General features: G+C 67.4%; 65 protein-coding genes and 1 tRNA gene (1 of these 66 only partly in view). 54 read left to right on the top strand and 12 right to left on the bottom strand.

The window, feature by feature from the left end; all coding sequences use genetic code 11:
* Positions 1–29: 29 nt before the first annotated feature.
* From fusA to OMP39_RS13350, 40 genes are all read left to right on the top strand, one after another.
* Complete coding sequence (fusA, locus tag OMP39_RS13545) at positions 30–2,132, top strand: elongation factor G (protein WP_264892271.1); 2,103 nt, start codon at positions 30–32, stop codon at positions 2,130–2,132.
* Between the two features lie 145 nt (positions 2,133–2,277).
* Positions 2,278–3,468: an elongation factor Tu gene (tuf, locus tag OMP39_RS13540; protein WP_264892270.1), complete on the top strand. Its 1,191-nt coding sequence runs from the start codon at positions 2,278–2,280 to the stop codon at positions 3,466–3,468.
* 162 nt (positions 3,469–3,630) lie between these two features.
* Complete coding sequence (rpsJ, locus tag OMP39_RS13535; RefSeq protein WP_264892269.1) at positions 3,631–3,942, top strand: 30S ribosomal protein S10; 312 nt, start codon at positions 3,631–3,633, stop codon at positions 3,940–3,942.
* 208 nt (positions 3,943–4,150) lie between these two features.
* On the top strand, positions 4,151–4,822 hold the full coding sequence (rplC, locus tag OMP39_RS13530; RefSeq protein WP_264892267.1) for a 50S ribosomal protein L3: 672 nt from the start codon (positions 4,151–4,153) through the stop codon (positions 4,820–4,822).
* Positions 4,822–5,442, top strand: a complete 621-nt coding sequence (gene rplD, locus OMP39_RS13525; RefSeq protein ID WP_264892266.1) for a 50S ribosomal protein L4 — start codon at positions 4,822–4,824, stop codon at positions 5,440–5,442. Before rplC ends, rplD begins: the two co-directional genes overlap by 1 nt.
* Positions 5,439–5,753 (top strand): 50S ribosomal protein L23, encoded by a 315-nt coding sequence (gene rplW / locus OMP39_RS13520; protein ID WP_264892265.1) that lies wholly within the window; start codon positions 5,439–5,441, stop codon positions 5,751–5,753. The genes rplD and rplW overlap by 4 nt, the downstream gene beginning before the upstream one ends.
* Complete coding sequence (gene rplB / locus OMP39_RS13515; protein WP_264892264.1) at positions 5,754–6,578, top strand: 50S ribosomal protein L2; 825 nt, start codon at positions 5,754–5,756, stop codon at positions 6,576–6,578.
* 10 nt (positions 6,579–6,588) lie between these two features.
* On the top strand, positions 6,589–6,864 hold the full coding sequence (gene rpsS / locus OMP39_RS13510) for a 30S ribosomal protein S19 (RefSeq protein ID WP_264892263.1): 276 nt from the start codon (positions 6,589–6,591) through the stop codon (positions 6,862–6,864).
* Between the two features lie 9 nt (positions 6,865–6,873).
* A complete protein-coding gene (rplV, locus tag OMP39_RS13505; RefSeq protein ID WP_264892262.1) occupies positions 6,874–7,203 on the top strand; it encodes a 50S ribosomal protein L22 in 330 nt (109 codons plus the stop codon).
* An 18-nt stretch (positions 7,204–7,221) separates the two neighbouring features.
* Positions 7,222–8,091 (top strand): 30S ribosomal protein S3, encoded by an 870-nt coding sequence (gene rpsC, locus OMP39_RS13500; protein WP_264892260.1) that lies wholly within the window; start codon positions 7,222–7,224, stop codon positions 8,089–8,091.
* A gap of 2 nt (positions 8,092–8,093) precedes the next feature.
* Positions 8,094–8,510, top strand: a complete 417-nt coding sequence (rplP, locus tag OMP39_RS13495; RefSeq protein ID WP_264892259.1) for a 50S ribosomal protein L16 — start codon at positions 8,094–8,096, stop codon at positions 8,508–8,510.
* A gap of 23 nt (positions 8,511–8,533) precedes the next feature.
* Positions 8,534–8,737: a 50S ribosomal protein L29 gene (gene rpmC / locus OMP39_RS13490; protein ID WP_264892258.1), complete on the top strand. Its 204-nt coding sequence runs from the start codon at positions 8,534–8,536 to the stop codon at positions 8,735–8,737.
* Positions 8,734–9,009 (top strand): 30S ribosomal protein S17, encoded by a 276-nt coding sequence (rpsQ, locus tag OMP39_RS13485; protein WP_264892257.1) that lies wholly within the window; start codon positions 8,734–8,736, stop codon positions 9,007–9,009. The genes rpmC and rpsQ overlap by 4 nt, the downstream gene beginning before the upstream one ends.
* A 112-nt stretch (positions 9,010–9,121) precedes the next feature.
* Positions 9,122–9,640, top strand: a complete 519-nt coding sequence (locus OMP39_RS13480) for a peroxiredoxin (protein ID WP_264892255.1) — start codon at positions 9,122–9,124, stop codon at positions 9,638–9,640.
* A 267-nt stretch (positions 9,641–9,907) separates the two neighbouring features.
* The gene (gene rplN, locus OMP39_RS13475; RefSeq protein ID WP_264892254.1) at positions 9,908–10,276 is read left to right on the top strand and encodes a 50S ribosomal protein L14; all 369 of its coding nucleotides are present in this window, start codon (positions 9,908–9,910) and stop codon (positions 10,274–10,276) included.
* A 20-nt stretch (positions 10,277–10,296) separates the two neighbouring features.
* Positions 10,297–10,614, top strand: a complete 318-nt coding sequence (gene rplX / locus OMP39_RS13470) for a 50S ribosomal protein L24 (RefSeq protein WP_264892253.1) — start codon at positions 10,297–10,299, stop codon at positions 10,612–10,614.
* 11 nt (positions 10,615–10,625) lie between these two features.
* Positions 10,626–11,165, top strand: a complete 540-nt coding sequence (gene rplE, locus OMP39_RS13465) for a 50S ribosomal protein L5 (RefSeq protein WP_264892252.1) — start codon at positions 10,626–10,628, stop codon at positions 11,163–11,165.
* Positions 11,166–11,173: 8 nt separating this feature from the next.
* Complete coding sequence (gene rpsN / locus OMP39_RS13460; protein WP_264892251.1) at positions 11,174–11,479, top strand: 30S ribosomal protein S14; 306 nt, start codon at positions 11,174–11,176, stop codon at positions 11,477–11,479.
* Between the two features lie 23 nt (positions 11,480–11,502).
* Positions 11,503–11,898, top strand: coding sequence for a 30S ribosomal protein S8 (gene rpsH, locus OMP39_RS13455; RefSeq protein ID WP_264892250.1), 396 nt, complete (start codon positions 11,503–11,505; stop codon positions 11,896–11,898).
* A gap of 16 nt (positions 11,899–11,914) precedes the next feature.
* Positions 11,915–12,448: a 50S ribosomal protein L6 gene (gene rplF, locus OMP39_RS13450; protein WP_264892249.1), complete on the top strand. Its 534-nt coding sequence runs from the start codon at positions 11,915–11,917 to the stop codon at positions 12,446–12,448.
* An 11-nt stretch (positions 12,449–12,459) separates the two neighbouring features.
* Positions 12,460–12,828 carry a 50S ribosomal protein L18 gene (gene rplR / locus OMP39_RS13445; RefSeq protein ID WP_264892248.1) on the top strand — a complete coding sequence of 123 codons (369 nt, stop codon included), beginning with the start codon at positions 12,460–12,462 and terminating at the stop codon, positions 12,826–12,828.
* Between the two features lie 24 nt (positions 12,829–12,852).
* Entirely contained in the window at positions 12,853–13,371 is a 519-nt protein-coding gene (rpsE, locus tag OMP39_RS13440) for a 30S ribosomal protein S5 (RefSeq protein ID WP_264892247.1), read from the top strand.
* Positions 13,372–13,387: 16 nt separating this feature from the next.
* Positions 13,388–13,573 carry a 50S ribosomal protein L30 gene (rpmD, locus tag OMP39_RS13435; RefSeq protein ID WP_206165476.1) on the top strand — a complete coding sequence of 62 codons (186 nt, stop codon included), beginning with the start codon at positions 13,388–13,390 and terminating at the stop codon, positions 13,571–13,573.
* 17 nt (positions 13,574–13,590) lie between these two features.
* Entirely contained in the window at positions 13,591–14,025 is a 435-nt protein-coding gene (rplO, locus tag OMP39_RS13430) for a 50S ribosomal protein L15 (protein ID WP_264892246.1), read from the top strand.
* 37 nt (positions 14,026–14,062) lie between these two features.
* Positions 14,063–15,373 carry a preprotein translocase subunit SecY gene (gene secY / locus OMP39_RS13425; RefSeq protein ID WP_264892245.1) on the top strand — a complete coding sequence of 437 codons (1,311 nt, stop codon included), beginning with the start codon at positions 14,063–14,065 and terminating at the stop codon, positions 15,371–15,373.
* 32 nt (positions 15,374–15,405) lie between these two features.
* Positions 15,406–15,624, top strand: a complete 219-nt coding sequence (gene infA, locus OMP39_RS13420) for a translation initiation factor IF-1 (RefSeq protein ID WP_004521905.1) — start codon at positions 15,406–15,408, stop codon at positions 15,622–15,624.
* 77 nt (positions 15,625–15,701) lie between these two features.
* A complete protein-coding gene (gene rpmJ, locus OMP39_RS13415) occupies positions 15,702–15,815 on the top strand; it encodes a 50S ribosomal protein L36 (RefSeq protein ID WP_012348927.1) in 114 nt (37 codons plus the stop codon).
* Positions 15,816–15,856: 41 nt separating this feature from the next.
* Positions 15,857–16,222 (top strand): 30S ribosomal protein S13, encoded by a 366-nt coding sequence (gene rpsM / locus OMP39_RS13410; protein WP_264892241.1) that lies wholly within the window; start codon positions 15,857–15,859, stop codon positions 16,220–16,222.
* Positions 16,223–16,257: 35 nt separating this feature from the next.
* Positions 16,258–16,662, top strand: a complete 405-nt coding sequence (gene rpsK, locus OMP39_RS13405) for a 30S ribosomal protein S11 (RefSeq protein WP_264892240.1) — start codon at positions 16,258–16,260, stop codon at positions 16,660–16,662.
* Positions 16,663–16,828: 166 nt separating this feature from the next.
* Complete coding sequence (gene rpsD / locus OMP39_RS13400) at positions 16,829–17,452, top strand: 30S ribosomal protein S4 (protein WP_264892239.1); 624 nt, start codon at positions 16,829–16,831, stop codon at positions 17,450–17,452.
* A 140-nt stretch (positions 17,453–17,592) separates the two neighbouring features.
* The gene (locus OMP39_RS13395; protein ID WP_264892238.1) at positions 17,593–18,579 is read left to right on the top strand and encodes a DNA-directed RNA polymerase subunit alpha; all 987 of its coding nucleotides are present in this window, start codon (positions 17,593–17,595) and stop codon (positions 18,577–18,579) included.
* 267 nt (positions 18,580–18,846) lie between these two features.
* Positions 18,847–19,245, top strand: a complete 399-nt coding sequence (gene rplQ, locus OMP39_RS13390) for a 50S ribosomal protein L17 (protein WP_264892236.1) — start codon at positions 18,847–18,849, stop codon at positions 19,243–19,245.
* 135 nt (positions 19,246–19,380) lie between these two features.
* A complete protein-coding gene (locus OMP39_RS13385) occupies positions 19,381–20,307 on the top strand; it encodes an ATP-binding cassette domain-containing protein (protein ID WP_264892235.1) in 927 nt (308 codons plus the stop codon).
* 25 nt (positions 20,308–20,332) lie between these two features.
* The gene (locus tag OMP39_RS13380; protein ID WP_264892234.1) at positions 20,333–21,118 is read left to right on the top strand and encodes an ABC transporter permease; all 786 of its coding nucleotides are present in this window, start codon (positions 20,333–20,335) and stop codon (positions 21,116–21,118) included.
* A 14-nt stretch (positions 21,119–21,132) separates the two neighbouring features.
* Positions 21,133–21,465 (top strand): divalent-cation tolerance protein CutA, encoded by a 333-nt coding sequence (cutA, locus tag OMP39_RS13375; RefSeq protein WP_264892233.1) that lies wholly within the window; start codon positions 21,133–21,135, stop codon positions 21,463–21,465.
* On the top strand, positions 21,462–23,372 hold the full coding sequence (gene dsbD / locus OMP39_RS13370; RefSeq protein WP_264892231.1) for a protein-disulfide reductase DsbD: 1,911 nt from the start codon (positions 21,462–21,464) through the stop codon (positions 23,370–23,372). The genes cutA and dsbD overlap by 4 nt, the downstream gene beginning before the upstream one ends.
* 89 nt (positions 23,373–23,461) lie before the next feature.
* A tRNA-Met gene (locus OMP39_RS13365) sits at positions 23,462–23,538 on the top strand.
* Between the two features lie 76 nt (positions 23,539–23,614).
* Positions 23,615–24,424, top strand: a complete 810-nt coding sequence (locus OMP39_RS13360) for a TlpA family protein disulfide reductase (protein WP_264892230.1) — start codon at positions 23,615–23,617, stop codon at positions 24,422–24,424.
* A 51-nt stretch (positions 24,425–24,475) separates the two neighbouring features.
* On the top strand, positions 24,476–24,970 hold the full coding sequence (locus OMP39_RS13355) for an energy transducer TonB (protein ID WP_264892229.1): 495 nt from the start codon (positions 24,476–24,478) through the stop codon (positions 24,968–24,970).
* A 12-nt stretch (positions 24,971–24,982) separates the two neighbouring features.
* The gene (locus tag OMP39_RS13350) at positions 24,983–25,498 is read left to right on the top strand and encodes a DUF421 domain-containing protein (RefSeq protein ID WP_264892228.1); all 516 of its coding nucleotides are present in this window, start codon (positions 24,983–24,985) and stop codon (positions 25,496–25,498) included.
* Between the two features lie 23 nt (positions 25,499–25,521).
* On the opposite strand, the gene OMP39_RS13345 is transcribed toward OMP39_RS13350, so the two are convergent.
* From OMP39_RS13345 to OMP39_RS13335, 3 genes are read right to left on the bottom strand one after another with little or no spacing between them, the layout of a single operon-like run.
* Entirely contained in the window at positions 25,522–26,823 is a 1,302-nt protein-coding gene (locus tag OMP39_RS13345; protein ID WP_264892227.1) for a TRAP transporter large permease, read from the bottom strand.
* 10 nt (positions 26,824–26,833) lie between these two features.
* Positions 26,834–27,343, bottom strand: coding sequence for a TRAP transporter small permease (locus OMP39_RS13340; protein ID WP_264892226.1), 510 nt, complete (start codon positions 27,341–27,343; stop codon positions 26,834–26,836).
* A 1-nt stretch (position 27,344) separates the two neighbouring features.
* A complete protein-coding gene (locus OMP39_RS13335; RefSeq protein ID WP_264892224.1) occupies positions 27,345–28,316 on the bottom strand; it encodes a TRAP transporter substrate-binding protein in 972 nt (323 codons plus the stop codon).
* Positions 28,317–28,509: 193 nt separating this feature from the next.
* On the opposite strand from OMP39_RS13335, the gene OMP39_RS13330 reads away from it, so the two are divergent.
* The 3 genes from OMP39_RS13330 to OMP39_RS13320 all read left to right on the top strand — a co-directional run bounded on the left by OMP39_RS13330 (position 28,510) and on the right by OMP39_RS13320 (position 33,612).
* On the top strand, positions 28,510–29,064 hold the full coding sequence (locus tag OMP39_RS13330) for a winged helix DNA-binding protein (protein ID WP_264892223.1): 555 nt from the start codon (positions 28,510–28,512) through the stop codon (positions 29,062–29,064).
* Positions 29,065–29,128: 64 nt separating this feature from the next.
* Positions 29,129–32,782, top strand: a complete 3,654-nt coding sequence (locus OMP39_RS13325; RefSeq protein WP_264892222.1) for a hydantoinase B/oxoprolinase family protein — start codon at positions 29,129–29,131, stop codon at positions 32,780–32,782.
* On the top strand, positions 32,782–33,612 hold the full coding sequence (locus OMP39_RS13320; protein WP_264892221.1) for a hypothetical protein: 831 nt from the start codon (positions 32,782–32,784) through the stop codon (positions 33,610–33,612). Before OMP39_RS13325 ends, OMP39_RS13320 begins: the two co-directional genes overlap by 1 nt.
* Before the next feature lie 96 nt (positions 33,613–33,708).
* Here the strand turns inward: OMP39_RS13320 and minE are convergent, their stop codons facing one another.
* The 4 genes from minE to OMP39_RS13300 form a co-directional block, all read right to left on the bottom strand.
* Positions 33,709–33,969: a cell division topological specificity factor MinE gene (minE, locus tag OMP39_RS13315; RefSeq protein WP_264892220.1), complete on the bottom strand. Its 261-nt coding sequence runs from the start codon at positions 33,967–33,969 to the stop codon at positions 33,709–33,711.
* Between the two features lie 2 nt (positions 33,970–33,971).
* The gene (minD, locus tag OMP39_RS13310; protein WP_264892219.1) at positions 33,972–34,787 is read right to left on the bottom strand and encodes a septum site-determining protein MinD; all 816 of its coding nucleotides are present in this window, start codon (positions 34,785–34,787) and stop codon (positions 33,972–33,974) included.
* 53 nt (positions 34,788–34,840) lie between these two features.
* Positions 34,841–35,575, bottom strand: a complete 735-nt coding sequence (gene minC, locus OMP39_RS13305) for a septum site-determining protein MinC (RefSeq protein WP_264892218.1) — start codon at positions 35,573–35,575, stop codon at positions 34,841–34,843.
* A 181-nt stretch (positions 35,576–35,756) separates the two neighbouring features.
* Positions 35,757–35,954 carry a hypothetical protein gene (locus OMP39_RS13300; protein WP_264892216.1) on the bottom strand — a complete coding sequence of 66 codons (198 nt, stop codon included), beginning with the start codon at positions 35,952–35,954 and terminating at the stop codon, positions 35,757–35,759.
* Positions 35,955–36,164: 210 nt separating this feature from the next.
* Here OMP39_RS13300 and OMP39_RS13295 point away from each other — a divergent pair, with 210 nt between their 5' ends.
* From OMP39_RS13295 to htpG, 5 genes are all read left to right on the top strand, one after another.
* Positions 36,165–37,397, top strand: coding sequence for a cation:proton antiporter (locus tag OMP39_RS13295; protein ID WP_264892215.1), 1,233 nt, complete (start codon positions 36,165–36,167; stop codon positions 37,395–37,397).
* A 26-nt stretch (positions 37,398–37,423) separates the two neighbouring features.
* Entirely contained in the window at positions 37,424–38,551 is a 1,128-nt protein-coding gene (locus OMP39_RS13290; protein WP_264892214.1) for a YbdK family carboxylate-amine ligase, read from the top strand.
* 160 nt (positions 38,552–38,711) lie between these two features.
* Positions 38,712–39,590, top strand: a complete 879-nt coding sequence (locus tag OMP39_RS13285; RefSeq protein WP_264892212.1) for a basic amino acid ABC transporter substrate-binding protein — start codon at positions 38,712–38,714, stop codon at positions 39,588–39,590.
* A 29-nt stretch (positions 39,591–39,619) separates the two neighbouring features.
* On the top strand, positions 39,620–40,372 hold the full coding sequence (locus OMP39_RS13280; protein WP_264892211.1) for an amino acid ABC transporter permease: 753 nt from the start codon (positions 39,620–39,622) through the stop codon (positions 40,370–40,372).
* A gap of 217 nt (positions 40,373–40,589) precedes the next feature.
* Positions 40,590–42,458, top strand: a complete 1,869-nt coding sequence (gene htpG / locus OMP39_RS13275) for a molecular chaperone HtpG (RefSeq protein WP_264892210.1) — start codon at positions 40,590–40,592, stop codon at positions 42,456–42,458.
* 68 nt (positions 42,459–42,526) lie between these two features.
* Here the strand turns inward: htpG and OMP39_RS13270 are convergent, their stop codons facing one another.
* The 3 genes from OMP39_RS13270 to OMP39_RS13260 form a co-directional block, all read right to left on the bottom strand.
* Positions 42,527–43,138 carry a PEP-CTERM sorting domain-containing protein gene (locus OMP39_RS13270; RefSeq protein WP_264892209.1) on the bottom strand — a complete coding sequence of 204 codons (612 nt, stop codon included), beginning with the start codon at positions 43,136–43,138 and terminating at the stop codon, positions 42,527–42,529.
* Between the two features lie 143 nt (positions 43,139–43,281).
* Positions 43,282–44,268, bottom strand: coding sequence for a serine/threonine protein kinase (locus OMP39_RS13265; protein ID WP_264892208.1), 987 nt, complete (start codon positions 44,266–44,268; stop codon positions 43,282–43,284).
* A gap of 48 nt (positions 44,269–44,316) precedes the next feature.
* Positions 44,317–45,042, bottom strand: a complete 726-nt coding sequence (locus OMP39_RS13260; RefSeq protein ID WP_264892207.1) for a GNAT family N-acetyltransferase — start codon at positions 45,040–45,042, stop codon at positions 44,317–44,319.
* A gap of 373 nt (positions 45,043–45,415) precedes the next feature.
* On the opposite strand from OMP39_RS13260, the gene rplM reads away from it, so the two are divergent.
* The 4 genes from rplM to erpA all read left to right on the top strand — a co-directional run bounded on the left by rplM (position 45,416) and on the right by erpA (position 48,074).
* Positions 45,416–45,844, top strand: coding sequence for a 50S ribosomal protein L13 (gene rplM / locus OMP39_RS13255; protein WP_264892205.1), 429 nt, complete (start codon positions 45,416–45,418; stop codon positions 45,842–45,844).
* Between the two features lie 9 nt (positions 45,845–45,853).
* Positions 45,854–46,246, top strand: coding sequence for a 30S ribosomal protein S9 (gene rpsI, locus OMP39_RS13250; protein WP_264892203.1), 393 nt, complete (start codon positions 45,854–45,856; stop codon positions 46,244–46,246).
* Positions 46,247–46,424: 178 nt separating this feature from the next.
* Positions 46,425–47,477 carry an N-acetyl-gamma-glutamyl-phosphate reductase gene (argC, locus tag OMP39_RS13245; protein WP_264892202.1) on the top strand — a complete coding sequence of 351 codons (1,053 nt, stop codon included), beginning with the start codon at positions 46,425–46,427 and terminating at the stop codon, positions 47,475–47,477.
* Positions 47,478–47,696: 219 nt separating this feature from the next.
* Positions 47,697–48,074 (top strand): iron-sulfur cluster insertion protein ErpA, encoded by a 378-nt coding sequence (gene erpA / locus OMP39_RS13240; protein ID WP_264892200.1) that lies wholly within the window; start codon positions 47,697–47,699, stop codon positions 48,072–48,074.
* 71 nt (positions 48,075–48,145) lie between these two features.
* Here the strand turns inward: erpA and OMP39_RS13235 are convergent, their stop codons facing one another.
* On the bottom strand, positions 48,146–49,267 hold the full coding sequence (locus tag OMP39_RS13235) for an anhydro-N-acetylmuramic acid kinase (RefSeq protein WP_425340638.1): 1,122 nt from the start codon (positions 49,265–49,267) through the stop codon (positions 48,146–48,148).
* Complete coding sequence (locus OMP39_RS13230; protein WP_425340679.1) at positions 49,264–50,595, bottom strand: M23 family metallopeptidase; 1,332 nt, start codon at positions 50,593–50,595, stop codon at positions 49,264–49,266. The genes OMP39_RS13235 and OMP39_RS13230 overlap by 4 nt, the downstream gene beginning before the upstream one ends.
* Before the next feature lie 436 nt (positions 50,596–51,031).
* Between OMP39_RS13230 and tyrS the strand changes: the two genes are divergently transcribed.
* Both tyrS and OMP39_RS13220 read left to right on the top strand, forming a co-directional pair.
* A complete protein-coding gene (tyrS, locus tag OMP39_RS13225) occupies positions 51,032–52,210 on the top strand; it encodes a tyrosine--tRNA ligase (RefSeq protein ID WP_425340637.1) in 1,179 nt (392 codons plus the stop codon).
* A 10-nt stretch (positions 52,211–52,220) separates the two neighbouring features.
* Positions 52,221–52,955: the 5' portion of a cation diffusion facilitator family transporter gene (locus OMP39_RS13220; RefSeq protein WP_264892196.1), read on the top strand. It continues 186 nt past the right edge of the window; 735 of the gene's 921 nt are visible here — the first part of the coding sequence; its start codon is at positions 52,221–52,223; its stop codon lies beyond the right edge, outside the window.

The raw sequence follows: 52,955 nt of genomic DNA, 5'->3' as shown, positions 1-52,955 counted from the left end.
GGGGCGGCCTTTGTATTTGGAGTGACATCATGTCCCGCAAGACCCCGATTGAGCGCTACCGCAACATTGGTATCTCCGCTCACATCGACGCCGGCAAGACGACGACCACCGAGCGCATCCTGTACTACACCGGCGTGAACCACAAGCTCGGCGAGGTGCACGACGGCGCCGCGACGATGGACTGGATGGAGCAGGAGCAGGAGCGGGGCATCACCATCACCTCCGCCGCCACGACCTGCTTCTGGCGCGGCATGGACATGTCGTTCCCCGAGCACCGCATCAACATCATCGACACCCCGGGCCACGTGGACTTCACCATCGAGGTGGAGCGCTCCATGCGCGTGCTCGACGGCGCCTGCATGGTGTACTGCGCCGTGGGCGGCGTGCAGCCGCAGTCCGAGACGGTGTGGCGCCAGGCGAACAAGTACAACGTGCCCCGCTTGGCCTTCGTGAACAAGATGGACCGCACCGGCGCGAACTTCTTCAAGGTCTACGACCAGATGAAGACGCGCCTGAAGGCCAACCCCGTGCCCATCGTCGTGCCCATCGGCGCCGAGGAGAACTTCAAGGGCGTGGTGGACCTGTTCAAGATGAAGGCCATCATCTGGGACGAAGCCTCCCAGGGCATGAAGTTCACCTACGAAGACATCCCGGCCGACCTGGTGGAGACCTGCCAGAAGTGGCGCGAGAACATGATCGAGGCGGCCGCCGAGTCCAGCGAAGAGCTGATGAACAAGTACCTCGAGACGGGTGAGCTGTCGGAAGAGGAGATCAAGCGCGGCCTGCGTCAGCGCACGATCGCCGGCGAAATCCAGCCGATGCTGTGCGGCACCGCCTTCAAGAACAAGGGCGTGCAGCGCATGCTCGACGCCGTCATCGAGTTCCTGCCCTCGCCGGTGGACATCCCCCCGGTCAAGGGTACCGACGAGAACGGCAACGAGACCAGCCGCCGCGCCGACGACGGCGAGAAGTTCTCGGCGCTCGCGTTCAAACTGATGACCGACCCGTACGTCGGCCAGCTCACCTTCGTGCGCGTGTACTCGGGCGTGCTCAAGTCGGGCGACACCGTCTACAACCCGATCAAGGGCAAGAAGGAGCGCATCGGCCGGATCCTGCAGATGCACGCCAACCAGCGTGACGAGATCAAGGAGATCCTGGCTGGCGACATCGCCGCTTGCGTGGGCCTGAAGGACGTGACCACCGGTGAGACCCTGTGCGACCCGGAAGCCGTCATCACGCTCGAGAAGATGGAGTTCCCCGAGCCCGTGATCCGTCAGGCCGTCGAGCCCAAGACCAAGAGCGACCAGGAGAAGATGGGCGTGGCGCTGCAGCGCCTGGCCTCGGAGGATCCGTCGTTCCGCGTCTCGACCGACGAAGAATCGGGCCAGACCATCATCGCCGGCATGGGTGAGCTGCACCTGGAGATCATCGTCGACCGCATGAAGCGCGAGTTCGGCGTGGAGGCCAACGTCGGCAAGCCCCAGGTGGCCTACCGCGAAACGATCCGCAAGACCGCCACCGACGTCGAAGGCAAGTTCGTGCGCCAGTCGGGCGGCAAGGGCCAGTACGGTCACGTCGTCTTCACGGTCGAGCCGAACGAGCCGGGCAAAGGTTTCGAGTTCGTCGACGCCATCAAGGGCGGTGTCGTGCCGCGCGAATACATCCCGGCAGTCCAGAAGGGTGTCGAGGAAGCCCTCAACGCGGGCGTGCTCGCGGGCTACCCCGTGGTCGACGTCAAGGTCACGCTGACCTTCGGTTCGTACCACGAAGTGGACTCGTCCGAACAGGCCTTCAAGATGGCCGCGTCGATCGGCTTCAAGGAGGCATGCCGGCGCGCCAACCCCGTGCTGCTCGAGCCGATGATGGCCGTCGAAGTCGAGACGCCGGAAGAGTACGCCGGTAACGTGATGGGCGACCTGTCGTCGCGTCGCGGCATGGTGCAGGGCATGGACGACCTGCCCGGCGGTGGCAAGGTCATCAAGGCCGAGGTCCCGCTGTCCGAGATGTTCGGCTACTCGACGACGCTGCGCTCGATGTCGCAGGGCCGCGCGACCTACACGATGGAGTTCAAGCACTACGCCGAGGCTCCGAAGAACGTCGCCGACGCGATCATCACCGCGCGGTCGAAGTGATCCCCGCCCGGCCTGCCGCTGGGCAGGCCGGGGTGATGCCGGTCTTCATCCGTAGGCCTGTCGCTGCCAGTGGCGACAGAACCCGCCGACGGGTGGAGACCTTAAACCGGACACTGGCTTTGCTCTTTGTGCAGGAGAACTTGAAATGGCGAAGGAAAAGTTTGAGCGGACCAAGCCGCACGTGAACGTGGGCACGATTGGTCACGTGGACCACGGCAAGACGACGCTGACGGCGGCGATCACGACGGTGCTGTCGCAGAAGTTCGGCGGTGAAGCCAAGGCGTACGACCAGATCGACGCGGCGCCCGAAGAAAAGGCGCGCGGCATCACGATCAACACCGCGCACGTCGAGTACGAGACGGCCAACCGTCACTACGCGCACGTCGACTGCCCGGGCCACGCCGACTACGTCAAGAACATGATCACCGGTGCGGCGCAGATGGACGGCGCGATCCTGGTGGTGTCGGCCGCCGACGGCCCGATGCCGCAGACGCGCGAGCACATCCTGCTGGCGCGCCAGGTCGGTGTGCCCTACATCATCGTGTTCCTGAACAAGTGCGACATGGTCGACGACGCCGAGCTGCTCGAGCTCGTCGAGATGGAAGTGCGCGAGCTGCTGTCCAAGTACGAGTTCCCCGGCGACGACATTCCGATCGTCAAGGGCTCGGCCAAGCTGGCGCTCGAAGGCGACAAGGGCGAGCTGGGCGAGCAGGCCATCATGAAGCTGGCCGAGGCGCTGGACACCTACATCCCCACGCCCGAGCGCGCGGTGGACCAGCCGTTCCTGATGCCCATCGAAGACGTGTTCTCGATCTCTGGGCGCGGCACCGTGGTGACCGGGCGTGTCGAGCGCGGCATCATCAAAGTCGGTGACGAAATCGAGATCGTGGGCCTGCGCCCGACGACCAAGACCACCTGCACCGGCGTGGAGATGTTCCGCAAGCTGCTCGACCAGGGCCAGGCGGGCGACAACGTCGGTATCCTGCTGCGCGGCACCAAGCGCGAGGAAGTCGAGCGCGGCCAGGTGCTGGCCAAGCCCGGCACGATCACGCCGCACACGCACTTCACCGCCGAGGTGTACGTGCTCTCCAAGGAAGAGGGCGGCCGCCACACGCCGTTCTTCAACAACTACCGTCCGCAGTTCTACTTCCGCACCACCGACGTCACCGGCGCCATCGAGCTGCCCAAGGACAAGGAGATGGTGATGCCCGGCGACAACGTGACGATCACCGTCAAGCTGATCGCCCCGATCGCCATGGAAGAGGGTCTGCGCTTTGCGATCCGCGAAGGCGGCCGTACCGTCGGCGCCGGCGTGGTGGCCAAGATCATCGAATAACGCATGGTGCCCCCGGTTGCCGCACGCTGAACGCGCGCACGGCAACCACCCCCCGAGGGGGTACGCCTTCGCCTTGGGGCGGCCCGGCGGCGAAGGCGCCCTTCGAACACCAGCCTCTTCGTCGTGGCCCCAGTGGCCACGACCTTGCTCTTTGGAGTGACCATGCAAAAGCAAAAGATCCGGATCCGCCTCAAGGCGTTCGACTACAAACTGATCGACCAGTCGGCGCTCGAGATCGTGGACACCGCCAAGCGCACCGGCGCGATCGTCAAGGGCCCCGTGCCCCTGCCGACCCGCATCCAGCGCTTCGACATCCTGCGTTCGCCGCACGTCAACAAGACCAGCCGCGACCAGTTCGAGATCCGCACCCACCAGCGCCTGATGGACATCGTCGACCCGACCGACAAGACCGTCGACGCGCTGATGAAGCTGGATCTCCCCGCTGGCGTGGACGTCGAGATCAAGCTGCAGTAGAGGGCGATCGCCCAGCAGTCAAGCGGCGCGAAGGGTTGTTGCATTGCCGGCGTTCCGCCGGCGTTGCTATAATCCCCTGCTTTTCTGCAAAGAGCCCACCTTGGTGGGCCTTTGTGGTTTCTATGGCGGCCCGCGCTCGGGGTGACCCGGCGGGGGGTTCGCATGACAGGTCAGCCCGGCCAATCGCTGTCGGGCATTGGAGAAAACAATGAGTCTTAGCAATCGTCTCGGATTGCTGGGCCGCAAGGTGGGCATGATGCGCATCTTCACGGACGACGGCGACGCCGTGCCCGTGACGGTGCTCGATGTGTCCAACAACCGCGTGACCCAGGTCAAGACCGTCGAGACCGACGGCTACTGCGCCCTGCAGGTGGCGTTCGGCGTGCGCAAGGCAAGCCGCGTCACCAAGCCGGAAGCCGGCCACTTCGCCAAGGCGGGGGTGGAGGCGGGCGAGGTCCTCAAGGAATTCCGTGTGCCGGCCGAGGTGGCTGCCGAGTACAAGCCCGGCGCCCAGCTGCCGGTCACGCTGTTCTCGGTGGGCCAGAAGGTCGACGTGCAAGGCACCTCGATCGGTAAGGGCTTCGCCGGCACCATCAAGCGTCACAACTTCGGTTCGCAGCGCGCCTCCCACGGTAACAGCCGCTCGCACAACGTGCCCGGCTCGATCTCGATGGCGCAGGACCCGGGCCGTGTCTTCCCGGGCAAGCGCATGTCCGGTCACCTGGGTGACGAAACCGTGAGCGTTCAGAATCTCGACATCGTCCGCGTCGACGAGGCCCGCCAGCTGCTGCTGGTCAAGGGCGCCGTGCCGGGCGCCAAGGGCGGCCACGTCGTGGTGCGTCCTGCCGTCAAGGTCAAGGTCAAGAAAGGAGCCCAGTGATGCAACTCGAGCTCCTGAATGAGCAGGGCCAGGCCGCCTCGAAGGTCGATGCGCCCGACACCGTGTTCGGCCGCGACTACAACGAAGCGCTCGTCCACCAGGTCGTCGTCGCCTACCAGGCCAACGCGCGCCAGGGCACCCGCGCCCAGAAGGACCGCGCGACCGTCAAGCACTCCACGAAGAAGCCGTGGCGTCAGAAGGGCACGGGCCGTGCGCGTGCCGGTATGACGTCCTCGCCGCTGTGGCGTGGGGGCGGTCGCATCTTCCCGAACAGCCCCGACGAGAACTTCAGCCAGAAGGTCAACAAGAAGATGTACCGCGCCGGCATGGCCGCCATCTTCTCGCAGCTGGCGCGTGAAGGCCGTCTGGCGGTGGTCGAGTCGCTCAAAGTCGACGCGCCCAAGACGAAGCTGCTGGCGCAGAAGTTCAAGGCCATGGGTCTGGACTCGGTCATGGTGATCGCCGACGAGGTCGACGAGAACCTGTACCTGGCCTCCCGCAACCTGGCCAACGTGCTCGTCGTCGAGCCCCGCTATGCCGATCCGCTGTCGCTGGTCTTCTACAAGAAGGTCCTGGTGACCAAGGGTGCGATCGAGCAGCTCAAGGAGATGTTCGCATGAGCGCTCAGAAATTCGATGAAGGCCGCCTGGCCCAAGTGCTGGTCGCCCCGATCGTGTCCGAGAAGGCCACCAACGTCGGCGAGAAGCACAACCAGGTGCTGTTCAAAGTCCTGCGCGACGCCACCAAGCCGGAGATCAAGGCTGCCGTCGAACTGATGTTCAAGGTCCAGGTGGAGTCGGTGCAGACCGTGAATCAGAAGGGCAAGGCCAAGCGCTTTGGTCGCACCATCGGCCGACGTGACCACGTCAAGAAGGCCTATGTGTCGCTAAAGGAAGGCCAGGAGCTCAACTTCTCCGGGGAGGCTGCGTAAATGGCCGTCGTCAAACTCAAGCCCACCTCGCCCGGCCGCCGCGCCGTGGTGAAAGTGGTGCACAAGCACCTGCACAAGGGCGAGCCCGAGAAGTCGCTGCTGGAGCCGCAAAAGCAAAAGGCCGGCCGCAACAACAACGGGCACATCACCACCCGTCACAAGGGCGGTGGTCACAAGCATCACTACCGTGTGATCGACTTCCGTCGCAACAAGGACGGCATCCCCGCCAAGGTCGAGCGCATCGAGTACGACCCCAACCGTACGGCCCACATCGCGCTGGTGTGCTACGCCGACGGCGAGCGTCGCTACATCATCGCGCCGCGCGGTCTGGAAGTGGGTGCGACCGTGCTGTCCGGTTCCGAGGCGCCGATCAAGGCGGGCAACACGCTGCCGATCCGCAACATCCCGGTCGGCTCGACCATCCACTGCATCGAGATGATGCCGGGCAAGGGCGCGCAGATCGCCCGCGCGGCCGGCTCCTCCGCGGTGCTGATGGCCCGCGAGGGCGCCTATGCCCAGATCCGTCTGCGTTCGGGTGAGGTCCGCAAGATCCACATCGACTGCCGTGCGACGATCGGCGAGGTCAGTAACGAGGAGCACAGCCTGCGCCAGTACGGCAAGGCCGGCGCGATGCGTTGGCGCGGCATCCGCCCGACCGTGCGTGGCGTGGCGATGAACCCGATCGACCACCCGCACGGTGGTGGCGAAGGCCGCACCGGCGAGGCGCAGGCTCCGGTGTCGCCGTGGAACACGCTGACCAAGGGCTACCGCACTCGCAGCAACAAGCGCACGCAGAACATGATCGTGTCGCGTCGCAAGAAGTAAGGGGTAGGTCATGGCTCGTTCACTGAAAAAAGGTCCGTTCGTTGACCACCACCTGATGGCCAAGGTCGAGGCGGCCGCCGCCACCAAGGACAAGAAGCCGATCAAGACCTGGTCGCGGCGCTCGACGATCCTGCCCGAGTTCATCGGTCTGACGATCGCGGTGCACAACGGCAAGCAGCATGTGCCTGTCTACGTGACCGACCAGATGGTCGGCCACAAGCTCGGCGAGTTCGCGCTGACCCGCACCTTCAAGGGTCACCCCGCCGACAAGAAGGCGAAGAAGTAAGGAGTGGCGATGGAAACCCGTGCAGTCGTTCGCGGCGTGCGTCTGTCGGCCCAGAAGGGCCGGCTGGTCGCCGATCTGATCCGCGGCAAGAAGGTGGACCAGGCGCTCAACATCCTGACGTTCACGCCCAAGAAGGCGGCCGTGATCATCAAGAAGGCGCTCGAGTCCGCGATCGCCAATGCCGAGCACAACGACGGTGCCGACATTGACGAACTGAAGGTCAAGACGATCTACGTGGAGCAAGGCCCCACGCTGAAGCGCTTCACGGCCCGTGCGAAGGGCCGCGGCAACCGCATCAGCAAGCCGACCTGCCACATCTTCGTGACCGTGGGCAACTGACAGGCAGACAGGAAGACTATGGGACAGAAGATTCATCCGACCGGTTTCCGGCTGCCCGTCACCCGTGCCTGGGCGTCGCGCTGGTACGCGTCCAACCGCAACTTCGGCCAGATGCTGGCCGAGGACCTGCAGGTGCGCGAGTACCTGAGGTCGCGGCTCAAGAACGCGGCGGTCTCTCGCATCCTGATCGAGCGTCCGGCCAAGAACGCCCGCATCACCATCTTCTCGGCGCGTCCGGGGGTGGTGATCGGCAAGAAGGGCGAGGACATCGAGAACCTGAAGGCCGAACTCGCCAAGCGTCTGGGCGTGCCGGTCGCGGTCAACATCGAAGAGGTGCGCAAGCCCGAGATCGATGCGCAACTGATCGCCGACTCGATCACCCAGCAGCTCGAGAAGCGCATCATGTTCCGCCGCGCGATGAAGCGTGCGATGCAAAACGCGATGCGCCTGGGTGCCCAGGGTATCAAGATCATGTCGTCCGGCCGTCTGAACGGCATCGAGATCGCCCGTACCGAGTGGTATCGCGAAGGCCGTGTGCCGCTGCACACCCTGCGTGCCGACATCGACTACGGCTTCTCGGAGGCCAAGACGACCTACGGCGTCATCGGTGTCAAGGTGTGGGTCTACAAGGGCGACACGCTCGGCCGTGGCGAAGCGCCGGCGGCCAAGACCGACGAGCGTCCCGAGGAGGACCGCCGCGGCCGTCGCGGACCGCGTGGCGATCGTCCGGCCGGTGAGCGCCGCGGTCCCCGGGGCGGCGCCGCTGCCCGTGGCGGTCGCACCGAGGCCCCGGCCGACGGCAGCGACAAGCCTGCCGAGGCGACCGACGCCAAGACGCCTGCCGTCAAGCGGGTCCGCAAGACCGCTGGCGAGGGCAAAGGAGAATAATCATGTTGCAACCCGCTCGTCGAAAGTTTCGTAAAGAGCACAAGGGCCGCAACACCGGCATCGCCACGCGCGGCACGACCGTCGCATTCGGCGACTTCGGTCTGAAGGCCACCGAGCGCGGCCGCATCACGGCCCGCCAGATCGAGGCGGCCCGTCGCGCGATCTCCCGCCACGTCAAGCGTGGCGGGCGGATCTGGATCCGCATCTTCCCGGACAAGCCGATTTCCCAGAAGCCGGCCGAGGTCCGCATGGGTAACGGCAAGGGCAACCCCGAGTACTACGTCGCCGAGATCCAGCCGGGCAAGGTCCTGTACGAGATCAACGGCGTGCCCGAGCAGCTGGCCCGCGAGGCGTTCCAGCTCGCGTCGGCCAAGCTGCCGGTGCGCACGATTTTCGTGTCGCGCCAGGTCGGCGCCTGATCGACGCACTTCGGAGAATCGACATGAAAGCATCTGAACTGCGTCAGAAGGACGTCGCCGGTCTCGAGAAGGAGATCAGCGAGCTGTTGAAGGCCCATTTCGGTCTGCGCATGCAGAAGGCCACCCAGCAGCTGGGCAACACCTCGGCCCTGGGCAAGACGCGCCGCGACATCGCCCGCGCCAAGACCATCCTGGCCGAGAAGAAGAAAGAAGGAGCTGCCAAGTGACGGACGCTCAAGCCCCGCAGAAGAACACCCGTACCCTGATCGGCCGCGTGGTGAGCGACAAGCGCACCAAGACCGTGACGGTGCTGGTGGAGCGACGCGTCAAGCACGAGCTGTATGGCAAGATCGTGGCCCGTTCCCGCAAGTACCACGCCCATGACGAAAGTGGCGAGTACAAGGTGGGCGACCTGGTCGAGATCGCCGAAGGCCGGCCCGTGTCCAAGACCAAGTCCTGGTACGTGACTCGTCTGATCGAGAAGGCCCGCGCGGTCTGATCGGTCCCTGATCCGCGGCGCCGCCCCCGGTGGCGCACCTCGATGGCCGGCCGCCCCTTGGCGCCCGGCCATTTGTCATTCGGTGCCTGACACTCACCTCGAGGAGACAGCCATGCTGAAAGTTGGAGACCGCCTGCCGGCCGCAACCGTCTACGAATACGTCGAAGTCGAGGGCAACGGCTGCTCGATCGGCCCGAACCCCGTCGACGTGTCCCAGGCGGTGGCGGGCAAGACGATCGCGATCTTCGGCCTGCCCGGCGCGTTCACGCCCACGTGCTCGGCGCAGCACCTGCCGGGTTACGTTCAACTGGCCGAACAATTCCGCGAAGCTGGGGTGGACGAGATCTGGTGCGTCTCGGTGAACGACGCCTTCGTGATGCGCGCCTGGGGCCGCGATCAAGGGGTCGCGGGCAAGGTGCGCATGATGGCAGACGGGAGCGCCGAGTTCTCGCGCGCCACGGGGCTGACCCTGGATCTGACCGCCCGCGGGATGGGCGTGCGCAGTGCGCGCTACTCCATGCTCGTGCAAGACGGGGTGGTCCAGGCGCTGAACGTCGAGGCGCCCGGGAAGTTCGAGGTGAGCGGCGCGCAGGCCTTGCTCCAGCAGGCGCAGGCGCTGCGCCGCAGGTGAGGGCGGGCCGCCTGGTCCCCGGGCACGCCCCCGCGATCGGCAGGGGCTCCGGGCGGTGCCAGGGCGCAGTCCCTTGCTTGACAAGGGGATGAGGCTCAGCCCATAATTCGCAGCTTCGCCGGAAGTGGCTTGGTGCGCTCCACGCGTATCAGGTGCTTTCGGATCTGCCCAAACCGGCCGGGCAAGCCTGGCCAGACGGGCCCAAGACTGACCGCGCCGCCCCTGTGATGGGCACAGGGGGTACAGCGGGAGAAGTTGGGGACACACATGATCCAAATGCAATCGCGACTGGACGTCGCCGACAACACGGGCGCGAAGTCCGTCATGTGCATCAAGGTGCTCGGCGGTTCCAAGCGTCGTTACGCTGGCATCGGCGACATCATCAAGGTCAGCATCAAGGAAGCCGCGCCCCGCGGTCGCGTGAAGAAGGGCGAGGTCTACAACGCCGTGGTGGTCCGCACCGCCAAGGGTGTGCGTCGCCAGGACGGCTCGCTGATCAAGTTCGACGGCAACGCCGCGGTGCTGCTGAACAACAAGCTGGAGCCGATCGGCACCCGCATCTTCGGCCCGGTCACGCGCGAGTTGCGCACCGAGCGCTTCATGAAGATCGTGTCGCTGGCTCCGGAAGTGCTCTGAGCTGCGAGCGAGGACAGGCCATGAACAAGATTCGTAAGGGCGACGAGGTCATCGTGTTGACCGGTCGCGACAAGGGCAAGCGCGGCAAGGTTGCCGCTCGCATCGATGCCGACCACATCCTGGTCGAGGGCGTGAACGTCGTGAAGAAGCACGTGCGTCCGAACCCCCTGAAGGGCACGACCGGCGGCATCGTCGAGAAGAGCATGCCGATCCACCAGTCGAACGTGGCGATCTTCAACCCCGCCACCGGCAAGGCCGACCGCGTGGGGATCAAGCTGCTGGCTGACGGCAAGAAGGTGCGTGTCTTCAAGTCCAACGGCGAAGAGATCAAGGCGTAAAGAGGTTCGAGATGGCTCGTTTGCAAGAGTTCTACCGCGACAAGGTGGTCCCGAACCTCGTCAAGAAGTTCGGCTACAAGTCGGTGATGGAGGTGCCCCGCATCACCAAGATCACGCTCAACATGGGCGTGAGCGAGGCGGTGGCCGACAAGAAGGTCATGGAAAACGCCGTGGGCGACCTGACCAAGATCGCCGGCCAGAAGCCGGTCGTCACCAAGGCGCGCAAGGCCATCGCGGGCTTCAAGATCCGCGAGGGCGTGCCCATCGGGTGCATGGTCACCCTGCGCGGCGCCCGTATGTACGAATTCCTCGACCGCTTCATCACGATTGCGCTGCCCCGTGTGCGTGACTTTCGCGGTGTGTCCGGTCGTTCGTTCGATGGTCGCGGCAACTACAACATCGGGGTCAAAGAGCAGATCATCTTCCCCGAGATCGAGTACGACAAGGTCGACGCGCTTCGCGGCCTGAACATCAGCATCACCACGACGGCCAAGACCGACGAGGAGTGCAAGGCGCTGCTCGCGGAATTCCGTTTCCCCTTCAAGAACTGAGGTGGCTCGTGGCTAAACTTTCTCTCAAGCAGCGCGAGATCAAGCGCGCCAAACTGGTCGCCAAGTACGCGAAGAAGTACGCCGAACTGAAGGCGATCGCCGACGATGCCAAGAAGTCGGACGAGGAGCGTTACCTCGCCCGCCTCGAGCTGCAGAAGCTGCCTCGCAACGCCAACCCGACGCGCCAGCGCAACCGCTGCGGCCTGACCGGTCGTCCGCGCGGCACGTTCCGCAAGTTCGGCCTGGCCCGTAACAAGATTCGTGAACTGGCTTTCCGCGGCGACATTCCGGGCGTCGTCAAGGCCAGCTGGTAATCGGCACGAGTAGGAGAAATCCGATGAGCATGAGTGATCCTATCGCCGATATGCTGACCCGCATCCGCAACGCGCAAATGGTCGAGAAGGCCAGCGTGACGATGCCGTCGTCCAAGCTGAAGGTCGCGATCGCCCAGGTCCTGAAGGACGAGGGTTACATCGAGGGCTTCCAAGTGCGCGGCGATGCTGCCAAGCCGGAGCTCGAGATCGCGTTGAAGTACTACGCCGGTCGCCCCGTCATCGAGCGTCTGGAGCGCGTGAGCCGCCCGGGCCTGCGCATCTACAAGGGCCGTGACGCCATTCCTCAGGTCATGAACGGTCTGGGCGTGGCCATCGTCACCACCCCGAAGGGCGTGATGACCGACCGCAAGGCACGCCAGGCCGGTGTCGGCGGCGAAGTCCTGTGCTACGTGGCCTGATGGAGGGAGACGAGTAATGTCCCGCGTTGGAAAAATGCCGGTCGCCGTCCCCCAGGGTGTGGAGATCGCGATCACCGCTGAGCAGATCAGCGTCAAAGGCGCGCTCGGCGCGCTGTCCCGTCCCACGCACAAGCTGGTGACGGTCAAGAACGAAGGCGGCAAGCTGACCTTCGTGCCCGTGAACGACACGGCCGAGGCCGATGCCATGTCCGGCACGATGCGCGCACTGGTCGCCAACATGGTCAACGGCGTGAGCAAGGGCTTCGAGAAGAAGCTGACGCTGGTGGGCGTGGGTTATCGCGCTCAAGCCCAGGGCCAGAAGCTGAACCTGCAGATCGGTTTCTCGCATCCGGTGGTCAAGGAAATGCCTGCCGGGATCAAGGTCGAGACGCCGTCGCAGACCGAGATCCTGATCAAGGGCGCGGACCGCCAGGCGGTCGGCCAGGTCGCCGCCGAGGTGCGCGCGATCCGTCCGCCGGAGCCGTACAAGGGCAAAGGCATCCGTTACGCCGACGAAAAGGTCTCTCTGAAAGAGACCAAGAAGAAGTAAGGAGCCGCGACATGTTGAACAAGAAGGATCAGCGCCTGCGTCGCGCCCGCCAGACCCGCGTCCGCATCGCCAAGCAGCGTGCGGTGCGCCTGACGGTGTTCCGCTCCAACCAGCACATCTACGCCAGCGTCATCTCCGAGGATGGCTCGCGCGTGCTGGCCACCGCTTCGACGGCCGAGAAGGAAGTGCGCGAGCAGCTTGGTGCTGCGGCGGGCAAGGGCGGCAACGTCGCTGCGGCCGTGATCGTCGGCAAGCGCATCGCCGAGCGCGCCAAGGCGGCTGGCATCGAGAAGGTGGCGTTCGACCGCGCCGGCTACGCCTACCATGGCCGCGTGAAGGCCCTGGCCGAGGCGGCCCGCGAGGGTGGCCTGCAGTTCTAAGCGCACGACCACAAGGAAACATCAATGGCTAAGTTTCAACCGAAAGTGGCGGACGAAGGTCGCGACGACGGTCTGCGCGAGAAGATGATCGCGGTCAACCGCGTGACCAAGGTCGTCAAGGGTGGCCGCATCCTCGGCTTTGCCGCCCTGACCGTGGTCGGCGACGGTGACGGCCGCATCGGCATGGGCAAGGGCAAGGCGCGCGAAGTGCCGGTGGCCGTGCAGAAGGCGATGGAGCAGGCCCGCCGCAACATGTTCAAGGTGAGCCTGAAGAACGGCACGCTGCATCACAACGTGACCGGCGAGCACGGCGCTGCCAAGGTGCTGATGGCCCCGGCCCCGGCCGGTACCGGCATCATCGCGGGCGGCCCGATGCGCGCGGTGTTCGAGGTCATGGGCGTGACAGACATCGTGGCCAAGAGCCACGGCTCGACCAACCCGTACAACATGGTGCGTGCCACGCTGGACGCGCTGAAGAAGTCGACCACCGCGGCCGAGATCGCCGCCAAGCGCGGCAAGACGGTTGAAGAGCTCTTCAACTGAGGCCGGGAGAAGCGTCATGGCTGAAGAAAAGAAGACCGTGAAGGTGAAGCTGGTTCGCAGCCCGATCGGGACGCGCGAATCGCACCGTGCCACCATCCGTGGCTTGGGGCTGCGCAAGCTCAACAGCGAGGCCGTGCTCGAAGACACGCCGGCCGTGCGCGGCATGATCAACAAGGTGAGCTACCTGGTGAAGGTGCTCTGAAGCGGGCTGAGGACAAGATGCAACTCAACACCATCAAGCCGGCCGAAGGCTCCAAGCACGCCAAGCGTCGCGTGGGCCGTGGCATCGGCTCCGGCCTCGGCAAGACCGCGGGCCGCGGCCACAAGGGCCAGAAGTCCCGCGCGGGTGGTTACCACAAGGTGGGCTTCGAAGGCGGTCAGATGCCGCTGCAACGCCGCCTGCCCAAGCGTGGCTTCAAGTCGCCGACCGTCAAGTTCAACGCCGAGATCCGTCTGTCGGACCTCGAGCGGCTGGACCTGCCGGAAGTCGACCTGTTGGCCCTCAAGCAGGCCGGACTCGTGCCGGAGCTGGCGAAGAACGTCAAGGTCATCGCGGCGGGCCAGCTGACCAAGAAGGTCGTGCTCAAGGGCGTGGCTGCGACGAAGGGCGCCAAGGCGGCCATCGAGGCGGCCGGCGGCTCGCTGGCCGAGTAAGCACCCACCGTACGACGGGCTGTAGGACATCCAAGCAGTGGCAACCAGCGCAACACAGTTGGCCAAGACCGGGAAGTTCGGCGACCTGCGTCGCCGGCTCGTCTTCCTGGTGCTGGCGCTCGTGGTCTATCGCATCGGTGCGCACATCCCGGTGCCCGGGATCGACCCGGCTCAGCTGCAGCAGCTCTTCCAAGGGCAGCAAGGCGGCATCCTGAGCCTGTTCAACATGTTCTCGGGCGGCGCGCTGTCGCGCTTCACGGTGTTCGCGCTGGGGATCATGCCGTACATCTCGGCATCGATCATCATGCAGCTGATGACCTACGTGATCCCGAGCCTCGAGGCCCTGAAGAAGGAAGGCGAGGCCGGTCGTCGCAAGATCACGCAGTACACCCGCTACGGCACGCTCGGTTTGGCGCTGTTCCAGTCGCTGTCCATCGCCATCGCGCTGGAGAGCTCGCCGGGGCTGGTGCTCAACCCCGGTTTCGGGTTCCGCATCACCGCGATGGTGAGCCTCACGGCCGGCACGATGTTCCTGATGTGGCTGGGTGAGCAGATCACGGAACGTGGCCTGGGCAACGGGATTTCGATCCTGATCTTCGCTGGCATCGCCGCGGGGCTGCCGAGCGCCATCGGCGGGCTGTTCGAGCTGGTGCGCACGGGTGCGATGAGCATCCTGGTCGCCTTGTTCATCATCGTGCTGGTGGCGCTGGTCACCTACCTGGTCGTGTTCGTGGAGCGGGGTCAGCGCAAGATCTTGGTCAACTACGCCAAGCGCCAGGTGGGCAACCGCGTGTACGGTGGGCAGTCGTCGCACCTGCCGCTCAAGCTGAACATGGCCGGGGTGATTCCGCCGATCTTCGCGTCGTCGATCATCCTGTTGCCGGCCACGGTGGTGAGCTGGTTCAGCAGCGGCGACAGCCTGCGCTGGCTGAAGAACATCGCCGACGCGCTGCACCCGGGCCAGCCGGTGTACGTGATGCTGTATGCCGCCGCGATCGTGTTCTTCTGCTTCTTCTACACGGCGCTCGTGTTCAACAGCCGCGAGACGGCCGACAACCTGAAGAAGAGCGGTGCCTTCATTCCGGGCATCCGTCCGGGTGAACAGACGGCGCGTTACATCGACAAGATCCTGTCGCGTCTGACGCTGGCGGGTGCGGTGTACATCACCGCGGTGTGTCTGCTGCCGGAGTTCTTGATCCTGAAGTACAACGTGCCGTTCTACTTCGGCGGGACCTCCCTGCTGATCATCGTGGTGGTGACGATGGATTTCTGGGCTCAGGTGCAGTCGTACGTCATGTCGCAGCAGTATGAGTCCCTGTTGAAGAAGGCGAACTTCAAGGCGGGTTGAACCGCACGCGGCAGACGAAGCGAGAATCGGCGATGGCGAAAGACGACGTCATTCAGATGCAGGGCGAGGTGATCGAGAACCTCCCCAACGCGACGTTCCGCGTGAAGCTGGAGAACGGGCACGTGGTGCTCGGCCACATCTCGGGCAAGATGCGTATGCACTACATCCGCATCCTCCCGGGCGACAAGGTGACGGTCGAGCTCACCCCGTACGATTTGAGTCGTGCTCGCATCGTGTTCCGAGCGAAGTGAGCGTTGGTTTTCGGTTACTCGGAACATCGGTCGGTCAGTAGCGCCGCAGCGAGCAACAAGAGGTCAAGGAGAAGACCATGAAAGTTTCGGCATCCGTCAAGAAGATCTGCCGCAATTGCAAGATCATCCGTCGCAAGGGCGTGGTTCGTGTGATCTGCACCGATCCCCGTCACAAGCAGCGCCAGGGCTGAGCCGAGCGCTCACCCGGATGAATGCGAACTAGAGGACGCACATGGCACGTATTGCTGGTATCAACATTCCGCCCCACAAGCACACCGAGATCGGCTTGACGGCGATCTACGGCATCGGTCGTCCGACCGCCCAGAAGATCTGCGACGCTTGCGGCATTCCCTACTCGAAGAAGGTCAAGGACCTGACGGACGCCGATCTGGAGAAGATCCGCGAGGAAGTCGGTAGGCTGACGATCGAGGGCGACCTGCGCCGCGAGGTGTCCATCAACATCAAGCGTCTGATGGACCTCGGCTGCTATCGCGGATTCCGCCATCGCCGCGGCCTGCCGGTGCGTGGCCAGCGTACGCGCACCAACGCCCGCACCCGCAAGGGCCCGCGCAAGGCCGGCGTCGCGCTGAAGAAGTAAGCCCGTCGCTCCACGCTGATTGAAAGAAGGTCAACATGGCTAAAGCACCTGCCAACAACGCCGCCCGGCGCGTGAGCAAGAAGGTCCGCAAGAACGTCGCGGACGGCATCGCGCACGTGCACGCGTCGTTCAACAACACCATCATCACGATCACCGACCGCCAGGGCAACGCGCTGTCCTGGGCGTCCAGTGGTGGACAAGGCTTCAAGGGTTCGCGCAAGTCCACCCCGTTCGCGGCCCAGGTCGCGGCCGAGGTGGCTGGTCGTGCCGCCCAGGAGCAGGGCATCAAGAACCTGGATGTCCAGATCAAGGGCCCGGGCCCCGGCCGCGAGTCGTCGGTGCGTGCGCTGGCAGCGCTGGGGATCCGTATCACGTCGATCTCCGACGTGACGCCGATCCCGCACAACGGCTGCCGTCCGCAGAAGCGCCGTCGCATCTAATACAATAGAGAGCTTTTTGGTTCGCCGGCGGGGCGCGTGAGCGTCCGGCCGGCGGTTTCGTTGAAGCCCACCGTCTGCGCGACTCCCGGACCTCGACGTCCCCGGCGCCAGACTCGCGCATGTGCCGCGTTGCGGGCGTGCGTCAGATCGAAGAGGATAAACTCAAGTGGCACGCTACCTCGGCCCCAAGGCCAAACTCTCCCGCCGTGAAGGCACCGACCTCTACCTGAAGAGCGCCCGCCGCCCGATCGGCGACAAGGCGAAGTTCGAATCCAAGCCTGGCCAGCACGGCCGCACTTCCGGCTCCCGCACCTCCGACTTCGGTCAGCAGCTGCGCGAAAAGCAGAAGGTCAAGCGCATGTACGGCGTGCTCGAGCGCCAGTTCCGCCGCTACTTCGCGGAAGCCGAGCGCCGCAAGGGCAACACCGGCTCGAACCTGCTGGCCATCCTCGAGTCGCGCCTGGACAACGTCGTCTATCGCATGGGCTTCGCCTCGACCCGCGCCGAGGCCCGCCAGCTGGTGTCGCACAAGGCCATCACGGTCAACGGCGAGGTGGTGAACATCCCGTCGTACCTGGTCAAGGCCGGTGACGTGATCGCGGTGCGCGAGAAGGCGAAGAAGCAGCTGCGCATCCAGGACGCGTTCAAGCTGGCCGAACAGGTGGGCCTGCCGGCCTGGGTGCAGGTCGACGGCACGAAGCTCGAGGGCGTGTTCAAGAAGGTCCCGGACCGCGACGAGTTCGGCGCCGAGATCAACGAATCGCTGATCGTCGAGTTGTACTCCCGCTGATCCTGAGGGCTGGCCCACGCCCCGCGGATGGCGCGGGGCGTGGGCGTCTGCCTTTCCCGGTCCTGGCGCGGGAAGATTTCGCCGGGTGGTCCATCAGCCTTATCGGTGTAACGAGCCGAGGGTATTGACAGGAAGACCTCATGCAAACGAATTTGCTCAAACCCAAAGCCATCAACGTGGAGCCGCTGGGCGGCCACCGCGCGAAGGTGACGCTGGAGCCCTTCGAGCGGGGCTACGGCCACACGCTGGGCAATGCCCTGCGCCGCGTGCTGCTGTCGTCGATGGTGGGTTACGCGCCGACCGAGGTGACGATCGCCGGCGTGCTGCACGAGTACTCCATGATCGATGGCGTGCAGGAAGACGTCGTCCACATCATGCTCAACCTGAAGGGCGTGGTGTTCCGCCTGCACAACCGGGAAGAGGTCACCCTGGTGCTGCGCAAGGAAGGCGAGGGCCCGGTGACGGCGGGTGACATCCAGACGCCGCACGACGTCGAGATCATCAACCCCGAGCATGTGATCGCCCACCTGTCGCAGGGCGGCAAGCTCGACATGCAGATCAAGGTCGAGAAGGGCCGCGGATACGTTCCGGGCAACATGCGCCGCTTTGGCGATGAGCCGACCAAGGCGATCGGCCGCATCGTGCTGGATGCGTCGTTCTCGCCCGTCAAACGCGTGAGCTACACCGTCGAGAGCGCTCGCGTGGAGCAGCGCACCGACCTGGACAAGCTGGTGATGGAGATCGAGACCAACGGCGCCATCTCGCCCGAGGAAGCGATCCGGGCGTCGGCCAAGATCCTGGTGGAGCAACTGGCCGTGTTCGCCCAGCTGGAAGGCAGCGAGATCGCCGCGTTCGAGCAGCCGGCCCAGCGCGCGCAGCAATTCGACCCGATCCTGCTGCGCCCGGTGGACGAGCTCGAGCTGACCGTGCGCTCGGCCAACTGCCTGAAGGCCGAGAACATCTACTACATCGGCGACCTGATCCAGCGCACCGAGACCGAGCTGCTCAAGACCCCGAACCTGGGTCGCAAGTCTCTCAACGAGATCAAGGAAGTGCTGGCTTCGCGCGGCCTGACGCTCGGCGTGCGGCTCGAGAACTGGCCGCCGTCCGGCCTGGACAAGCGCTGAGGCGCGGCCCCGGCCGCCTTGGAGCCGGCGTCAGCCCCGCGCGTCGGGAGATTGGCTTCGCGGGGCCGGGCAGGATCCAAGAGCCAGGATGTAGAGAAACGGGCGCTCCCTGACGGGGCGCCGAGGGGCCGCAGAGGGGCGTCAGAACGCTCGGGCGGCCCCGATCGTGGGATTGTTGGAATGGGCGTGCGCCGCATGGCGCTTCGCCCGGTGCACCCGGCGGTACCTTGAACCGGCCGCCGGTTTTGATAAGGAAAGGAAAGCACCATGCGTCACCGTCAAGGTCTTCGCAAACTCAACCGCACCTCGTCGCACCGTCTGGCGATGCTGCGCAACATGGCCAACTCGCTGATCGAGCACGAGGCGATCAAGACCACCGTGCCCAAGGCGAAGGAACTGCGCCGCGTCGTGGAGCCGCTGATCACGCTGGGCAAGAACCCGACGGTGGCCAACAAGCGCCTGGCGTTCGCCCGCCTGCGCAATCGCGAGAACGTGGTCAAGCTGTTCGAAGTGCTGGGGCCCCGTTACGCCAGCCGTCCGGGCGGCTACACGCGCATCCTGAAGATGGGCTTCCGCGTCGGCGACAACGCGCCTTTGGCGTTCGTCGAGCTGGTGGACCGGCCCGAGCCGACGGAAGCGGCCCAGGCGCCCGAAGCGGCGGAGTAAGCGCTGCGACCCTGCCGCCGCTTTCCCGGTGGCAGTCGTCAGATCTCGAGGGCCAGCCTGCGCTGGCCCTTTGTCTTGGTGCTGCGCATCCTTGCGCGGTGCTCGTTGCGGCCGGCTTTGGCACACTGCGAGACCATGCCTGCAGGAGATGTACTTTTCACGGTCGAGGGCCTGAGCAAGCAGTTCGGGGCGCAGCGCGTGGTCGACGACTTGTCGTTCGAGATCCGCCGTGGGGAGTGCCTCGGCGTGATCGGCCCCAACGGGGCGGGCAAGACGACCACGATCCGCATGTGCCTGGGGCTCGTCGCCCCGGATGCAGGCCGTATCACGGCTTTCGGCATGCCGATCCCCGAGCGCGTGCGCGAGGCCAAGAGCCGAATCGGCGTCGTGTCTCAGTTCGACAGCCTGGACCCGGACTTCACTTGCGCGGAGAACCTGGTCGTCTACGGCCGCTACTTCGGCCTGCCGGCGCGCACCATCGCCGCCCGCGTGCCGGGCCTGTTGGACTTCGCGGCCCTGCAATCGAAGGCGAATTCCAAGCCCGGCGAGCTTTCCGGGGGCATGCGGCGGCGGCTGAGCCTGGCGCGCGCGCTGATCAACGACCCCGACCTGCTGCTGCTCGACGAGCCGACGACCGGGCTGGACCCGCAGGCGCGCCACCTGATGTGGGAGCGGCTCAAACTGCTCCTGCAGCAAGGCAAGTCGATCCTGCTGACCACGCACTTCATGGACGAAGCCGAGCGGCTGTGCGACCGCCTGCTGGTGCTGGACCACGGACGCAAGATCGCCGAGGGCCGGCCGCGGGACCTGATCGCCGAGCACCTGGAGGGCGACGTGATCGAGGTCTATGGCGACGGCGCTCGCGAACTGGGCGGGCGCTACGGTGACCTGGCCGAGCGGGTGGAGTCGAGCGGGGAGACCGTCTTCTTCTACCTGCGCGACCCGCAGCCCCTGCTGCAGCGCCTGGCCGGCGAGCACGGGGTGCGCTACCTGCACCGTCCGGCCAACCTGGAAGATCTGTTCCTGAAGCTCACCGGTCGCCAGATCCGCGACGACGCCTGAGCATGACGAGCCCTGGGGAGCCGACATGAGCACCGCCTGGTACGCCCTTCCTCGCATCTCGGCACGCGCGTGGCCGGTGGTGCAGCGCAACCTGCTGGTGTGGCGCAAGCTCGCGGTGCCCAGCCTGGTGGGCAACATCGCCGAGCCGTTGATCATCCTCGTGGCCTTCGGCTACGGGCTCGGGGCGCTCGTCGGCCGGGTCGATGGCCTGCCCTACGTGCTCTTCCTCGCCTCGGGCAGCATCTGCATGAGCAGCATGTATGCCGCGTCCTTCGAGGCCTTGTACTCGGCGTTCTCGCGCATGCACGTCCAGAAGACGTGGGACGGGATCATGAACGCGCCGGTGTCGCTCGACGACATCGTGTTCGCGGAGATGCTCTGGGCGGCCACCAAGGCGATGTTCTCGGCCACCGCGATCGCGCTCGTGCTCTTTGCCCTGGACATCAGCCGGCAGCCCACGTTGATCGTCGCGCTGCCGGTGCTTTTCGTGGTGGGCATCACCTTTTCGTCGGTGGCTCTGGTCTTCAATGCGCTGGCCAAGGGCTACGATTTCTTCACCTATTACTTCACGCTGGTGTTGACGCCGATGACGTTCCTGTCGGGGGTGTACTTTCCCCTTGGGCAGTTGCCGGGCTGGTTGCAGGCCCTGGCGCACGTGCTGCCGTTGACCGCCGCGGTGGAGCTGGTGCGCCCGCTGGTCATCGGCGAGTGGCCCCAGGACTGGGCAGGTCCCCTGGGGGTGCTCCTGGCCTACGCGGTGGGCGGATACTACCTGGCGCTGGTGCTGACGCGCCGGCGCTTCTTTCGATGAAGGAGCGGGACGGCATGGAAACCGGAGTGTGCCTGGTGCTTTGCACGGCGCCGGACGAGGCGAGCGCCGAGCGCGTCGTGCGGCCACTGCTCGAGGAGCGGCTGATCGCCTGCGCCAACCTGTTGCCTCGGGCCCGCTCGCTGTACTGGTGGCAAGGGCAGGTCGAGGAGGCCAGCGAGGTGGTGCTCCTGATGAAGACGGCGGCCGACCGCGTCGAGGCGCTGCGCCAGCGGCTTGCGCAGCTGCATCCCTACGACGTGCCCGAGCTGCTGGTGGTGCCGGTGGAGGGGGGCCTGGAACCCTACCTCGCTTGGGTGGTCTCAGAAACGAGGAATCGATCGGCATGAGACGGATCTTGCGGGTGCTGCTATGGACATGGGCCGTGCTGGCGGCAGGCTGGGCCGCGCCCGCGGCGGCACAGGACTTCCTCGACCCGGAAGACGCGTTCCGTCTTTCGGCGGCGGTCGTGGCGCCGCGCGAGGTGGAGTTGCGGTTCCAGGTCGCGAAGGGCTACTACCTCTACGACGAGCAGTTCGGGTTTGCCGCAGAGGGAGCCCGCCTGGGGCCGGTGCAACTCCCCGAGGGCAAGGTCAAGTACGACGAGACATTCAAAAAGGACGTCGAGGTCCACCGCGGTCTGGTGCGCATCCGCGTGCCGGTAGAGCAGGCGCCGCCGGACTTCGAGCTGCTGGTGAAGAGCCAGGGCTGCGCCGACCTCGGCCTGTGCTACCCGCCGGCGGAGCACCGCGTGCGCGTGCAGCTGGCGGCCTTCGGGGCCGCGGCGGATGCGGTGTCGGTGCGCTCGGCGGAGGAGTCCGCGGCGGGGCCGGCCGCGGCCCCGGGCGGATGGCTGCGCGATCTCTGGAAGGGAGATGAGACGAAGGGGGCGGCTGAAGGGGCGGCCCCGGGGGGTGCGAACCCCACGATCCCCGGGGCGGCGGCCGTGGAGCCCGGGCGCATCGAGGCGACCTTGCAGTCGGGCCGCTGGGGCCCGACGGTCGTGGTGTTCTTCGTGGCGGGCTTGCTGCTCTCCCTGACCCCGTGCGTGCTGCCGATGATTCCGATCCTGTCGTCGATCATCGTGGGCGAGGCGGGCGAGGGCGGCGAGCGCCCGGAGCGACGGCGCGCGCTGCCGCTGGCGGTGAGCTACTCGTTCGGCATGGCGCTCGTCTACACGCTGTTCGGTGTGGCCGCGGGGCTCGCGGGCGAGGGGCTGGCCGCGGCGCTGCAGACGCCCCTGGTGCTGGGGGTGTTCGCCGCGCTGCTGGTGCTCCTGGCGCTGTCGATGTTCGGCTTTTATGACTTGCAGCTGCCGACGCGCTGGCGCCACGGGCTGTCGCACGCGTCGTCGCGGTTGCCGGGCGGCAAGCTGGCCGGCGTCTTCGTCATGGGGGGCGTGTCGGCGCTCATCGTGAGCCCGTGCGTGGCCGCGCCTTTGGCGGGGGCGCTGGTCTACATCAGCCAGACGCGCGACGTGTGGCTGGGCGGGACCGCTCTGTTCGCGCTGGCCTGCGGCATGAGCGTGCCCCTGCTGCTCGTGGGGGCGTCCGCCGGGCACTGGCTGCCCAAGAGCGGCGCGTGGATGGAGCACGTGAAGCACTTCTTCGGCGCGGTGCTCATCGCGGTGGCCATCTACCTCCTGCAGCCGGTGCTGCCCGGTTGGGCGTCCATGGTGCTCTGGGGAGCCTGGCTGCTGATCGGCGCCGTGTACCTGCGCGTCTTCGAGTCGCTGCATCCCGGGGCGCGGGGCTGGCACCGATTCTTCAAGGGTGTGGGCGTGGTGCTCGCGGTGCTGGGCGTGGTGCAACTGGTGGGGGCCGCCTCGGGCGGGCGCGATCCGTGGCAGCCGCTCGCCCATCTGGCCCGCGCCCAGGCGGCGGGGGTGGGCCCGGTCGCCGGTCTGCAGTTCCAGAAGGTGCGCACGACGGAAGAGCTCGACCGCCTGCTCGCCACCGCCCAGCGTCCCGTGATGCTGGACTTCTATGCCGACTGGTGCGTGTCGTGCAAGGAGATGGAGGCGTTCACGTTCAGCGACCCGCGCGTGCAGGCCCGGCTCGCGCCGGTGCTGCTGCTCAAGGCAGACGTGACCGCGAACAACGCCGACGACCGGGCGCTGCTCAAGCGCTTCGGCCTGTTCGGCCCACCGGGCACCTTGTTCTTCGACGCGCAGGGGCGCGAGGTGCCGGCGGCACGGGTGATCGGCTACCAGTCGGCCGACCGCTTCTTGCGCACGTTGGAGGTGGCCGGGTTGTGAAGGCTGCAACGCCGGGGCGCCTCCGAGCGGAGAAACGGCAGGCGATTGGACAAGGCGTCGAAAGCTATGCTATAGTTTCACTTCTCTGACGCGGGGTGGAGCAGTCTGGTAGCTCGTTGGGCTCATAACCCAAAGGTCGTTGGTTCAAATCCAGCCCCCGCAACCAAATTCCGACAGGCCCTCCGTGCGAGGGCCTGTTTGCTTTGGAGCGGCGTGCATGGCCGGGCGAGGAGTGTGACGACATGAGCGGTGCGCTGCAACTCGGTCCTCTGTTGCTGCCTTTCCCGCTCCTGCTGGTCGTGGCGTCCGCCCTCATCGCGCTGGCGCTGGGGCGGTGGCTCGGCCGCGAGGCGGCGGCGGACGCCGAGCGCGCGGTGTGGCGGGCCCTCATGGTGGGCTTGGTGCTGTCCCGCCTGGGGTTCGTGTACGAGTACCGCTCGCTCTACCTCGGTGCGCCGCTGTCCATCATCGACATCCGCGATGGCGGGTGGAACCTGCCCGTGGGCCTGGCGGGCGCGTGGCTGTATGCGCTGCACGCCGCGCGGCGCTCGCCATCGCTGCGCAGGCCCCTGTATGGGGCGCTTGCCGCCGGCACGGCGCTGCTCGTGGGCGGGACGTCGCTGCTGGCGCTGCGCGGTCCTCAGGGGCCGGCGTTGCCCGACCTGACGTTTGCCTCGCTGGAGGGCGAGAGGGTGCGGCTGCGCGACTTCGAGGGCCGTCCCACCGTCGTCAATCTCTGGGCGACGTGGTGTCCCCCCTGCCGCCGCGAGATGCCGGTGCTGCAGCAGGCGCAGGCCGAGCGCCCGGAGGTGAACTTCGTGTTCCTGAACCAGGGCGAGGCTGCGGCGCACGTGCGCGGCTGGCTGCAGTCCGAGGGGCTGACGCTGAAGAACGTGCTGCTCGACCCGCCGCGCCAGGCCAGCGCCTACTTCCGTCAGCAGGGTTACCCGACGACGCTGTTCTTCGACCGTCAGGGCCGGCTCGTGGCGGTCCGTGTGGGCGAGCTGTCGGCTGCCACGCTGGCGCAGCGGCTCGGTCGGTTGTCGCCTTGAGGGCGGCGGGCACACGCCTTGCTCGCTGCGGCGTGTCCCTCTTGGGCCGCCATGGAACGCATTCACACCCCCGGTTTCGACTCCGGCGAGGACGCCCGGCAGCAGCGTCTGGAGTGGTCTGTGCAACGGATCGTGTGGCCGGTGCTGGTGGCCCTGTGGCTCGCCATCGGGCTCGGGCTGCTGGGGCAGGGGCCGCTGGCGCGCTCGCGCGTGGCGGCCGGCGACGAGATCTCGCTGGAGTTTCAGCGCTTCGCGCGCCGGCTCTCGCCGGCGGCGCTCGAAATCCGCGCGGTGCCGCGCACCGACCGGCTGCGCCTGCAACTGGCCCGCAGCTACACCGAGGCGGTGGATGTCCAGCAGGTGTATCCGCAGCCGGCCCGAATGATGGGCGTCGAGGGTGCCACCCAGCTGGAGTTCGATGTGACGCCCGGCCGGCCCTTCGACGTGCGGTTGCAGACGCGCCCGCGATCGATGGGTCGTGTGCACGGGTGGGTGGCGGTGGAGGGCGGGGCGCGCCTGTCGTTCTCGCAGTTCGTGTACCCCTGAAGGAGCCTGGCGGTGGACACGATCCTGCGCACGCTTGCGATCTACCTCTTCCTGCTGGTGCTGTTCCGGCTGAGCGGCAAGCGCACGCTGAGTGAGCTGTCTACGTTCGACTTCATCTTGCTGCTGATCATCAGCGAGGCGACGCAGAACGCGCTGCTGGGCGAGGACTACTCGCTCGTCACCGGGCTGACGGTGATCCTCACCCTCGTGATGCTGGACCTCGGACTGTCGGTGTTGAAGAAGAGATCGCGTGTGGTGGAGAAAGTCACCGAAGGCACTCCGCTGGTGATCGTGGAGCACGGGCGGCTGCTCAAGGAGCGGCTGTCAAAGACCCAGGTGACCGAAGACGACATCATGCAGACCGCGCGCCAGACCCAGGGGCTGGAGCGCCTGGACCAGATCAAGTACGCGGTGCTCGAAACGAGCGGCGGCATCTCCATCATCCCGCGCGAGCTGCCGCCGCTGGAGGGGCTGGAGGACCGCATCGAGGACGCGGTCGCAAGGGCGCTGGCCAGACGGCAGGGCTGAGCCGGTCCGCCGGCAGCGGGGTCTCAGCCCATGACCTTGCCCGGCAACCACGTCACGAGGCCGGGGAAGGCGTACAAGAGGCCCAGCGCCGCGACGAGCAGCAGGAACATCGGCATGGCGGCGCGGGCCACATAGGGCAACTGGTGCCCGGTCATGCCCTGCAACACGAAGAGGTTGAAGCCGACGGGGGGCGTGATCTGCGCCATCTCGACCACCAGCACCAGGAAGATGCCGAACCACACCGGGTCGATGCCGGCGGCATGGACGATGGGCATCACGACTCCCATGGTCAGCACGATGATCGAGATGCCGTCCAGGAAGCAGCCGAGGACGATGTAGAAGACGGCCAGAGCCAGCAGCAGCATGAAGGGGGTGAGCCCCAGCGAGCCGATCCATTGCGCCAGGTGCCGGGGCAGCCCGATGTAGCCCATGGACAGCGTCAGGAACGCCGCGCCAGCGAGGATCAGCGCGATCATGCAGTACAGCCGCGTCGCGCCCATCAGCGACTCGCGGAAGGTGCGCCAGTTGAGCGAGCCTTGCGCGGCCGACAGCACGAGCGCGCCGAGCACGCCGACGCCGGCGGCCTCGGTCGCGGTGGCCCAGCCGAGGTAGATCGACCCGAGCACGGCCACGATGAGCGCCATCACTGGAATGAGGTGGCGCGAGGCGGTGAGCTTCTCGCGCAGCGTGGTGCGCCTCTCGGGTGCGGGGACCTGGTCGGGGTGCAGCAGGGCCCACACCATCAGGTAGCCCATCATCAGGCCGGCCACCAGCAGGCCGGGCAGGACGCCAGCAGCGAACAGCCGGGCGATCGAGACGTCGGCGGTCACGCCGTAGACGATCATGATGAGCGAAGGCGGGATCAGCAGCCCCAGCGTGCCGGCGCCGGCCAGCGAGCCGATCACCACCCGCTCGGGGTAGCCGCGGGCGAGCAGTTCCGGCAGCGACATCTTGCCCACCGTCGCGCAGGTGGCGGCACTCGAGCCCGAGACGGCCGCGAAGAGCGTGCAACCGAGCACGTTGGTGTGCAGCAGGCGACCGGGCAGGCGGTTCATCCAGGGCGCCAGGCCCTTGAACATGTCTTCCGACAGCTTGGTGCGAAAGAGGATCTCGCCCATCCAGATGAACAGGGGCAGCGCGGTCAGCGTCCACGACGAGGCCGAACCCCAGATGGTGACGGCCATCGCGTCGCCCGCGGGGCGGGCGCTGAACAGCTGCATCCCGATCCACGCGACGCCGGTGAGCGTGAGGCCGATCCACACCCCGCTGCCCAGGAGCAGGAACAGACTCACCACGAGCAAGGTGGTGACGAGCAGGTCGTTCATCGGGCGGGCCTCATTCGTGGAGCTTCAGCTCGCCCGACTCGCGGGCCCCGCGTCGGCCGCCCAGCTCCAGCCACCATTCGTCGAGAAAGGCGATGAAAAAGAGCACCGTGCCCACCGCCATGGACAGCTGTGGAATCCACAGGGGCGTCGCGTCGTTGCCGGTGGAGATGTCGTGGAACTCCCAGGACTGCCATGCCAGTCGCACGCTGTAGTAGGCGAAGGCGCCGGCGAGCACGAGGGCGGCCGTCAGGCACCACATCTCCAGGCCCCGCCGCGCCCGTGCACCGAGCGCGTTGAGCAGCAGCGTGACCCGGATGTGCTCGCCGCGCTTGAGCGTGTGGGCCAGCGCGAGGAACCCGGAAGCGGCCATGAAGTAGCCGGCATAGGCGTCCATGCCGCGCAGCGGCAGGCTGACGAAACGGTCCACGATGCTGCCGAGGACCATCGCCAGCGTGCCGATCATGCCGAGCGCCGCGAGCCAGGCGGCGCCGTCGTACAAGGCGTCGAGCAGCCGACGCATGTCACATCTTCTGGAAGGCCTCGACGATGGCCTTGCCTTCGGGGCCGGCCTTGTCCAGCCATTCCTTGAGCATGGGCTCGCCCACCACCTTGCGCATCTCGGTCTTCATCTGCGGCGACGGCTCGACGATGTTCATGCCGTTCTTCTTGAGCAGGTCGAGGTACTCCTGGTCCTTGGCGGCGGAAGTCTTCCAGCCGCGCTCCTCGGCGGCGGCCGCCGCCTTCAGGATGGCCTCCTGCGTGGGCTTGTCCAGGGCGTCGAAGGCCTTCTTGTTGACGATGACGGCGTTCTTGGGCAGCCAGGCCTGGGTGTTGTAGTAGTACTTGATGTGCTCGTAGGCCTTGCTGTCATAGCCGGTGGCGCCCGAGGTCATGAAGGACTCGACCACGCCGGTGGCCATGGCTTGCGACAGCTCGGCGGCTTGCACGGTGACCGGCTGGGCGCCCACGAGTTCGGCGATGCGCGCGGTGGACGGGCTGTATGCGCGCCACTTGCTGCCCTTGAGGTCTGCCAGGCTGTTGAGCGGCTTCTTCGAATAGATGCCTTGCGGCGGCCAGGCCACCGAGTAGAGCAGCATGATGCCCTGGTCGGCCAGCTTCTTTTGCAGCGCAGGCTTCTGCGCCTGGTACAGCTTGCGGGCCTCGGCATAGCTGGTGGCGAGGAAGGGCAGGGCGTCGAGGCCGAAGATCTGCCATTCGTTCTGATAGGCGGCGAGCAGGATCTCGCCCATCTGGGCTTGCGCACCCTGCACTGCGCGCTTGATCTCGGGTGCCTTGAAGAGCGAGCCGTTGGGATGCACCGTGATCTGCAGCTTGCCCCCTGTGGCCTGTTCGATGTCCTTGGCGAACTGCACCAGGTTCTCGGTGTGGAAGTTCGAGGCCGGATAGGCGGCTGGCAGGTCCCACTTGGTCTGGGCCTGCGCGCCGAGCGCGAGGCCGGCGAACAAGCCGGCCGCGACGATGTGCTTGGACATGGAATGAACCTCCGAATGGCAAGGGCGGACTGCAGCTGCGGTGAGGGACGCTGCGCGAGAACGGGGCCGGGCCCGTTCTCCCCACTTTAGGGAAGTGCCGACCAGGCGAGATCGGTGTTTTCCCGATATGCCGACATTTCGTCGACAAAACGTCGGCGATTGATCTACATTGCATTGAGTCGAGTCGCACCCCATGAACCGAAAATCCCGCCCCTCGCGCAAGGACGACGCGTCGCCGGAGGCCACCGCGCCGCGCATCGTCTCGTCGTCCCACCTCGTGTCCCCGCGCAGCCGCGAACTCAGCGAGTTCGAGTACGGTCTCATCGTCTCGAACAACGCGTTCTCGCGTTGGATCGTGCATTGCATGTCGGCGGCGGGCCTGCGCGAGCTGACGCCGCTGGACGTGCTGGTGTTGCACCACGTCAACCACCGCGCACGAGACAAGCGGCTGTCCGACATCTGCTTCATCATGAATGTCGAGGACACGCACCTCATCAACTACTCGCTCAAGAAGCTGCAGAACCTGGGGGTCGTGCAGTCGAGCCGCAGCGGCAAGGACGTGACCTATGCGACCACCGAGACGGGCCGGCAGTACGTCGAGCGCTATCGCGAGATCCGGGAAGCGTGCCTCATCAACGCGCTCAAGGCCGACGACGCGCTGAATCAGCAGATCGGCGAGCTGGCCCGACTGCTGCGCGTGCTGTCGGGCGTGTACGACCAGGCCGCGCGCGCGGCGGCGTCGCTGTGAGCGCCAGCACGAGCGCCGGTGCGATGGACCGCCCCTTGACCACATCCCCGGCCGGGAGACTTTCATGACCCTCGCCCTTGCCCGCTGGCAGTTCTGGATCGACCGCGGCGGCACCTTCACCGACATCGTCGGCAAGCGCCCGGACGGCACGCTCGTCACCGCGAAGCTGCTGTCCGACAACCCGGAGCAGTACCGCGACGCGGCGGTGGCCGGCATCCGCCAGCTGCTGGGCTTGGCGCCGGGAGAGCCGATCACGCCCGAGCAGGTCGAGTGCGTGAAGATGGGCACCACGGTGGCGACCAATGCGCTACTGGAGCGTAAAGGCGACCGCACCGTGCTCGTGACCACGCGCGGGTTCCGCGACGCGCTGCGCATCGCCTACCAGAACCGGCCCCGCCTGTTCGATCGCCACATCGTGCTGCCCGAGCTGCTCTACGAGCGCGTGATCGAGGCCGACGAGCGCATCGGCGCGCACGGCGAGGTGGTGCGGCCGCTCGCGCTGGAGCCGCTGCGCGAGGCGCTCGCGGCCGCACATGCCGAGGGCATTCGCGCCTGCGCCATCGTCTTCATGCACGGCTATCGCTACACCCGGCACGAGCGGCAGGTGGCGGCGCTGGCGCGCGAGCTGGGCTACACGCAGATCTCGGCCTCGCACGAGGTGAGCCCGCTGATGAAGTTCGTCTCCCGCGGCGACACCACCGTGGTCGATGCGTACCTGTCGCCCATCTTGCGGCGCTACGTCGAGCAGGTGGCGGCCGAGATGCCGGGCGTGCCGCTCTACTTCATGCAATCGAGCGGCGGCCTCACGGCGGCTGAGCAGTTCCAGGGCAAGGACGCCATCCTCTCGGGCCCTGCGGGCGGCATCGTCGGCATGGTGCGCACGGCCTTGGCGGGCGGGCACGACAAGGTCATCGGCTTCGACATGGGCGGCACCTCCACCGACGTGTCGCACTTCGCCGGCGAGTTCGAGCGGGCGTTCGAGACGCAGGTGGCCGGCGTGCGCATGCGAGCGCCGATGATGAGCATTCACACGGTGGCCGCGGGCGGCGGCTCGATCCTGCAGTTCGACGGTGCGCGTCTGCGCGTGGGGCCCGAGTCGGCGGGCGCGAACCCGGGCCCGGCGTGCTACCGCCGGGGCGGGCCGTTGACGACCACCGACGCGAACGTGATGCTCGGCAAGATCCAGCCGGAGTACTTCCCCCGCGTGTTCGGGCCGCACGCCGATGAGCCGCTCGACCGCGAGGTGGTGGAGCGCAAGTTCCGGGCCATGGCCGAGGAAGTGAGCCGCAAGTCGGGCCGCGCAGTCTCCCCCGAGGCGCTGGCGCAGGGCTTTCTCGAGATCGCGGTGGCCAACATGGCCAACGCGGTCAAGAAGATCTCGGTCGCGCGCGGCTATGACGTCACGCAGTACACGCTGCAGTGCTTCGGCGGCGCGGGCGGACAGCATGCGTGCCTCGTGGCCGATGCGCTGGGGATGACGCGCGTGTTCGTGCATCCGCTGGCCGGCGTGCTCTCGGCCTACGGCATGGGCTTGGCCGACCAGATCGCGATGCGCGAGGCCTCGGTGGAGCGCCGCCTCGACGACGAGGGGCTCGCCGCTGCGCGGGCGGCGATGGCCGGCATCGAGACCGAGGCGCGGCGCGAGATCGAGGCGCAAGGGTTCGGCGCCGACGCCGTGGTCGTGCACCGCCGCTTGCACGTGCGCTACGAGGGCACCGACACGGCGCTGGCCGTGCCCGCGGGGGAGGTGGAGGACGTGCGCAACGCCTTCGAAGCCGCATATCGCCTGCGGTTCGCCTTCCTGATGCCGGACAAGCCGCTCGTCATCGAGTCGGTCTCGGTGGAGGCGGTGGGGCCGGGCGAGGCGCTTCGCGAAGCCGAGCACACGGCCCAGGAGCATCGGCCGCAGGCCCATGCGACGGTGCGCATGTACAGCGACGGGGCCTGGCGTGACGCTGCGCTGTACCGGCGCGAAGAGCTGGTGCACGGCGCGGTGATCGACGGGCCGTCCATCATCGCCGAGCGCAATGCCACCACCGTCATCGAGCCGGGGTGGCGCGCGCGCCTGACCGCCCTTGATCACCTGGTGATCGAACGCGTGCAGCCGCGCCGCGCCCAGCAGGCCGTAGGGACGCAGGCCGATCCGGTGATGCTCGAGGTGTTCAACAACCTCTTCATGAACATCGCCGAGCAGATGGGCTTGCGCCTGCAGAACACGGCCTACTCGGTCAATATCAAAGAGCGGCTGGACTTCTCGTGCGCGCTGTTCGACCAGGAGGGCAACCTGATCGCCAACGCCCCGCACATGCCGGTCCATCTGGGCTCGATGAGCGAGTCGATCAAGACGGTGATCGCGCGCAACGCCGACATGCGGCCCGGCGACGTGTATGTGCTGAACGATCCCTACCACGGCGGCACGCATCTGCCCGACGTCACCGTCGTCACGCCCGTGTGGGACGAGGCGCGCTCGGAGGTGCTCTTCTACGTGGCCTCGCGCGGACATCACGCCGACATCGGCGGGATCACGCCGGGCTCGATGCCGCCGTTCTCGGCCACCATCGAGGAGGAGGGCGTGCTGCTGGACAACGTCAAGCTGGTCGAAGGCGGCCGCCTGCGGGAGGAGGCGTTGATGGCGCTGCTGCGCTCGGGCCCGTATCCGGCGCGCAATCCGCAGCAGAACCTCGCGGACCTGCGCGCGCAGATCGCCGCCAATGAGAAGGGGGTGCAGGAGCTGCACGCGATGGTGCGTCAGTTCGGCCTGGCGACGGTGCAGGCCTACATGAAGCACGTGCAGGACAACGCCGAGGAAAGCGTGCGCATGGCGATCGCGCGGCTCGACCCGGCGCTCTCGCGCGACGGGCGCTTCTCGCTGCCGCTGGACAACGGCGCGAAGATCGAAGTGGCCGTGCGCATCGACCGCGAGCAGCGCTCCGCGGTGGTGGACTTCACCGGCACCTCGGCGCAGCTGCCCGACAACTTCAATGCCCCGAAGGCGGTCACGATGGCCGCCGTGCTGTACGTCTTCCGCACGCTGGTCGATGACGAGATCCCGCTCAACGCAGGCTGTCTCAAGCCCATCGAAGTGATCGTGCCCGAAGGCTCGATGCTCAACCCGCGTCCGCCGGCGGCGGTGGTGGCGGGCAACGTCGAAGTCTCGACGTGCGTCACCAACGCGCTCTACGGCGCGCTCGGCGTCTTGGCCGGCTCGCAGCCGACGATGAACAACTTCACCTTCGGCAACGAGCGCTACCAGTACTACGAGACGATCGCGGGCGGCTCGGGCGCGGGCGTCGAGATCGGCCGCGACGGCCAAGGGCGCGGCTTCGACGGCACGAGCGTGGTGCAGACGCACATGACCAACTCGCGCCTCACCGACCCCGAGGTGCTGGAGTTCCGCTATCCGGTGCGGCTGGAGCGTTTCGAGATCCGGGCGGGCTCGGGCGGTGCCGGCCGCTGGCGGGGCGGCGACGGGGCCACGCGTGTGGTGCGCTTCCTCGAGCCGATGACCGCGTCCATCCTCTCCAATGGCCGGCGGCATCCGGCCTTCGGGCTGGCGGGCGGAGCGCCCGGCGCGCCCGGCCGCAACCACGTGCTGCGTGCCGACGGCTCGCGGGAGGACCTGGGGCACATCGGCTCGGTGCCGATGGCCGCGGGCGACTGCTTCGTGGTCGAAACGCCGGGAGGGGGCGGCTATGGGGCGCCCGCCCCCGGTGCGTGATGCTGGCGCTCAAGCTCGGCCTGGTGGCGCTGTCGGTGCTGCTCGCCTCGCTGGCGGCGCGCCGCTGGGGGCACGGCGTGGCGGGGACGCTGAGCGGGTTTCCGGTGATCGCGGCGCCGATCACGCTGTTCGTGCTGTGGCAGCAGCACGAAGCCCGCACCCGCGAGATCGCGTTGGCCACGCTCGTGTGTCTGCCGGCCACCGTCGCGCACCTCATGACGTTTGCCGCCGTCATCCGCGCTGGCGGGCGGTGGGCTGTGGCGCTCGTCGCCGCCAATGGGGCCTTTCTCGCGACGGGCGGCCTGTTGGTGGCGGCGGCATGGCCGGCCGGCCCCACCCTCGCGCTGGCGGCCGGCTCCCTCGTCGCAGGGGCCGTCGTGCTGCGCGGCATGGTGAGGCAGGCGCTCGCCGCGCGGGGGCCGCTCGAGCCGCCGGCCGGCTCCGCGGGCAACCCGGCGGTGCCGCGGGTCGAACTCGGCCTGCGGATCGCCGCTGCGGTGGCTGTCGCGGCGGCGGTGATGATGGCCGCCGAGTCGCTGCCCGCATGGGCGAGCGGGCTGTTGCTCGCCGTGCCGATCACCGGCAACGTGCTGCCGTGCTTCACGGCCCCGCGCTACGGCCCGGTGGCGGTCCTGGCCCTGCTCGCCGGGTTCGTGCAGGGCCTGTTCGGTTTCGCGACCTTCTTCGTCATGCTGTACGTCGCGCTGGCGGGGGTGCCGGCCGGGGTTTCGGCCCTGCTCGCGCTGACCGCTGCGGTCGTCGCGGCCCGCGTGTCCTACCGGTACTGGTCTCGCCCCGCGGGCCGGCCGCTCGCCGGGCGCGCACCGTAAGAGGCGCGCGGCGGCCGCATGCCCGTGCTCGGCGCGTGCGGCGCACTCGGCGGCCACCGGATGCAGCCGCGCCTGCGACCGCGCGCTGCCGTGGGTTCAGCGGGCCGTCTCGGGCAGCTCGATCTTCACCTCGAGCACCTCGAGGTTGTCCTGGCGCTCGAGGTGGACCTTGATGTCGTCGGGCTTGATCGACACGTACTTGGAGATCACCTCGACCAACTCGCGCTGGAGCTGCGGCAGGTAGTTGGGGCGGCTGTCGCGCCCCGAGCGCTCGTGCGCCAGGATGATCTGCAGCCGTTCCTTGGCGACGCTGGCGGTCTTCTTCTTCTCGCCCAGCAGGAAGGACAAGAGCGACATCGTTACCTCCCGCCGAAGAGTCGTTTGAAGAAGCTGGGCTTCTCGGCCTCGACGAAGCGCAGCGGACGCTCCTCGCCGAGGAAGCGGGCGACCACGTCCTTGTAGGCCTCGGAGACGTCCGTTCCCTTGAGGTGGATCGCCGGAATGCCCTGGTTGGACGCCTGCAGCACCGCCTCCGACTCGGGGATCACCCCGATGAGGGGGATGCGCAGGATGTCCTGGATGTCCTCGAGCGAGAGCATCTGCCCATCCTGCACCCGGTGCGGGTTGTAGCGGGTGATGAGCAGGTGCTCCTTGATCGGCTCCTTGCCCTCGATCGCGCGGCGGGTCTTGGAGCTCAGCATGCCGAGGATGCGGTCGGAATCGCGCACCGACGAGACCTCCGGGTTCGTCACGACGAGCGCTTCATCGGCGAAGTGCATGGCCATGAGGGCGCCGGTCTCGATGCCCGCCGGCGAGTCGCAGACGATGTACTCGAAGCCCATCTCCGCCAAGTCGTGGAGCACGCGCTCCACGCCTTCACGGGTGAGTGCTTCCTTGTCGCGCGTCTGCGAGGCGGGCAGGATGAACAGGTTCTCGCACTGCTTGTCCTTGATCAGTGCTTGGTGGAGGTTGGCCTCGCCGTGGATCACGTTGATGAGGTCGTACACCACGCGGCGTTCGCACCCCATGATGAGGTCCAGATTGCGCAGGCCGACGTCGAAGTCGATCACGGCGGTCTTGTGGCCTTGCAGCGCAAGGCCGGAGGCGAAGCTGGCGCTGGTCGTGGTCTTGCCCACGCCGCCCTTGCCGGAGGTCACCACGATGATCTTGGCCATCAGTTCAGGTCCTTTGCTGGAGTCGGTTCGGTCGGCGGACACGCTTCCGCCGGTCAGGAGAACTTGAGCGGTTCCATCAAGAGCTTCTCGCCCACCAGGCGCACCTGCGCCGGCTTGCCGGCCACTTCCTCGGGGATGGGCGTCTCGGTGGTGCGGTAGATGCCCGCGATCGCGATGAGCTCGGGCTCGAGGCAGGTCGTGAAGATGCGCGCCTCGGTGTTGCCGCGCGCACCGGCGATCGCGCGCCCGCGCAGCGGGGCGTACACGTGGATGTGGCCGTCGGCGATCACCTCGGCGCCGAAGTTGACGGCGGCCAGCACGACCAGGTCCCCTCCCTTGGCGTACACCTGTTGGCCCGAGCGCAGCGGCTTGTCCACCACCATCGCGGCCGTCGGCGCGGCGGGCGCCGGCACATGCTGGATGACCTCGCGCACCACCTCGCGCACCCGCTCCGGTGCACTGGGAATGACCTCGGAGGCCGGCACGAGACCAGCCGCGATCGCCGCCTCGCGCTGAGCCTCGGAGCCCCCGCGCACCGCCACGGGGGCCATCTTGTGCTCGCGCAGCAGGCGCAGCAGTTCCGCAAAGGCCGGCACCGCCTCGTCGGCCTCGACGCCGGCGAGATCGACGACCACCGGGTCGCCGTCGAAGAAGTCCGGCGCATCGCCCACCCGGCGGCGCAACTCCTCGGCCAGTTGCGCGAGGTCGCAGGTCTTGAGCTGGAAGGCGACCAGCGGGAGCGAGGCGCTCTTGATCTCGAAGGCGGAAGTGGTCGAGGCAGCGGCCATGGACTGCAGTACGTCAAAGCCGCGAAGTTTACCGGGCGGCGGGGCCGACCCGGTAAGCGGAGGTGGCGTCTTGCGCGCCGAGTGCGTGCCGGAGGTGGCGTTTGGCACGCAGTGGGCGTGCCGGAGGTGGCGTTTGGCACGCAGTGGGCGTGCAGGAGGAGGCGCGTTGCAGCGCCCGGGCTCAGGCCGAGGCCTCGGCCTCGCTCTCGCGCCGAAGTTCTTCGTCGGCCGCGCGCTCGGGCTCGAGCCGGCCGGCGCCGCAGGCCCAGGCGATGCGTGCGCGGTCGAGGGCCGCCGCGCTGGGCAGCGCCGGGCGCCGCGCCAAGAGCCGGGCGGCGTAGCGCTCGATCCATTCGCCGCGTTGCAGGACGTCGTCCATCTCAGATCCTTCCTGAGTTCATTGTGACGAGCCCCAAGAGCCCGACTTGTATCCAGGCCTAACGTGCCGCAGCCGCGCCTCGCGTTACAAACCGGGGTGGGCGTGCGGGGCTCGACCGGCCCCGGGCATGCCACGTGCAGACGGCCGCCGCCATGGCGGCGCACGCCGGACGGACGTTCCGGCGCAACGAGGACTTAGGAGGTGTAGCTGATGTTCGAACCCATCGCCCAGGCCCTGGGCTCGCTCGGTATCGTCGTCGAGCCCGGGGTGGGCCACGAAGCGTTGCTGGGGTCGTCCCTGGTGATCATCGCCGGCGCGCTGCTCGGCGAGGCGGTGTTCCGCTTTCTCGGCCTGCCGCGCATCGTCGGCTATTCGCTCGCCGGCCTCGGCATGGCCCTCACCGGCCACGGCGTGGCCACGGGCTCCATGGTCGGCACGCTGCGGCTGGTGGTCGACCTCGCGTTGGCGTTGTTGCTCTTCGAGCTGGGCGCAAGGGTGCGGCTGCGCTGGCTGCGGATCAACCCCTTCCTGCTCGTCACCAGCCTCGCCGAGTCGCTGCTCACCTTCGTCGCGGTGTACTTCGCGATGCGCTACTTCGGCCTGGACGCTCCTTCATCCGCGGCGTTGGCCGTGTTGGCCATCCCCGCGTCGCCGGCGGTGATCTCGCGCGTCGCCTCGGAGCTGGGCGCAGAAGGGCAAGTCACCGAGCGCGTGACGATGATGGCCGCGTTGAACACGCTCTACGGAGTCTTCGCAGCACGCTTGCTCACCGCCTGGCTCGACCTGGACCAAGGGCAGAATCCGGTGAGCGCGGTGGTCGAGCCGCTGTACGTGCTGGTCGGCTCGTTCCTGATCGCGGGGCTGCTGGGCTACGGCGTCGCGCGCGTGGCGCGCAAGCTCGATCTGCGCAACGAGAACTCGACCCTGCTGCTCCTCGGCCTCATTGCACTGGCGCTGGCGCTCACCAAGGTGCTGGGCTTGTCCACGCTCTTGGTGCCGTTGATGGCCGGCCTGTGGCTGCGCAACACGACGGAGCGTCCCTGGGTGTGGCCCCGCCACTTCGGCACCGCCGGAGGTGTGCTGGTGCTGCTGCTCTTCGTGATCGTCGGCTCCTCGTGGTCGGTCGAGGGGCTCGCGGTGGGGGGTGGCCTCGCGCTGGTGGCGATGCTCGCGCGCTTCGCCGCCAAGGGCGTCGCGGTCCTGTCGCTCGGCTGGTTCAGCGGGCAGTCGTGGCGCCAGGGCATCGGCCTCACGCTCGCGCTCACACCCTTGTCGGCCACCGCGCTGGTGATGTACGCCGACCTGCAGGCTTCGCATGCCGGCTTTGCCGCGCAGCTGGCCCCCGTGGCCTTCAGCGCGATCGCGATGATGGAACTGATCGGTGCGCTGGCCGTGCTGCTGGCCCTGCGCGGCGCCGGCGAGATCGCGGCGCGGCGCACCTGAACCCCTAGACAGGAGGAAAGCCTCTCATGGCGCTCGAAGCCTTCTCGACGTCCCAGCCGCTCACGCTCGGTGTGGAGCTGGAGCTGGCCATCGTCAACACGCACGATTACGACCTCACCCCCAGCGCCGCCGACCTGCTGCGGCTGATGGCGCGCCGCAAGATCCCCGGCGATGTGAAGCCCGAGATGACCGACAGCATGATCGAGCTGTCCACCGGCGTGTGCACGAGCCACGACGACGCCCTCGCGCAGCTCACGCAGATCCGCGATGCGCTGGTCGAATGCGCCCGCCTCCTCAACGTCGGCTTGTCGGGCGGCGGCACACACCCGTTCCAGGACTGGAGCGAGCGGCGCATCTTCAACACGCCGCGCTTCCACATGCTGTCCGAGCTGTACGGGTACCTGTCCAAGCAGTTCACCATCTTCGGCCAGCACGTGCACGTGGGCTGCCCCGGCCCGGACGAGGCGCTGGTGCTGCTGCACGGCCTGTCGCGCTTCATCCCGCATTTCATCGCGTTGTCCGCCTCCAGCCCGTACGTGCAGGGCACCGACACCGGCTTCCACTCGGCGCGGCTCAACTCGGTGTTCGCCTTTCCCCTCTCGGGGCGCGCACCGTTCGTCACCACATGGGACGATTTCGGCACCTTCTTCGAGAAGATGACGCGCACCGGCGTCGTCAAGAGCATGAAGGACTTCTACTGGGACATCCGGCCCAAGCCCGAGTACGGCACGATCGAGGTGCGGGTGCTCGACACCCCGTTGACCATCGAGAAGGCGGCCGCGCTGGCCGCGTACATCCAGTGCGTCGCGAGCTGGCTCACCCGCGAGCGACCTTTCGAGCTGGCCGAGGACGACTACCTCGTCTACACGTTCAACCGCTTCCAGGCGTGCCGCTTCGGCCCGGAGGGCACCTTCGTCGATCCCAAGACCGGCGAGCATCGCGTGCTGCGCGACGACATCCTCTACACGATGGGGCAGATCGAACAGCATGCGATCGAGCTGAAGGCCGACGACGCCCTGCGCTACCTGCGCGGCGAGCTGCTGCGCCTTGGCAATGACGCCACCTGGGCGCGGCAGACCTACGCACGCGAGCACCTGCTCGCGGAGGTGGTGCGCCAGCAGTGCCTGCGCTGGAGCGGGGAGCTCGTCGTCTGAGTCAGTCGCCCGGGGAAACCCGGGGCCGACGGGGGAGGAGGTGTTGCGGCGGCGCTGCCAAATGGCGGGCGCCAGCCCCTCGGCGGGCCAGCTTGGTGATTTATTCGGGATTTCTGAGGTGAAAATGGCGGCTTCGTGACATTTTCCTGACAGGAGCCTCATGTCCACTCTCAGCTTTCCCATGAACTCGCTGTGGCAGCGCGCTGCCATGCTCATGGCCGGCCTGGTGCTGGCCGCCTGCGGCAAGCAGGAGCCGCCGGCTCCTGCGCCCGCTCCGGCCACCGAGGCCTCCGCCCCGGCCCCGGCGCCCGCACCCGCCAAGGTGTATGTCGTCGGCACCGACGCCGCCTATGCCCCGTTCGAGTCCCAGAACCAAAAGGGCGAAATCGTCGGCTTCGACATCGACGTGGTCAACGCCATCGCCCAGAAGGCCGGCTTCGAGGTGAAGTTCGTCAACACCCCGTGGGAAGGCATCTTCAACAGCCTGCAGCAGGGCGACCGTGATTTCCTCGTCTCGGCGATCACCATCACCGACGAGCGCAAGCAGACGATGGACTTCTCCAACCCGTACTTCGACGCGCATCAGCTGATCGCCGTGCGCGAGAACTCCAAGGTCACCAAGTTCGAAGACCTGAAGAAGCTCAAGGTCGGCGTGCAGACCGGCACCACCGGCGATGAGGTCGTGACCAAGCTGCAGGGCAAGAACAGCACCACCATCAAGCGCTTCGAGTCCACTCCGCTCGCCCTCAAGGAGCTGGAGGCTGGCGGCGTCGATGCGGTGGTGGCCGACAACGGGGTGATCGAGAACTACGTGGCCAACAACCCGCAGTCCAAGTTCAAGACGGTCAACGATGCGAGCTTCACCCCCGAGCAGTACGGCATCGCCGTGCGCAAGGGCAACACCGAGCTGCTGGAGAAGATCAACCAGGGCCTGGCGGCCATCAAGGCCGACGGCACCTACGACCAGATCTACGGCAAGTACTTCGGGGCCAAGAAGGCCGACGCCGCCGCGGCGGCCGCCTCCGGCGCCTCCAAGTGATCTCCTGATCGACTGGTAAGGACTGCCTCGTGGATTTGCGTTGGGACATCCTTTCCGGCTACGTGCCGTTGTTCGTGGCCGGGCTGTGGATGACCCTCAAGCTCACGTTCGTGGCCATCACCGCCGGCTTGGCGCTGGGGCTTTTGCTTGGGCTCGTCAGCAGCTCGCGCACCGCTCCGCCGCCCAAGTCGGTGTGGGGCCGGGCGCTGCTCAAGCCGGCACAGTGGATCACGATCGGCTACGTCGCGTTCTTTCGCGGCACACCGCTGTTCGTGCAGATCCTGCTGGTGCATTTCGCGCTGATGCCGACGCTGATCCATCCGGATCACGGCCTGCTGCTGCAGGGGCAAGCCGCGATGTCGTTCCGACAGGAGCACGGCGCGTTCTTCTCCGGGGCTCTCGCCCTCACGCTCAATGCCGGGGCGTACATCTCGGAGATCTTCCGCGCCGGCATCCAGTCGATCCACGTGGGCCAGACCCAGGCGGCCTACAGCCTGGGTCTGACGCACGGGCAGAGCATGCGCTTCGTCATCCTGCCGCAAGCGTTCCGCCGCATGGTGCCGCCGCTGGTGAACGAAGCCGTCACGCTGATCAAGGACTCGTCGCTGGTCTCGGCGATCGGCCTGGCCGAACTCGCGCTCGCCGCGCGCACGGTGGCCGGCGCCTACTCCCGCTACTGGGAGCCGTACCTGACGATCTCGGCGATCTACCTGGTGCTCACGCTGGTGCTGTCGCTGCTGGCCAAGCGGCTGGAGGCGCCTGCCCACCTGCGCGGGCGCTGAGACCCTGCTCCGGCGGCCCGGGCGCGGGGCCTGCACCCTGTTCCAAGCCGGCCTGCGGGCCGGCTTTTTCATGCCCTCTCCCGAGGTGGCGTGCCCGGACGCACGCGGGGCGCGGCGGGTGCTGGAGGCGACCACCGTGGCCCGCAGCAGCCCTTGAAAGCGGGGGAGACCGCCCCCATCTCACGCGCGCCTCATCACATCTTTCAGCCTTTGCGCCATGGAAAAGAAAACCCTGTCCTTCCAGGCCGAGGTGAAGCAGCTGCTGCACCTCGTCGCTCATTCGCTCTACTCCAACAAGGAGATCTTCCTGCGCGAGCTGATCTCCAATGCGTCGGACGCCTGCGACAAGCTGCGCTTCGAGGCGCTGAACCGCAACGACCTCTACGAAGACCAGCCCAACCTCGAGATCCACGTCACCTTCGACAAGGCGGCACGCACCATCATCGTCAGCGACAATGGCATCGGCCTGTCGGCCGAAGAAGCCATCGCCAACCTGGGCACCATCGCCAAGAGCGGCACCCGGGAGTTCATGGACAAGCTCTCCGGCGACCAGCAGAAGGACGCCCAGCTCATCGGCCAATTCGGCGTGGGCTTCTACAGCGGCTTCATCGTGGCCGACCGCATCACGGTCGAGTCGCGCCGCGCCGGCCTCGAGCCCGAGGAGGGCGTGCGCTGGAGCAGCGACGGCACCGGCGACTTCGAGGTCGAGACCATCACGCGCGAGCGGCGCGGCACCGACGTCATCTTGCATCTGCGCGAGAGCGAGACCGACTTCCTCAACCGCTGGCGCCTGAAGTCCATCATCTCGCGCTACTCCGACCACATCTCGCTGCCCATCCTGATGCGCAAGGAGGAGTGGGACAAGGACAAGGGCGAGTACGTCCTGAAAGACGAGTGGGAGACGGTCAACCAGGCCGCGGCCCTGTGGACCCGCCCCAAGGGCGAGATCACCGAGGAGCAGTACCACGAGTTCTACAAGCAGATCAGCTACGACACCGAGGCGCCGCTCGCCTACACGCACAACCGGGTCGAGGGGCGCACCGAGTACACGCAGCTGCTCTACATCCCGGCCAAGGCGCCCTTCGACTTGTGGAACCGCGACAAGCGCGGCGGCGTCAAGCTCTACGTCAAGCGGGTCTTCATCATGGACGACGCCGAGGCGCTCATGCCGGTGTATCTGCGCTTCGTCAAGGGCGTGGTCGACTCGGCCGACCTGCCGCTCAACGTCTCGCGCGAGTTGCTGCAGGAAAGCCGCGACGTCAAGGCCATCCGTGAAGGCTGCACCAAGCGCGTGCTGTCCATGCTGGAGGACCTGGCCGAGAACCAGAAGGACAAGTACGCGCAGTTCTGGACAGAGTTCGGCGCGGTGCTCAAGGAGGGCGTCGGCGAGGATCACGCCAACCGCGAGCGCATCGCCAAGCTGCTGCGCTTTGCCTCCACGCAGGCCGACGAAGGCGTGTCGCTGGCCGACTATGTCTCGCGCATGAAGGACGGTCAGGAAGCGATCTACTACATCACCGCCGACACGCTCGCGGCCGCCAAGAACAGCCCGCAGCTCGAGATCTTTCGCAAGAAGGGGATCGAGGTCCTGCTGCTGACAGACCGCGTCGACGAATGGATGCTGACGTACCTCTACGAGTTCGACGGCAAGCCGCTGCAAAGCGTCGCCAAGGGCGCGGTGGATCTGGGCAAACTCCAGGACGAGGAAGAGAAGAAGAAGGCCGAACAAGCGGCCGAGGCGTTCAAGCCGGTGCTCGAGCGCCTGAAGGAGGTGCTCAAGGACAAGGCCAAGGACGTGCGCGTGACGACCCGCCTGGTGGATTCGCCCGCCTGCCTCGTGACCGAGGAGGGCGAGATGAGCGGGCACCTGGCGCGTCTGCTCAAGCAGGCCGGCCAGAAGGCGCCCGGCGTCAAGCCCGTGCTGGAGGTCAACGCCGAGCACCCGCTCGTGCGCAAGCTGGAAGGCAACGACCGCTTCGAGGATCTGGCGCACATCCTGTTCGACCAGGCGCTGCTGGCCGAAGGCGGTCAGCTCGACGACCCGGCCGCTTACGTCAGGCGGATCAACACGCTGCTCGTCTCCTGAGCGGACCCGGAAAAAAAGCCGCCCTCGGGCGGCTTTTCGATGTGTCGTCTGGCGACGTGTCAGGAGGCTCAGTCGCGACGCTGACGGCGGCGTGCCATGAAGCCCATGGCGCCCAGACCTGCGAGCATCAGCGCGTAGGTCTCGGGTTCGGGGATCGGCACCAGGCTGATGCCCACGACGAGGTCGTCGTAGTCGGCGTCGTAGATGTGGCCGTCGTTGAAGCCCAGGATGAAGTCATACTGGCCGAAGGCCGGATTGCCGCTGGCCACCGCCTTGCCGTCTACCACCGTGTAGGTGGCATAGCCCGACGAAGGACCCCCGTTGGGCACCGTCTCACCGTCCGTCACGTCCTTGAACAGGAAGCTCAGCAGGCCGGCGCCGACGTTCGTCGTGAACGACGAGCCCACGGTGGTGGACTTGTTGTCGATGACGAGCTCGCCGAAGCTCAGCGTGTTGTGGTGCCAAGCGTCGTCCTTGCCCAGGAACGTGATGCTCAACGTGCCGCCGACGCCTGCATCGAGCAGGCCGTTGAGGATGCCGCTCGACAGCGTGCCGGTGAAGGTCGCGGGGGTGCCGTTGTAGCCGGTGAAGCCCGACGGATCAGGTCCCGAGACCGACAGTTGCGCGCTGGCTGCCGTGGTCATCGCGGCGAGCCCGAGCGCGAGTAGGTGTTTTTTCATGCAGTTCCTCCTGAAGATGAAAACCCATGGTTGGGCACGTTATGCGTGGGGCAGGAGGAGCGTATGAGGAGCGAGCGGGCCCTTCAGCCCTCGGTTCGGGGGGCGGGGGTGATTGCCCCCGGGCATTGCGATTGCTGCAACGCTTACAGAAGCGAGCTCCACTCGTCCATGGCGTCGCACTGATCCCTCAAGCGCGAGGTCTGCTCGGCCCAGTAGTTCGAGGAGCCGAACCAGGGAAAGGCGGCGGGAAACGCCGGATCTTCCCAACGACGGGCGAGCCAGGCGCTGTGATGCAGGATGCGCAGCGTGCGCAGCGCTTCGACCAGGTGCCATTGGCCCCGATCGAGTTCGCTGAAATGTTCGTAACCCCTCCACACATGCGAAAGTTGCATTCGCATGCCATTCGCGTTGCCCGACAACAACATCCACAGGTCCTGCATGGGAGGGCCATTGCGGGCATCGTCGAGGTCGACGAAGTGCGGGCCCGCCTGCGTCCACAGCAGGTTGCCGCGGTGCACGTCACCGTGCAGGCGCACTGCGCGCCCGGGGCCGGCCTGCTCGAAGCACCGCTGCACCCGCTCCAGGGCGCGCTCGGCCGCCGCCCGCCACGCCGGCTGCGCGTCGGGCGGCACGATGTCGTGGGCCAACAGCCAATCGCGCGGCTCGACGCCGAAGGTCTGTATGTCCAGGCTCGGGCGTGCCACGAAGGGGCGCCTGCGTCCCACCGCGTGCAGCCGTCCCAGGAAGCGACCGATCCACTCCAGCGTGGCCGGGTCCTCCAGGTCCGGCTCGCGCCCGCCCCGGTACGGGCTCACGCTGAACCGGAAGCCCGCGTGGCGGGCGAGCGTGCCGGTGCTGCCCAGGTCCAACGGCGCGACCACCGGCACCTCGGCCTGCACGAGCTCGTGCGCAAAAGCGTGCTCCTCCAGGATCTGGTCGTCGCTCCACCGATCCGGGCGGTAGAACTTGGCCACCACGCGGCTGCCGTCTTCCAGCCACACCTGGAAGACGCGGTTCTCATACGAGTTGAGCTGGAGCAGGCGGCCGTCGCCGCGCAGCCCGACACCGTCGAGCGCGTCGAGCACGACGTCGGGCGTCAGGGCCTCGAAAGGATGGGCGGAAGAGTGCATTGCGCCATGTTAGGCCCGCGATCGCGCGGGCGGCTCAGGCGGCCCCTCTCACTCGCTGGCCGGCCGTCCGAGCCGGGCGAGCTGGCGCCGCACCTCGCCAATGGCCTCCATCAGCCGGCCCAGCCGCTGCGCGTTGCGCTTGAGGCCGTAATCGACTTCGGCGGCCTGGCTTTCGACCAGCTCCTCGACGCGGGTGGCCAGCGTCTCGGGGGGCAGTCTCAAGTAGGCTTCGGCCTCGCCGCCGTCGCGCTCGACGGTGGCACCCGCATTGCGCGCGATGCGCAGCATGGCGGTGTTCTCGCTGAGCGCGTGGATGTAGAGCGTGTCGATGCGCCGGTTGCGCGCATGCATCACCGCCCGATCGAAGAGGCGCGCGCCGTAGCCGCGGCCGCGGGCGTGCTTGGCCACCGAAACGCCGAACTCCGCCATCGACGGTCCGCCTGCGCGGGCCGGAAGGTAGGCGAGGTGGGCGATCGCGATCAGCTCGAGCCGGCGGTTGAAGATGCCGAACACCTCGTCGCGCTGGAAGTCCAGCGAGGCGACGTACTTCTCGATCTGCGCGTCGGTGGCCTGGTAACCGAACCGCAGGTAGCGGTCGTGCGGGTCCAGGGCCAGCAGGTGGGCCAGGATGCGGCTGCGATGCCGGGGCGCGAGCGAACGGATCGGCACCCACGACCAGCCCGCATCCTGCGGGGCGCGGCCCGAGGCGCGGGGGCGCTCGTGGCGCCCGACGCCGAATCGGGGTTGTGCAAGGATGTCGCCGGGAAATCCCATGTCGATCGCCTCGAAGGCTCCATGCCTAGGGTTAACCCTAATGATACCCGAAGGGGTCCCCCGGCGTACCGGATCGCCGTTACATGCCTGCCGCAATCGTGCAGTCGCTCACGCCGAGCGCGCGTTGGCGCGGCAAGAGGCCCGATTGCTGCGGCAAGCATGCGCCCGCTATAATCGCCGGCTTCCCCGCCATCGGCTTCGGGGAGGGGTGCGCGCACCTTGGCAGTGGGGGCTTGGAATCCAAGCCCGCCTCTATGCCGAGCTGCGGTGCGCATCCCCGGTGCCTGAGAGGCTGCCCTCAGAAGCAGCACCGACCGCACCGCCGCGTCTTTCGGGTCGCAAAGCCGGTTCACTTTCCTCCAGGACTCTACGCATGAAAACCTTCAGCGCCAAGCCGGCCGAGGTGCAGCGTGAGTGGTATGTGATCGATGCCACCGACAAGGTGCTCGGACGAGTGGCCAGCGAAGTCGCTCTCCGCCTGCGTGGCAAGCACAAGGCCATCTACACGCCCCACGTCGACACCGGCGACTTCATCATCGTCGTCAACGCCGACAAGATCCGCGTCACCGGCAACAAGGCCGAAGACAAGGTCTACTACCGCCATTCCGGCTACCCGGGCGGGATCTACGCGACCAAGTTCAAGGACATGCAGGCCAAGCATCCCGGCCGCGCGCTCGAGAAGGCGGTCAAGGGCATGCTGCCGAAGGGCCCCCTCGGCTATGCGATGTTCAAGAAGCTGAAGGTGTATGCCGGTGCCTCGCACCCGCACACCGCCCAGCAGCCCAAGACGCTGGAAATCTAAGGAGCGGCGATGATCGGCAATTGGAACTACGGCACCGGCCGCCGCAAGTCGTCGGTGGCGCGGGTGTTCATCAAGAAGGGCACCGGCCAGATCGTGGTCAACGGCAAGCCCGTGGAGCAGTACTTCGGTCGTCAGACCTCGATCATGGTCGTCAAGCAGCCGCTGGTCCTCACGGGCCACGAGGGGGCGTTCGACATCAAGGTCAACGTCCACGGCGGTGGCGAGTCGGGCCAGGCGGGCGCGGTGCGCCACGGCATCACCCGTGCGCTGATCGACTACGACGCCGGGCTCAAGCCCCAACTGAGCCAGGCCGGCTTCGTCACCCGCGATGCCCGTGAGGTCGAGCGCAAGAAGGTGGGTCTGCACAAGGCCCGTCGCCGCAAGCAGTTCAGCAAGCGCTGACGCTCCGGCGCCCCAGGGCGGGCCGTCCCGGGTGGGTTCGGCTCGCGCCCTCGGCGAGTCGCTCGTTTCGGCTCGTGCCCGGATTTCGAAAGCCGCCTTCGGGCGGCTTTCGTGCTTGTGGTGCTTCTAGAATCGTCGTTTCTGCGCTCGCGGTTCGCGGGCTTGCTTGGAGGTCGTGATGATCAAGGTCGGTATCGTCGGGGGCACGGGCTACACCGGGGTCGAGCTGTTGCGCCTGCTCGCGCAGCATCCCGAGGCGCAGGTGGTCGCCATCACCTCGCGCAAGGAAGCCGGCATGCCGGTGGCCGACATGTACCCCTCGCTGCGGGGGCGCGTCGATCTGGCCTTCGTCACCCCCGATGAGGCACGCCTCACCGAATGCGACGTGGTGTTCTTCGCCACCCCGCACGGCGTGGCGATGTCGCAGGCGCGCGAGCTCCTCGCCGCCGGCGTCAAGCTCATCGACCTCGCGGCCGACTTCCGCCTCAAGGACGTGTCCGAGTTCGAGCGTTGGTACGGCATGCCGCACGCCTGCCCGGACATCCTCGCCGAGGCCGTGTATGGCCTGCCGGAGCTCAACCGCGAGGCCATCCGCCGGGCGCGCGTGATCGGCAATCCGGGCTGCTACCCCACCAGCGTGCAGCTCGGCTTTGCGCCGCTGCTGCGCACGCCGGGCCTGGTGGATGCGGCGCATCTCATCGCCAACTGCGCCTCCGGCGTGTCGGGCGCCGGACGCAAGGCCGAGGTGCACACACTGCTGGCCGAGGCGAGCGACAACTTCAAGGCCTACGGGGTCAAGGGCCACCGCCACGGGCCGGAGATCAACCAGCAGTTGCGCCAGATCGCTGGCGTGCCGGCCGGCTCGCCGGAGGTGAACTGCCTGTTCGTGCCGCACCTGATCCCGGCCATCCGCGGCATTCATTCGACCTTGTATGCACGGCTGACCCCGCAGGGGCAGGCGGCCGACCTGCAGGGGCTGTTCGAGGAGTTCTACCGGAACGAGCCTTTCGTGGACGTGATGCCCCCGGGCTCGGCCCCGGAGACCCGCTCGGTTCGGGCCTCGAACTTCGTGCGCATCGCGGTGCACAAACCCATGCCGGACCTCGCGATGGTGCTGGTGGTGGAGGACAACCTCACCAAAGGCGCCTCGGGCCAGGCGGTGCAGTGCATGAACCTGATGTTCGGGCTGGAGGAAACCGTCGGGTTGCTGCAGGTGCCGGTGTTGCCTTGAGTCCTGCGGGCAGCGGCCAGGGGGGCACGACGCCCGCAGCCCCGTACCGAAAGCCCGTGCGGGTGCCAGGTGAAGGCCGCTGTGGGATGATTCGCTTGAAAGCGCGGCGCGTGGCCGCATTTTCCCGATTGCCCGGGGAGGGCGCCCGCCCGCAGGTCCGCGCGAGCCGATCCGCTCGCCGATAATGAGGGCAGCCTTTCCCGACCGCCAGGAGTCCGCATGAGCGCAGCAGCCGAAACCCTTTCCACCCCCGTCGCCGAGGAGATGCCGGCGCCCATCATCTTCACCGACAGCGCGGCCCAGAAGGTCAAGCAGCTGGTCGATGAGGAGGGCAACCCGGAGCTCAAGCTGCGCGTCTTCGTGCAAGGCGGCGGCTGCTCGGGCTTCCAGTACGGCTTCACCTTCGACGAGATCGTCAACGAGGACGACACGAAGATGGAGAAGAACGGCGTGACGCTGCTCATCGACGCGATGAGCCTGCAATACCTGATCGGCGCCGAGATCGACTACAAGGAAGACCTGGAAGGCGCTCAGTTCGTCATCAAGAACCCGAACGCGACCACCACCTGCGGGTGCGGGTCGAGCTTCTCGGTCTGATCGACGCTCGGCGCCACACGCGCGAGAAGCCGCCTGCGGGCGGCTTCTTCGTTTCTCGTCGCCCCACTCGTCTACGGCGCGTAGACGCCCCCCAGGAGCCGAGGACCGGCGGCGCCGGTGACTTCCGGCAAGTTGCCGGGCCGCCCCTCCATGCGCTCGCGCGCCAGCCAGGCGAAGGCGGCGGCCTCGACTTGCAGGGGCGGCAAGCCCCGCTCATCGCTCGTGACCACGCGGCAGCCGGGCAGCAAGGCGGCCAGACGCGACAGCAGGTGCTCGTTGTAAGCCCCCCCGCCGCAGACGACCAGTTCGGCAGTGGCCGGGGCGTGCCGGCGCAGCTGCGCCGCACAGCACGCGGCGGTGAACTCGCACAGCGTGGCCTGCACGTCCTCGGGTGCCAGGGCCGGCAAGGCGTCCAGCCGCTCCTGCAGCCAGTTCGCGTGGAACAGGTCGCGGCCCGTGCTCTTGGGCGGCGGCAGGGCCAGCCAGGGCTCGGCGTACAGCAGCGTCAGCAGCGCCGGAGCCACCCGGCCGCTCGCTGCCCAGCGGCCGCCCGCGTCATAGGGCTGGCCCAGCTGGCGCTCGCACCACAGGTCCATCAGCACGTTGCCCGGGCCGCAGTCGAAGCCGAGCACCGGGCCTGTGGGCGGCAGCAAGGTGAGGTTGGCGATGCCGCCCACGTTGAGAACGGCCACTTCGCGGTCCGCCCGGGCGAACACGCCGCGGTGGAAGGCGGGGGCGAGCGGGGCGCCCTGGCCGCCAGCGGCCACGTCCCGGGAGCGGAAATCGGCTACCACGGCGATGCCGCTCAGCTCGGCGAGCAACGAGGGCTGGAAGAGCTGGATCGTGTAGCCGGTGCCGTCGAACTCGCCCGGCCGGTGGCGCACCGTCTGCCCGTGAGCGCCGATGGCGACGATCTCGTCGGGGCGCAGGCCGGCCGCCTGCAACAGGTCCTGCACCGCCTGCGCGTATCGGCGTGCCAGGCCGTTGGCGGCGAGCGCCGCGCGATGGAGTTCGTCCGGCCCCGGGGTGTTCAGGGCGAGCAACTCGGCCTTGAAGGCCGGGTCGAAGGGGCGCGCGGCGTGCGCGAGGACCTGCAGCGCACCTGCTTCGCCAAAGCGCGCCAGCACCCCGTCCACGCCGTCCAGCGAGGTGCCGGACATCAGGCCGATGTAGAGGCCGGTGCGAGCGGTCACTCGGCGCTGGCCAGCTGCTGCTGAGCGGCGGCGACCGCCAGTTGGGCCTTGAGCGTCTGCGCGTGGGCGAGGAAGCGCTCGCGCATGGCCGGCGACAAGGTGTAGGTTTCGGACGATCGGGCGACGCGCAGCGGATCGACCTGCTCGCCGCGCTCGCGGAACTCGAAGTGCAGGTGAGGGCCCGTGGCCCAGCCGGTGGCGCCCACCGCACCGATGCGCTGGCCTTGCTCGACGCGCTGGCCCTTGCGCACGTCGATGCGGCTCAGGTGCGCATAGACGGTCACGCGGTCTGCGCCGTGCTTGATGTAGACGACGTTGCCGTAGCCGTTCTGCACGCCGGCGAAGTCCACCACGCCGTCACCCACCGTGCGCACCGGTGTGCCGGTCGGGGCGGCGTAGTCCACGCCCAGGTGGCGGCGCCAGGTCTTGTGGATCGGGTGGAATCGCATCGCGAACCCCGACGTCATCCGGGAGAACTCCATCGGCGAGGACAGGAAGGCGCGCCGCATGCTCTGGCCGTTGAAGTCGAAGTAGCCGCCCTTGCCGCCCGGCTCCTGGTACCACACGGCCTCGAACGTCTTGCCGTTGTTGGTGAACTGGGCCGCCAGCACCCGGCCGGCCGCCTGATTCCAGGTGACGGGCTCGCCGTCGGCTTCGAGGGCTTCGTAGAGCACCGTGAACCGGTCGCCGCGGCGCAGGTCGCGCCGGAAGTCGATCTCGTTCGAGAAGATCTCGGCGAGCTGGGTCGCCACCGTGTCCGGGATGCGGGCGGCGTCGGTCGCCGCGAAGAGCGAGCTGTGGATCACCCCGCCGCCCAGACGCACGCGGGCGGCGAGGGGGGCCTGCTCCTTGGTGACCTTGAAGGACTCGCCTTCGCGCGTGATCGAAAGCCGCGTGAAGTGGGTCGAGAACTGCGTGTCCTTCTCGGCCGGGTAGCGCACCACCAGCTGGCGCAACTGCCCCAGCTCGCCGGCGGTGGCCTGCACCATCTTGCCGGGGCGGCCCTGCAACACCAGCCGACCCAGCGGGTCCTGGCGCAGGAAGGCCGCGGCGGCGGCGTCGGTGACGCCCAGCCGGGTCAGCAGCGTGTCGGCCGTGTCGCTCGCGCGGGTGAGGTCGTTGCGGTTGAGTTCGAGGACGTGGTCGTTCAGCGCCTCGATCTGTTCATCGATCGGCAGGGGCTGCACCTCCTCGGCGATGAGGCGGCGGGGCAGGTCCGCGGCGTCGGGAGCGAGCGGCGCCACGCCGAAGGCGGTGATGCCGGTCCCGAGCAGCAGCGTGAGGATGGCGGCCGTGATGCCGCGGCGATGCTCGTGTGCCCAGGCCATCGCCCGACCGAACCCGCGCTCCAAGGACTCCAAGGTGTCGTTCACTGGATGCGTCTTGTGTTAAACGTGGGAGCGTCCCGTGGGGCGCCCCGATGAACCCTCGCTTCGTGGTGACGTTGCCGTCACTTCTGCGAGGCCGCCGATCCGGCCATGTGCCGGCCGCCGTGCCTTCGCGCCGGGAGCCGGGGCAGGCCTGTCACCCGCCGTGGCCGAACAGCATCGGTCGCGGGGTGGGCCCACCGACAGCCCCTAGAATGCCGAAGCACCGATAGCCAGGGGATTGAGTGCGGCGGAGTATAGAGCCGCCACCCCCTTTGCCCCTACTGAAAAACCCCCTATGTCCTCGGTTACATCTCAGCCTTCCGCCGCGGCTCCCGCGCAAGATTTGTCATCGCCGGCCCCGAAATACCCGATCACGGACAAAGTTCGGGAGGCCATGAACATCTCGTTACGCGGCTGTGAGGAGTTGTTGCCCGAAACGGAGTGGCTGCACAAACTCGCGCGGGCTGAAGCAACAGGCGTGCCACTTCGTATCAAGCTGGGCCTGGACCCCACTGCGCCGGACATCCACCTCGGCCACACGGTGGTCCTGAACAAGATGCGGCAGCTCCAGGACCTGGGGCACACGGTGATCTTCCTGATCGGGGACTTCACCTCGATGATCGGCGACCCGTCCGGGCGCAACACCACCCGCCCGCCGCTGACCGCCGAGCAGATCAAGGCGAACGCCGAGACCTACTACAAGCAGGCGAGTCTGGTGCTGGACCCGGAGAAGACCGAGATCCGCTACAACTCCGAGTGGAGCGATGCGCTGGGCGCGCGGGGCATGATCCAGCTCGCCGCGAAGTACACCGTCGCGCGCATGATGGAGCGCGACGACTTCACCAAGCGCTTCAAGGCCGGCACCCCCATCTCGATCCACGAGTTCCTGTATCCGCTGATGCAAGGCTACGACTCCGTGGCGCTGCGCGCCGATCTGGAGCTCGGCGGCACGGACCAGAAGTTCAACCTGCTCATGGGACGCCACCTGCAGCAGGAGTACGGGCAGGAGCCGCAGTGCATCCTCACCATGCCGCTGCTCGAGGGCCTGGACGGCGTCGAGAAGATGTCCAAGTCCAAGGGAAACTACGTGGGCATCACCGAGCCGGCGAACGACATGTTCGCCAAGCTCTTGTCGATCAGCGACGAGCTGATGTGGAAGTACTTCACGCTGCTCAGTTTCCGCTCGGAGGCCGAGATCGCCAAGCTCCGGCGGGAGGTGGCCGATGGGCGCAATCCCAAGGAGGTGAAGGTGCTGCTGGCCAAGGAGATCACGGCCCGCTTCCACAGCGCCCGCGCGGCCGACGAGGCCGAGGCGGACTTCAACCTGCGCGCGCGAGGGGGCGTGCCGGACGAGATCCCCGAGGTGAGCCTGCCGGGCGCGCCGCTGGCCATCGGTGCGCTGCTCAAGCAGGCCGGGCTTGCGCCTTCCACCAGCGAGGCCCTGCGTCTGGTCGACCAGGGCGGCGTGCGCGTGGATGGGGCGGTGGTCTCAGACCGGGCCCTGAAGCTTTCGAGCGGCACGTACGTGGTGCAGGTGGGCAAGCGCAAGTTCGCGCGCGTGACGCTGGCCTGAGCCTCCGTCGGTGAAGATCCAGCGCTATCTGCATCTGTCGGTCGCCGCGGCGGTGGCCACCATCGCGCTCAAGACGGGCGCCTGGTGGGTGACCGATTCGGTGGGGCTGCTGTCCGATGCGCTGGAATCGGTGGTGAACCTCGCCGCGGCGCTCTTTGCGCTGTGGATGGTGAGCGTCTCCCAGCGGCCGGCGGATTCGGAACACCACTACGGACATGCCAAGGCCGAGTACTTCTCGAGCGCCTTGGAAGGCCTGTTGATCTTCCTCGCGGCCCTGGCCATCATGGTGGCGGCGGTGGACCGGCTGCTGCGGCCTCAGCCGCTGGAAACCCTGGGCCTCGGCATGGCCCTGAGCGTGCTGAGCTCGTTCATCAACGCGGGCGTCGCCTGGATGCTCATGCGCGCCTCTCGGGAGCATCACTCGATCGCGCTCGAGGCCGACGCACGGCACCTGATGACCGACGTGTACACCTCGGCCGGGGTGGTGGCGGGGCTCCTGCTCGTGCCCGTCACCGGCTGGCAGTGGCTGGACCCGGTGTTGGCGATCGCCGTCGCGCTGAACATCGTGCGCGAAGGCGCTTCCTTGCTCTACCGTTCGGCCCACGGGCTGATGGACCGCGCCCTGGACCCCGAGGAGCAGCGTCAGATCGAGGCCGTCATCGCCGCCCACGTGCAGGGGTGGGCCGCCGATGGGGTGCGCGCGGACGACTTGCGCACGCGGCGCGCCGGGCGGCATCGCTTCTGC

Source organism: Schlegelella aquatica, from assembly GCF_026013905.1.
Taxonomy (GTDB): domain Bacteria; phylum Pseudomonadota; class Gammaproteobacteria; order Burkholderiales; family Burkholderiaceae_C; genus Caldimonas; species Caldimonas aquatica.
The sequence above is the reverse complement of the archived record's forward strand: the minus strand, read 5'-3'. Positions and strand labels throughout refer to the sequence as shown.

Excerpts from the sequence above, each read along its gene's own strand:
- fusA (WP_264892271.1), top strand. The coding sequence starts at position 30 with ATGTCCCGCAAGACCCCGATTGAGCGCTACCGCAACATTGGTATCTCC.
- tuf (WP_264892270.1), top strand. The coding sequence starts at position 2,278 with ATGGCGAAGGAAAAGTTTGAGCGGACCAAGCCGCACGTGAACGTGGGC.
- rpsJ (WP_264892269.1), top strand. The coding sequence starts at position 3,631 with ATGCAAAAGCAAAAGATCCGGATCCGCCTCAAGGCGTTCGACTACAAA.
- rplC (WP_264892267.1), top strand. The coding sequence starts at position 4,151 with ATGAGTCTTAGCAATCGTCTCGGATTGCTGGGCCGCAAGGTGGGCATG.
- rplD (WP_264892266.1), top strand. The coding sequence starts at position 4,822 with ATGCAACTCGAGCTCCTGAATGAGCAGGGCCAGGCCGCCTCGAAGGTC.
- rplW (WP_264892265.1), top strand. The coding sequence starts at position 5,439 with ATGAGCGCTCAGAAATTCGATGAAGGCCGCCTGGCCCAAGTGCTGGTC.
- rplB (WP_264892264.1), top strand. The coding sequence starts at position 5,754 with ATGGCCGTCGTCAAACTCAAGCCCACCTCGCCCGGCCGCCGCGCCGTG.
- rpsS (WP_264892263.1), top strand. The coding sequence starts at position 6,589 with ATGGCTCGTTCACTGAAAAAAGGTCCGTTCGTTGACCACCACCTGATG.
- rplV (WP_264892262.1), top strand. The coding sequence starts at position 6,874 with ATGGAAACCCGTGCAGTCGTTCGCGGCGTGCGTCTGTCGGCCCAGAAG.
- rpsC (WP_264892260.1), top strand. The coding sequence starts at position 7,222 with ATGGGACAGAAGATTCATCCGACCGGTTTCCGGCTGCCCGTCACCCGT.
- rplP (WP_264892259.1), top strand. The coding sequence starts at position 8,094 with ATGTTGCAACCCGCTCGTCGAAAGTTTCGTAAAGAGCACAAGGGCCGC.
- rpmC (WP_264892258.1), top strand. The coding sequence starts at position 8,534 with ATGAAAGCATCTGAACTGCGTCAGAAGGACGTCGCCGGTCTCGAGAAG.
- OMP39_RS13480 (WP_264892255.1), top strand. The coding sequence starts at position 9,122 with ATGCTGAAAGTTGGAGACCGCCTGCCGGCCGCAACCGTCTACGAATAC.
- rplN (WP_264892254.1), top strand. The coding sequence starts at position 9,908 with ATGATCCAAATGCAATCGCGACTGGACGTCGCCGACAACACGGGCGCG.
- rplX (WP_264892253.1), top strand. The coding sequence starts at position 10,297 with ATGAACAAGATTCGTAAGGGCGACGAGGTCATCGTGTTGACCGGTCGC.
- rplE (WP_264892252.1), top strand. The coding sequence starts at position 10,626 with ATGGCTCGTTTGCAAGAGTTCTACCGCGACAAGGTGGTCCCGAACCTC.
- rpsH (WP_264892250.1), top strand. The coding sequence starts at position 11,503 with ATGAGCATGAGTGATCCTATCGCCGATATGCTGACCCGCATCCGCAAC.
- rplF (WP_264892249.1), top strand. The coding sequence starts at position 11,915 with ATGTCCCGCGTTGGAAAAATGCCGGTCGCCGTCCCCCAGGGTGTGGAG.
- rplR (WP_264892248.1), top strand. The coding sequence starts at position 12,460 with ATGTTGAACAAGAAGGATCAGCGCCTGCGTCGCGCCCGCCAGACCCGC.
- rpsE (WP_264892247.1), top strand. The coding sequence starts at position 12,853 with ATGGCTAAGTTTCAACCGAAAGTGGCGGACGAAGGTCGCGACGACGGT.
- rpmD (WP_206165476.1), top strand. The coding sequence starts at position 13,388 with ATGGCTGAAGAAAAGAAGACCGTGAAGGTGAAGCTGGTTCGCAGCCCG.
- rplO (WP_264892246.1), top strand. The coding sequence starts at position 13,591 with ATGCAACTCAACACCATCAAGCCGGCCGAAGGCTCCAAGCACGCCAAG.
- infA (WP_004521905.1), top strand. The coding sequence starts at position 15,406 with ATGGCGAAAGACGACGTCATTCAGATGCAGGGCGAGGTGATCGAGAAC.
- rpmJ (WP_012348927.1), top strand. The coding sequence starts at position 15,702 with ATGAAAGTTTCGGCATCCGTCAAGAAGATCTGCCGCAATTGCAAGATC.
- rpsM (WP_264892241.1), top strand. The coding sequence starts at position 15,857 with ATGGCACGTATTGCTGGTATCAACATTCCGCCCCACAAGCACACCGAG.
- rpsK (WP_264892240.1), top strand. The coding sequence starts at position 16,258 with ATGGCTAAAGCACCTGCCAACAACGCCGCCCGGCGCGTGAGCAAGAAG.
- OMP39_RS13395 (WP_264892238.1), top strand. The coding sequence starts at position 17,593 with ATGCAAACGAATTTGCTCAAACCCAAAGCCATCAACGTGGAGCCGCTG.
- rplQ (WP_264892236.1), top strand. The coding sequence starts at position 18,847 with ATGCGTCACCGTCAAGGTCTTCGCAAACTCAACCGCACCTCGTCGCAC.
- OMP39_RS13385 (WP_264892235.1), top strand. The coding sequence starts at position 19,381 with ATGCCTGCAGGAGATGTACTTTTCACGGTCGAGGGCCTGAGCAAGCAG.
- OMP39_RS13380 (WP_264892234.1), top strand. The coding sequence starts at position 20,333 with ATGAGCACCGCCTGGTACGCCCTTCCTCGCATCTCGGCACGCGCGTGG.
- cutA (WP_264892233.1), top strand. The coding sequence starts at position 21,133 with ATGGAAACCGGAGTGTGCCTGGTGCTTTGCACGGCGCCGGACGAGGCG.
- dsbD (WP_264892231.1), top strand. The coding sequence starts at position 21,462 with ATGAGACGGATCTTGCGGGTGCTGCTATGGACATGGGCCGTGCTGGCG.
- OMP39_RS13360 (WP_264892230.1), top strand. The coding sequence starts at position 23,615 with ATGAGCGGTGCGCTGCAACTCGGTCCTCTGTTGCTGCCTTTCCCGCTC.
- OMP39_RS13355 (WP_264892229.1), top strand. The coding sequence starts at position 24,476 with ATGGAACGCATTCACACCCCCGGTTTCGACTCCGGCGAGGACGCCCGG.
- OMP39_RS13345 (WP_264892227.1), bottom strand. The coding sequence starts at position 26,823 with ATGAACGACCTGCTCGTCACCACCTTGCTCGTGGTGAGTCTGTTCCTG.
- OMP39_RS13340 (WP_264892226.1), bottom strand. The coding sequence starts at position 27,343 with ATGCGTCGGCTGCTCGACGCCTTGTACGACGGCGCCGCCTGGCTCGCG.
- OMP39_RS13335 (WP_264892224.1), bottom strand. The coding sequence starts at position 28,316 with ATGTCCAAGCACATCGTCGCGGCCGGCTTGTTCGCCGGCCTCGCGCTC.
- OMP39_RS13330 (WP_264892223.1), top strand. The coding sequence starts at position 28,510 with ATGAACCGAAAATCCCGCCCCTCGCGCAAGGACGACGCGTCGCCGGAG.
- OMP39_RS13325 (WP_264892222.1), top strand. The coding sequence starts at position 29,129 with ATGACCCTCGCCCTTGCCCGCTGGCAGTTCTGGATCGACCGCGGCGGC.
- OMP39_RS13320 (WP_264892221.1), top strand. The coding sequence starts at position 32,782 with ATGCTGGCGCTCAAGCTCGGCCTGGTGGCGCTGTCGGTGCTGCTCGCC.
- minE (WP_264892220.1), bottom strand. The coding sequence starts at position 33,969 with ATGTCGCTCTTGTCCTTCCTGCTGGGCGAGAAGAAGAAGACCGCCAGC.
- minD (WP_264892219.1), bottom strand. The coding sequence starts at position 34,787 with ATGGCCAAGATCATCGTGGTGACCTCCGGCAAGGGCGGCGTGGGCAAG.
- minC (WP_264892218.1), bottom strand. The coding sequence starts at position 35,575 with ATGGCCGCTGCCTCGACCACTTCCGCCTTCGAGATCAAGAGCGCCTCG.
- OMP39_RS13300 (WP_264892216.1), bottom strand. The coding sequence starts at position 35,954 with ATGGACGACGTCCTGCAACGCGGCGAATGGATCGAGCGCTACGCCGCC.
- OMP39_RS13295 (WP_264892215.1), top strand. The coding sequence starts at position 36,165 with ATGTTCGAACCCATCGCCCAGGCCCTGGGCTCGCTCGGTATCGTCGTC.
- OMP39_RS13290 (WP_264892214.1), top strand. The coding sequence starts at position 37,424 with ATGGCGCTCGAAGCCTTCTCGACGTCCCAGCCGCTCACGCTCGGTGTG.
- OMP39_RS13285 (WP_264892212.1), top strand. The coding sequence starts at position 38,712 with ATGTCCACTCTCAGCTTTCCCATGAACTCGCTGTGGCAGCGCGCTGCC.
- htpG (WP_264892210.1), top strand. The coding sequence starts at position 40,590 with ATGGAAAAGAAAACCCTGTCCTTCCAGGCCGAGGTGAAGCAGCTGCTG.
- OMP39_RS13270 (WP_264892209.1), bottom strand. The coding sequence starts at position 43,138 with ATGAAAAAACACCTACTCGCGCTCGGGCTCGCCGCGATGACCACGGCA.
- OMP39_RS13265 (WP_264892208.1), bottom strand. The coding sequence starts at position 44,268 with ATGCACTCTTCCGCCCATCCTTTCGAGGCCCTGACGCCCGACGTCGTG.
- OMP39_RS13260 (WP_264892207.1), bottom strand. The coding sequence starts at position 45,042 with ATGGGATTTCCCGGCGACATCCTTGCACAACCCCGATTCGGCGTCGGG.
- rplM (WP_264892205.1), top strand. The coding sequence starts at position 45,416 with ATGAAAACCTTCAGCGCCAAGCCGGCCGAGGTGCAGCGTGAGTGGTAT.
- rpsI (WP_264892203.1), top strand. The coding sequence starts at position 45,854 with ATGATCGGCAATTGGAACTACGGCACCGGCCGCCGCAAGTCGTCGGTG.
- argC (WP_264892202.1), top strand. The coding sequence starts at position 46,425 with ATGATCAAGGTCGGTATCGTCGGGGGCACGGGCTACACCGGGGTCGAG.
- erpA (WP_264892200.1), top strand. The coding sequence starts at position 47,697 with ATGAGCGCAGCAGCCGAAACCCTTTCCACCCCCGTCGCCGAGGAGATG.
- OMP39_RS13230 (WP_425340679.1), bottom strand. The coding sequence starts at position 50,595 with ATGGCCTGGGCACACGAGCATCGCCGCGGCATCACGGCCGCCATCCTC.
- tyrS (WP_425340637.1), top strand. The coding sequence starts at position 51,032 with ATGAACATCTCGTTACGCGGCTGTGAGGAGTTGTTGCCCGAAACGGAG.